Source organism: Vibrio sp. ArtGut-C1, assembly GCF_002105475.1.
Lineage (GTDB): Bacteria > Pseudomonadota > Gammaproteobacteria > Enterobacterales > Vibrionaceae > Vibrio > Vibrio diabolicus.
In genome coordinates this window covers 170,994-228,664 of sequence record NZ_NCTH01000003.1, presented here as the reverse complement: position 1 = coordinate 228,664, position 57,671 = coordinate 170,994, and the positions used below count along the sequence as shown (strand labels likewise).

The 57,671-nt window shown below is 45.2% G+C and carries 55 protein-coding genes and 1 tRNA gene (2 of these 56 cut by a window edge); 25 read left to right on the top strand and 31 right to left on the bottom strand.

Going from position 1 to position 57,671, the window contains the following annotated elements; all coding sequences use genetic code 11:
* Positions 1-526: the 5' portion of a 16S rRNA (cytidine(1402)-2'-O)-methyltransferase gene (rsmI, locus tag B7360_RS04330; protein ID WP_005396454.1), read on the bottom strand. It extends 338 nt beyond the left edge of the window; 526 of the gene's 864 nt are visible here — the first part of the coding sequence; it begins with the start codon at positions 524-526; its stop codon lies off the left edge, out of view.
* 68 nt (positions 527-594) lie between these two features.
* On the opposite strand from rsmI, the gene B7360_RS04325 reads away from it, so the two are divergent.
* Genes B7360_RS04325 through B7360_RS04310 form a run of 4 tightly spaced genes read left to right on the top strand, consistent with a single transcriptional unit; the run spans position 595 to position 4,045 of the window.
* A complete protein-coding gene (locus tag B7360_RS04325) occupies positions 595-2,406 on the top strand; it encodes a penicillin-binding protein activator (protein WP_048626628.1) in 1,812 nt (603 codons plus the stop codon).
* Positions 2,393-2,761 carry a YraN family protein gene (locus tag B7360_RS04320; RefSeq protein ID WP_012842156.1) on the top strand — a complete coding sequence of 123 codons (369 nt, stop codon included), beginning with the start codon at positions 2,393-2,395 and terminating at the stop codon, positions 2,759-2,761. The genes B7360_RS04325 and B7360_RS04320 overlap by 14 nt, the downstream gene beginning before the upstream one ends.
* Positions 2,762-2,764: 3 nt before the next feature.
* Positions 2,765-3,355: a phosphoheptose isomerase gene (locus tag B7360_RS04315; protein ID WP_005372901.1), complete on the top strand. Its 591-nt coding sequence runs from the start codon at positions 2,765-2,767 to the stop codon at positions 3,353-3,355.
* A 21-nt stretch (positions 3,356-3,376) separates the two neighbouring features.
* Positions 3,377-4,045, top strand: a complete 669-nt coding sequence (locus B7360_RS04310; protein ID WP_085342797.1) for a BON domain-containing protein — start codon at positions 3,377-3,379, stop codon at positions 4,043-4,045.
* A gap of 71 nt (positions 4,046-4,116) precedes the next feature.
* Here the strand turns inward: B7360_RS04310 and sspB are convergent, their stop codons facing one another.
* From sspB to zapE, 8 genes are all read right to left on the bottom strand, one after another.
* Positions 4,117-4,602, bottom strand: a complete 486-nt coding sequence (gene sspB, locus B7360_RS04305) for a ClpXP protease specificity-enhancing factor (RefSeq protein ID WP_031780550.1) — start codon at positions 4,600-4,602, stop codon at positions 4,117-4,119.
* 17 nt (positions 4,603-4,619) lie between these two features.
* Positions 4,620-5,255, bottom strand: coding sequence for a stringent starvation protein SspA (gene sspA, locus B7360_RS04300; RefSeq protein ID WP_005372897.1), 636 nt, complete (start codon positions 5,253-5,255; stop codon positions 4,620-4,622).
* 96 nt (positions 5,256-5,351) lie between these two features.
* Positions 5,352-6,089 carry a cytochrome c1 gene (locus tag B7360_RS04295; protein WP_005396460.1) on the bottom strand — a complete coding sequence of 246 codons (738 nt, stop codon included), beginning with the start codon at positions 6,087-6,089 and terminating at the stop codon, positions 5,352-5,354.
* Positions 6,086-7,351, bottom strand: coding sequence for a cytochrome bc complex cytochrome b subunit (locus tag B7360_RS04290; RefSeq protein WP_005372880.1), 1,266 nt, complete (start codon positions 7,349-7,351; stop codon positions 6,086-6,088). The genes B7360_RS04295 and B7360_RS04290 overlap by 4 nt, the downstream gene beginning before the upstream one ends.
* On the bottom strand, positions 7,351-7,941 hold the full coding sequence (petA, locus tag B7360_RS04285; RefSeq protein ID WP_005396462.1) for a ubiquinol-cytochrome c reductase iron-sulfur subunit: 591 nt from the start codon (positions 7,939-7,941) through the stop codon (positions 7,351-7,353). Before petA ends, B7360_RS04290 begins: the two co-directional genes overlap by 1 nt.
* 609 nt (positions 7,942-8,550) lie before the next feature.
* The gene (gene rpsI / locus B7360_RS04280; protein WP_005372876.1) at positions 8,551-8,943 is read right to left on the bottom strand and encodes a 30S ribosomal protein S9; all 393 of its coding nucleotides are present in this window, start codon (positions 8,941-8,943) and stop codon (positions 8,551-8,553) included.
* A 15-nt stretch (positions 8,944-8,958) separates the two neighbouring features.
* A complete protein-coding gene (gene rplM, locus B7360_RS04275) occupies positions 8,959-9,387 on the bottom strand; it encodes a 50S ribosomal protein L13 (protein WP_012842158.1) in 429 nt (142 codons plus the stop codon).
* Between the two features lie 250 nt (positions 9,388-9,637).
* Complete coding sequence (gene zapE, locus B7360_RS04265; RefSeq protein ID WP_085342796.1) at positions 9,638-10,741, bottom strand: cell division protein ZapE; 1,104 nt, start codon at positions 10,739-10,741, stop codon at positions 9,638-9,640.
* Between the two features lie 195 nt (positions 10,742-10,936).
* Between zapE and zapG the strand changes: the two genes are divergently transcribed.
* The 3 genes from zapG (at position 10,937) to degS (ending at position 14,206) form a co-directional block, all read left to right on the top strand.
* Positions 10,937-11,380 carry a Z-ring associated protein ZapG gene (gene zapG / locus B7360_RS04260; protein ID WP_005395919.1) on the top strand — a complete coding sequence of 148 codons (444 nt, stop codon included), beginning with the start codon at positions 10,937-10,939 and terminating at the stop codon, positions 11,378-11,380.
* 203 nt (positions 11,381-11,583) lie between these two features.
* Complete coding sequence (locus tag B7360_RS04255; protein WP_005395920.1) at positions 11,584-12,951, top strand: Do family serine endopeptidase; 1,368 nt, start codon at positions 11,584-11,586, stop codon at positions 12,949-12,951.
* Positions 12,952-13,141: 190 nt separating this feature from the next.
* Positions 13,142-14,206 (top strand): outer membrane-stress sensor serine endopeptidase DegS, encoded by a 1,065-nt coding sequence (degS, locus tag B7360_RS04250; protein ID WP_046873999.1) that lies wholly within the window; start codon positions 13,142-13,144, stop codon positions 14,204-14,206.
* A 37-nt stretch (positions 14,207-14,243) separates the two neighbouring features.
* Here the strand turns inward: degS and parC are convergent, their stop codons facing one another.
* The 6 genes from parC to nudF form a co-directional block, all read right to left on the bottom strand.
* Positions 14,244-16,529, bottom strand: a complete 2,286-nt coding sequence (gene parC / locus B7360_RS04245) for a DNA topoisomerase IV subunit A (RefSeq protein ID WP_085342795.1) — start codon at positions 16,527-16,529, stop codon at positions 14,244-14,246.
* Positions 16,530-16,532: 3 nt separating this feature from the next.
* Complete coding sequence (gene parE, locus B7360_RS04240; RefSeq protein ID WP_005395924.1) at positions 16,533-18,413, bottom strand: DNA topoisomerase IV subunit B; 1,881 nt, start codon at positions 18,411-18,413, stop codon at positions 16,533-16,535.
* A gap of 249 nt (positions 18,414-18,662) precedes the next feature.
* Positions 18,663-19,247: an esterase YqiA gene (gene yqiA, locus B7360_RS04235; protein ID WP_085342794.1), complete on the bottom strand. Its 585-nt coding sequence runs from the start codon at positions 19,245-19,247 to the stop codon at positions 18,663-18,665.
* Between the two features lie 47 nt (positions 19,248-19,294).
* Positions 19,295-20,101, bottom strand: coding sequence for a 3',5'-cyclic-AMP phosphodiesterase (cpdA, locus tag B7360_RS04230; protein WP_085342793.1), 807 nt, complete (start codon positions 20,099-20,101; stop codon positions 19,295-19,297).
* 61 nt (positions 20,102-20,162) lie between these two features.
* The gene (locus B7360_RS04225; RefSeq protein ID WP_005395930.1) at positions 20,163-20,606 is read right to left on the bottom strand and encodes a DUF1249 family protein; all 444 of its coding nucleotides are present in this window, start codon (positions 20,604-20,606) and stop codon (positions 20,163-20,165) included.
* Positions 20,606-21,256 carry an ADP-ribose diphosphatase gene (gene nudF, locus B7360_RS04220; RefSeq protein ID WP_074192032.1) on the bottom strand — a complete coding sequence of 217 codons (651 nt, stop codon included), beginning with the start codon at positions 21,254-21,256 and terminating at the stop codon, positions 20,606-20,608. The genes B7360_RS04225 and nudF overlap by 1 nt, the downstream gene beginning before the upstream one ends.
* Positions 21,257-21,485: 229 nt before the next feature.
* On the opposite strand from nudF, the gene tolC reads away from it, so the two are divergent.
* A complete protein-coding gene (gene tolC / locus B7360_RS04215) occupies positions 21,486-22,808 on the top strand; it encodes an outer membrane channel protein TolC (protein ID WP_085342792.1) in 1,323 nt (440 codons plus the stop codon).
* A gap of 178 nt (positions 22,809-22,986) precedes the next feature.
* Here the strand turns inward: tolC and hldE are convergent, their stop codons facing one another.
* From hldE to B7360_RS04200, 3 genes are all read right to left on the bottom strand, one after another.
* Positions 22,987-24,417, bottom strand: coding sequence for a bifunctional D-glycero-beta-D-manno-heptose-7-phosphate kinase/D-glycero-beta-D-manno-heptose 1-phosphate adenylyltransferase HldE (hldE, locus tag B7360_RS04210; RefSeq protein WP_012842166.1), 1,431 nt, complete (start codon positions 24,415-24,417; stop codon positions 22,987-22,989).
* 67 nt (positions 24,418-24,484) lie between these two features.
* The gene (gene glnE / locus B7360_RS04205) at positions 24,485-27,328 is read right to left on the bottom strand and encodes a bifunctional [glutamate--ammonia ligase]-adenylyl-L-tyrosine phosphorylase/[glutamate--ammonia-ligase] adenylyltransferase (protein ID WP_085342791.1); all 2,844 of its coding nucleotides are present in this window, start codon (positions 27,326-27,328) and stop codon (positions 24,485-24,487) included.
* A gap of 113 nt (positions 27,329-27,441) precedes the next feature.
* Positions 27,442-28,698: a methyl-accepting chemotaxis protein gene (locus B7360_RS04200; protein ID WP_005395942.1), complete on the bottom strand. Its 1,257-nt coding sequence runs from the start codon at positions 28,696-28,698 to the stop codon at positions 27,442-27,444.
* A gap of 105 nt (positions 28,699-28,803) precedes the next feature.
* On the opposite strand from B7360_RS04200, the gene B7360_RS04195 reads away from it, so the two are divergent.
* Complete coding sequence (locus B7360_RS04195) at positions 28,804-29,577, top strand: potassium channel family protein (protein WP_085342790.1); 774 nt, start codon at positions 28,804-28,806, stop codon at positions 29,575-29,577.
* Positions 29,578-29,617: 40 nt separating this feature from the next.
* On the opposite strand, the gene B7360_RS04190 is transcribed toward B7360_RS04195, so the two are convergent.
* Complete coding sequence (locus B7360_RS04190; RefSeq protein WP_005395946.1) at positions 29,618-31,150, bottom strand: inorganic triphosphatase; 1,533 nt, start codon at positions 31,148-31,150, stop codon at positions 29,618-29,620.
* A 212-nt stretch (positions 31,151-31,362) separates the two neighbouring features.
* Here B7360_RS04190 and B7360_RS04185 point away from each other — a divergent pair, with 212 nt between their 5' ends.
* The 3 genes from B7360_RS04185 to B7360_RS04175 all read left to right on the top strand — a co-directional run bounded on the left by B7360_RS04185 (position 31,363) and on the right by B7360_RS04175 (position 34,224).
* Positions 31,363-32,043: a TIGR00153 family protein gene (locus B7360_RS04185; protein ID WP_031780508.1), complete on the top strand. Its 681-nt coding sequence runs from the start codon at positions 31,363-31,365 to the stop codon at positions 32,041-32,043.
* A gap of 131 nt (positions 32,044-32,174) precedes the next feature.
* Positions 32,175-33,434 carry an inorganic phosphate transporter gene (locus tag B7360_RS04180; RefSeq protein WP_005395948.1) on the top strand — a complete coding sequence of 420 codons (1,260 nt, stop codon included), beginning with the start codon at positions 32,175-32,177 and terminating at the stop codon, positions 33,432-33,434.
* Positions 33,435-33,612: 178 nt separating this feature from the next.
* Positions 33,613-34,224, top strand: coding sequence for a TIGR04211 family SH3 domain-containing protein (locus B7360_RS04175; protein WP_031780509.1), 612 nt, complete (start codon positions 33,613-33,615; stop codon positions 34,222-34,224).
* On the opposite strand, the gene ggt is transcribed toward B7360_RS04175, so the two are convergent.
* The 3 genes from ggt to B7360_RS04160 form a co-directional block, all read right to left on the bottom strand.
* Entirely contained in the window at positions 34,204-35,967 is a 1,764-nt protein-coding gene (gene ggt, locus B7360_RS04170) for a gamma-glutamyltransferase (protein ID WP_371343599.1), read from the bottom strand. The genes B7360_RS04175 and ggt overlap by 21 nt on opposite strands.
* Positions 35,968-36,241: 274 nt before the next feature.
* Positions 36,242-36,925: a general secretion pathway protein GspB gene (locus tag B7360_RS04165; RefSeq protein WP_005395951.1), complete on the bottom strand. Its 684-nt coding sequence runs from the start codon at positions 36,923-36,925 to the stop codon at positions 36,242-36,244.
* Complete coding sequence (locus tag B7360_RS04160) at positions 36,925-38,541, bottom strand: ExeA family protein (RefSeq protein ID WP_005395952.1); 1,617 nt, start codon at positions 38,539-38,541, stop codon at positions 36,925-36,927. Before B7360_RS04160 ends, B7360_RS04165 begins: the two co-directional genes overlap by 1 nt.
* 138 nt (positions 38,542-38,679) lie before the next feature.
* Between B7360_RS04160 and B7360_RS04155 the strand changes: the two genes are divergently transcribed.
* Positions 38,680-39,900: a multifunctional CCA addition/repair protein gene (locus tag B7360_RS04155; protein ID WP_085342789.1), complete on the top strand. Its 1,221-nt coding sequence runs from the start codon at positions 38,680-38,682 to the stop codon at positions 39,898-39,900.
* 228 nt (positions 39,901-40,128) lie between these two features.
* On the opposite strand, the gene B7360_RS04150 is transcribed toward B7360_RS04155, so the two are convergent.
* The 3 genes from B7360_RS04150 to folB are packed head-to-tail and all read right to left on the bottom strand — an operon-like array spanning position 40,129 to position 41,786.
* Positions 40,129-40,932 (bottom strand): undecaprenyl-diphosphate phosphatase, encoded by an 804-nt coding sequence (locus B7360_RS04150; protein WP_006743204.1) that lies wholly within the window; start codon positions 40,930-40,932, stop codon positions 40,129-40,131.
* Between the two features lie 9 nt (positions 40,933-40,941).
* On the bottom strand, positions 40,942-41,430 hold the full coding sequence (gene folK / locus B7360_RS04145) for a 2-amino-4-hydroxy-6-hydroxymethyldihydropteridine diphosphokinase (protein WP_012841141.1): 489 nt from the start codon (positions 41,428-41,430) through the stop codon (positions 40,942-40,944).
* A complete protein-coding gene (gene folB / locus B7360_RS04140) occupies positions 41,427-41,786 on the bottom strand; it encodes a bifunctional dihydroneopterin aldolase/7,8-dihydroneopterin epimerase (RefSeq protein ID WP_005395977.1) in 360 nt (119 codons plus the stop codon). The genes folK and folB overlap by 4 nt, the downstream gene beginning before the upstream one ends.
* Positions 41,787-42,036: 250 nt before the next feature.
* Here folB and plsY point away from each other — a divergent pair, with 250 nt between their 5' ends.
* A complete protein-coding gene (gene plsY, locus B7360_RS04135; RefSeq protein ID WP_085342788.1) occupies positions 42,037-42,633 on the top strand; it encodes a glycerol-3-phosphate 1-O-acyltransferase PlsY in 597 nt (198 codons plus the stop codon).
* Positions 42,634-42,682: 49 nt separating this feature from the next.
* On the opposite strand, the gene B7360_RS04130 is transcribed toward plsY, so the two are convergent.
* Both B7360_RS04130 and tsaD read right to left on the bottom strand, forming a co-directional pair.
* The gene (locus B7360_RS04130) at positions 42,683-43,498 is read right to left on the bottom strand and encodes an alpha/beta fold hydrolase (RefSeq protein WP_047009057.1); all 816 of its coding nucleotides are present in this window, start codon (positions 43,496-43,498) and stop codon (positions 42,683-42,685) included.
* Between the two features lie 175 nt (positions 43,499-43,673).
* A complete protein-coding gene (tsaD, locus tag B7360_RS04125) occupies positions 43,674-44,690 on the bottom strand; it encodes a tRNA (adenosine(37)-N6)-threonylcarbamoyltransferase complex transferase subunit TsaD (RefSeq protein WP_046874179.1) in 1,017 nt (338 codons plus the stop codon).
* A 230-nt stretch (positions 44,691-44,920) separates the two neighbouring features.
* Here tsaD and rpsU point away from each other — a divergent pair, with 230 nt between their 5' ends.
* The 5 genes from rpsU (at position 44,921) to B7360_RS04100 (ending at position 49,881) form a co-directional block, all read left to right on the top strand.
* A complete protein-coding gene (gene rpsU / locus B7360_RS04120; protein WP_001145625.1) occupies positions 44,921-45,136 on the top strand; it encodes a 30S ribosomal protein S21 in 216 nt (71 codons plus the stop codon).
* Positions 45,137-45,163: 27 nt separating this feature from the next.
* Positions 45,164-45,607 carry a GatB/YqeY domain-containing protein gene (locus B7360_RS04115; RefSeq protein WP_005395984.1) on the top strand — a complete coding sequence of 148 codons (444 nt, stop codon included), beginning with the start codon at positions 45,164-45,166 and terminating at the stop codon, positions 45,605-45,607.
* 149 nt (positions 45,608-45,756) lie between these two features.
* Positions 45,757-47,523 (top strand): DNA primase, encoded by a 1,767-nt coding sequence (dnaG, locus tag B7360_RS04110; RefSeq protein WP_005379719.1) that lies wholly within the window; start codon positions 45,757-45,759, stop codon positions 47,521-47,523.
* A gap of 99 nt (positions 47,524-47,622) precedes the next feature.
* Positions 47,623-49,485, top strand: a complete 1,863-nt coding sequence (gene rpoD, locus B7360_RS04105) for an RNA polymerase sigma factor RpoD (RefSeq protein ID WP_005395986.1) — start codon at positions 47,623-47,625, stop codon at positions 49,483-49,485.
* A gap of 318 nt (positions 49,486-49,803) precedes the next feature.
* A tRNA-Ile gene (locus B7360_RS04100) sits at positions 49,804-49,881 on the top strand.
* Positions 49,882-50,026: 145 nt separating this feature from the next.
* On the opposite strand, the gene B7360_RS04095 is transcribed toward B7360_RS04100, so the two are convergent.
* The 4 genes from B7360_RS04095 to B7360_RS04080 all read right to left on the bottom strand — a co-directional run bounded on the left by B7360_RS04095 (position 50,027) and on the right by B7360_RS04080 (position 52,729).
* Entirely contained in the window at positions 50,027-50,407 is a 381-nt protein-coding gene (locus B7360_RS04095) for a transcriptional regulator (RefSeq protein WP_085342787.1), read from the bottom strand.
* 203 nt (positions 50,408-50,610) lie between these two features.
* Positions 50,611-50,820 carry a hypothetical protein gene (locus B7360_RS04090; protein ID WP_085342786.1) on the bottom strand — a complete coding sequence of 70 codons (210 nt, stop codon included), beginning with the start codon at positions 50,818-50,820 and terminating at the stop codon, positions 50,611-50,613.
* A 60-nt stretch (positions 50,821-50,880) separates the two neighbouring features.
* Entirely contained in the window at positions 50,881-52,188 is a 1,308-nt protein-coding gene (locus tag B7360_RS04085; RefSeq protein ID WP_173669996.1) for a HipA domain-containing protein, read from the bottom strand.
* Between the two features lies 1 nt (position 52,189).
* Positions 52,190-52,729, bottom strand: coding sequence for a hypothetical protein (locus tag B7360_RS04080; RefSeq protein WP_085342784.1), 540 nt, complete (start codon positions 52,727-52,729; stop codon positions 52,190-52,192).
* Positions 52,730-52,834: 105 nt separating this feature from the next.
* Here B7360_RS04080 and B7360_RS04075 point away from each other — a divergent pair, with 105 nt between their 5' ends.
* From B7360_RS04075 to B7360_RS04050, 6 genes are all read left to right on the top strand, one after another.
* Entirely contained in the window at positions 52,835-53,044 is a 210-nt protein-coding gene (locus tag B7360_RS04075; protein ID WP_046222365.1) for a helix-turn-helix domain-containing protein, read from the top strand.
* Positions 53,045-53,228: 184 nt separating this feature from the next.
* Positions 53,229-53,561 carry a YnfA family protein gene (locus B7360_RS04070; RefSeq protein ID WP_085342783.1) on the top strand — a complete coding sequence of 111 codons (333 nt, stop codon included), beginning with the start codon at positions 53,229-53,231 and terminating at the stop codon, positions 53,559-53,561.
* A 228-nt stretch (positions 53,562-53,789) separates the two neighbouring features.
* Positions 53,790-54,128: a metalloregulator ArsR/SmtB family transcription factor gene (locus B7360_RS04065; protein ID WP_085342782.1), complete on the top strand. Its 339-nt coding sequence runs from the start codon at positions 53,790-53,792 to the stop codon at positions 54,126-54,128.
* 45 nt (positions 54,129-54,173) lie between these two features.
* Entirely contained in the window at positions 54,174-55,238 is a 1,065-nt protein-coding gene (gene arsB / locus B7360_RS04060) for an ACR3 family arsenite efflux transporter (protein ID WP_085342781.1), read from the top strand.
* Positions 55,231-55,797: a sigma-70 family RNA polymerase sigma factor gene (locus tag B7360_RS04055; protein WP_085342780.1), complete on the top strand. Its 567-nt coding sequence runs from the start codon at positions 55,231-55,233 to the stop codon at positions 55,795-55,797. Before arsB ends, B7360_RS04055 begins: the two co-directional genes overlap by 8 nt.
* A gap of 80 nt (positions 55,798-55,877) precedes the next feature.
* Positions 55,878-57,671: the 5' portion of a methyl-accepting chemotaxis protein gene (locus tag B7360_RS04050; protein ID WP_164673211.1), read on the top strand. It continues 144 nt past the right edge of the window; the window shows 1,794 of its 1,938 coding nt (coding positions 1-1,794); the start codon lies at positions 55,878-55,880; its stop codon lies beyond the right edge, outside the window.

Genomic DNA, 57,671 nt, shown 5'->3' with positions numbered 1-57,671 from the left:
AAATACGGTGCGGTGACTCGTAAAAAATACACGTACGCTCTACCGAAGCAATCTCTAGGAATTTATCCTTACGGCCTTTGCTTTTCGGTGGTAAAAAGCCTTCGAAGCTAAAGCGATCGGATGGCAAGCCTGATGCACTTAACGCCGTAATGACCGCGCAAGCACCAGGAAGCGGCACAACTCTAACGCCCGCTTGACGACATTTTGTCACCAAATGGTATCCTGGGTCGCTGATAAGTGGCGTACCAGCGTCAGAAACTAACGCGATAGACTGACCGGAAAGCAGCTTTTCTACCAAAACCTGTGCTTTTTGCTGTTCATTGTGATCATGCAGAGCAAAAGTTTTGGTTTGAATATTGAAGTGAGACAGTAATTTACCCGTATGTCGAGTATCCTCAGCAGCAATGATGTCCACCGTCGACAGAATTTCGATAGCACGTTGGGTGATATCCGCTAAATTTCCGATTGGAGTCGGTACGATATAGAGAGTTGGCCCCTCATTCGGCAACTTATTTTTATCTGTCATTTGTTTACCATCACTTCAACGATTAATATAGAGACAATTTTGTACAAAATTATAGAGAACTCACGGCAATGATTAACCATAAGAGACTCAGTGTACCACGCATACTTACTCCTGTTGCACTAGCAATTACGCTCGCCGCCTGTTCTTCAGGTCCAAGACAGCCTGATGGCGTTGATGTAACACTTGAGCCTACTCAGTCTGTTCAGAACTATATGATCCAAGCTGATAGCACGGAAGGCAGTTTACAAAATGACTGGTTGATCATGGCAACCAAAGCCGCTATTCAAGCGAACCAGTTTGATCAAGCAGAACTGTTGATCAAACGTCTGGCTCGACAACAGTTGACCGAAGTTCAGCAAGCGGAGTGGCAACTGGCGCGTGCGACCATACAGCAAAAGCAAGGTAATTACTCGCAGTTGCTGCAATTGTTAAACTTTAAACCTTGGTGGAAATTGCCAAACGAGCAATGGAAAGACTATTACTTGATGCGTGCCGACGCTTATCAAGGCCTCAACCAAGCGTTTGAAGCAAACCGCCAGCTGGTTGCATTTGGTCAATACGCCTCGTCAGCAGAGCAGAGGGAAATCTCTAGCCGTATTTGGATGAACTTTGGCAGCTACTCAGAATATGAACTCACCTCATTAGAAACAGAGCCGAATGAGGATGTTCTAGACGGCTGGCTTCAGCTGGCTGTTTATGCAAAAACGCTATCGGGCAACCTGTCCCAACTTAAAAATACGCTAGAGCGCTGGTTAAGCGAAAACCCTTCGCACCCTGCTGCTATCTATACACCAGAAGAGATTCAAAACATTCTCTCTCTTGATATCGTGAAGCCAAACAATACTGCTTTATTGCTGCCGCTGACGGGTAAGTTCTCGCCACAAGCGCAATTAATTCGTGATGGTTTTGTGTTTGCGATGATGAATGATCGTAATCGAGATCCTAGTGCAACACTTACGGTGATTGACACCAATGCGTATAACGCTGACCAAATTAAACAACGCTTGATCAATGAAAACATCGATTTTGTTGTTGGCCCTCTAGAAAAAGAGAACGTGGAGTTGTTGCACACAACCATGGATGGCTCAGCAAATGGCCCTACCATTCCAGCCCTTGCGCTAAATATCCCCGAGGATGTGCAACCAGATAGCAATATTTGCTACTTGGCATTATCACCGGAACAAGAAGCCGCACAAGCTGCAAAACACTTGTTCAGCGAAGGCTACAACTTCCCTCTTATTCTTGCACCAAAAGGCAGCTTTGGAGAGCGTGTAACTGAGGCTTTCAACAAAGAATGGCGAAAGTACAGCTCTAACAAAGTCGCAGCAAGTTACTTTGGTGACAAGCGCCAACTTCAAAAAGACATCAATGAAGTATTTGGCCTGCAAGAGAGCAAGCAGCGTATCGCCCAAATGCAATCATTAATGCGAATTAAGCTTGAAACACAGCCACGTAGCCGTCGTGATGTTGATGCGGTTTATATCGTAGCTAGAAGCACTGAGCTGACTTTGATCAAGCCGTTTATCGAAGTAGCGATTAACCCTGATGCGAAAGCACCACAAATCTTCTCTAGTTCGCGTAGCAACAGTGGCGGCGCGACATACGAAGATCTAACAGGCATCATCTACAGCGACATTCCATTGCTGATTGACCCAGATCCTAGCGTGACCGCTGAAATGAACGAGCTTTGGTCAGAGCAATCTAACATGGAAAAACGTTTGAAAGCACTCGGTATGGATGCATATAAATTGATCGGTGAACTTCCACAAATGAAGGTCGTTCCTGGTTACTCAGTCGGTGGCCAAACCGGTATTTTAAGTATCGACAACAACTGTGTTGTACAGCGTGAATTGAGCTGGGCTGAGCGTGGGGCTCTTTAGTAAGCGCCAAATCGGAAATCAATATGAAGCTCTGGCGAAGCACTATTTGCAACGCCAGGGCTTGCGCTTTATTGAACAAAATTTCCTGACCAAGGTCGGTGAGATTGATTTAATCTTCCAACAAGGTGAAACTATTGTGTTTGTTGAAGTCAAATATCGTAAGAACGATCACTTTGGCTCAGCAGCAGAAATGGTAACGCACGCAAAAATGCGCAAGCTAATCAAAACTGCACAAGTTTGGCTTAGCCAACAAAAGCGCTTAAAACACAATATCGATTATCGGTTTGATGTCATCGCTATTCATGACAATGGGCGAGATATCAACTGGATAGAAAACGCAATCTCTGAAGGATAAGCGATGCTAGACAGCATTAAAGACAGCTTTACAGAAAGTATTCAAATTCAAATCGCAGCAGCAGAGGCGCTGCCCGATGCCATTACTCACGCGGCCCAAGCGATGGTCTCAAGCTTGCTCAATGGCAACAAAATTTTATGTTGTGGTAATGGCGGCAGTGCTTCAAACGCTCAACAATTTGTTTCTTGTCTTTTAAACCGTTTTGAAACTGAGCGCCCTAGCCTGCCTGCAATGGCCTTAACAGCCGATAATACAACCCTGACCGCTGTCGCAAACGACTACCACTACCAGGAAATTTTCTCAAAACAGGTACGAGCGTTTGGCCAGCCAGGCGACATTCTGCTTGCCATGTCGACTAGCGGTAACAGCAAAAATATTATCAAAGCGATGGAAGCGGCCGTAACTCGAGACATGACGATTATCGCGCTAACAGGCAAAGATGGCGGTGAGATGGCAGGACTGCTTGGTGAGAACGACGTCGAAATTCGCATTCCATCACACCGCACTGCACGTATTCACGAAGTACATATGGTGACACTCCATTGTCTTTGTGACCTTATTGACCAGGTGCTTTTCCCTGCTCATGAAGAGTAACCAAGACTGAGGGTCAGAATTATGATACGTAGCCTCGTTATCTTATTAACAGCATTGAGTTTAAGTGGTTGCGCTGGCTTGTTTATCGCTGGCGCTGCAACCACAGCAAATATTGTCACGGACACACGCAGTACAAAACAAATTTGGCAGGACAACAACATCGAATTCGAAGTTGCGGCGATCGGTAATAAGGCGCCGTTTAAAGGTGAGGTTCGTGTGGTTGCCAGCTCCTATAACGGTACGGTTGTTCTTATGGGTCAGGCTCCAACGCAAGACCTTATCCATGCTTTAGAGCGAAGAGCTCGAGAAGTTAGTGGTGTGAAAGTCATACACAATCAAATCAAACAAAAAGAGCCACTCACTGTCACTCAAATTAGCAACGACAGTTGGATCACAACCAAAGTAAAATCAGCCTTGCTGACCGACTCTGAACTCAATGGCGTTAAGGTTAAAGTGATCACCGAAGACGGCGACGTTTTTCTGTTTGGTTATATCACACCAGAGCAAGGCGAGCGAGCGACAGAAATCGCGCGTAATATCTCAGGCGTAAAACAAGTCATTAAAGGGTTCCAATATGGCGAAATGGAACCTGTTGAAGTGGACTTACCGAGTGACGGTGTACAAACAATAGAAAGTGAGACAAACGCGGAAAATGAAGCCAACGTCGAAGCATTTACGATCAGTGAGTAATTGCGAAACATCACTTGAAAACACGTCAAGACACTAAAAAGAAAAAAAAGCAGCGTTACGCTGCTTTTTTATTATTTAATCACTCTTAAGCTTGGTTTGCCTTTTGGTCGAGGAGCATCGTCCTCTTCTGCATCCGAATCAGAGGCTAACTCAGAAGGCTCATCGCTAACCGTTGTAAACGATGGGGATGATTCTTCCTCGGTCATCGCTTCTTCTTCGATGTGAGTGTACGCTTCTTCTGGTTCAAACATAGTACCAGCACCATTCTCACGCGCATAAATAGCTTGGACAGCATACACCGGCACAATTACTGAGTGCGGACGGCCGCTAAAGCGAGCATGGAAGGTAATCGCATCATTACCTAACTCAAGATTACCCACCGCACGTGGTGCAATATTCAAAATAATTTGACCATCTTGAATAAACTCAACCGGTACACGTACGCCCGGCATCGTTGCATCCACCACCAAGTGAGGAGTCAAGTCATTGTCTACTAGCCAATCGTAAAATGCACGAAGCATATACGGACGGCGAGCAGTCATTTTTGCAATATCCATAACGTGTTTAAAATCGCTTAGCGAACTAGGCGCATTTCACGTTCAGCTTCAGTTAGGGAAGCAAGGAACGAATCACGTTCAAATACGCGGTTCATGTACACCTTGATTTCTTTTGAACCAGGGCCAACCAGATCGATACCAAGTTGAGGCAAACGCCACAATAATGGAGCTAGGTAACAGTCGATCAAGCTGAATTCTTCGCTCATGAAGTACTCATATTCAGCAAAAATTGGCGCTAATGTCAGAAGATCATTACGCAACTTTGTGCGTGCTTTTTCTGATTCTTCCGCATTACCTTTCATCACTTTTTCAGCGAGTGAATACCAGTTGCGTTCGATACGGTACATCATCAAGCGGCTGTTGCCACGAGCAACAGGGTAAACCGGCATTAGAGGTGGATGAGGGAAACGCTCATCCAAGTACTCCATGATGATTTTTGAATCGTAAAGAGCTAGCTCACGGTCAACAAGAGTTGGCACTGATTTATATGGGTTTAGCTCAACAAGCTCAGCAGGAAGGTTTGCTTCGTCAACAAGCTCAACTTCAACACTTACGCCTTTTTCAGCTAGTACAATGCGAACCTGATGGCTATACAAATCTGATGCACTTGAGAAAAGAGTCATCACAGAACGTTTATTGGCAGCTACAGCCATGGAGCCCTCCAGTACACTTACAAATAAAAACAATGGAGGCTAAGCCTCCATTGTACATCAATTAAAATTGGGAATTAGCAGGGTATTTTAGCACAATTAATGCACATCGCGCCAATACTCTTTCTTGAGCATCACGACAATGATGGTTAGAAGCACTAAGAAGCCCATTACCCACCAACCTAAAGCATGACGCTCAAGCTGCACTGGGTCACCTGAATAAACCAAGAAGTTCACTAGATCGCCAACCGCTTTGTCGTATTCGCCTTCGCTCAGCTCACCCGTACCGTCTGTTTCAGTACCAACAACAACTTGTACTTCTTCGCCATCTACGATTTTCGTATCGTAAATCGGCGTCGGGATACCTTGTAGCTCTTCGAGCACATGTGGCATACCAACACTCGGGAAGACAATGTTGTTCACGCCGAATGGACGAGATGGATCAACATAGAAAGAGCGTAAGTAAGTGTATAACCAATCAGCACCACGAACTCGTGCAACCAACGTAAGATCTGGTGGTGGAGCACCAAACCAATTTGCCGCTTGCTTCGGTGGCATTGCGTTGACCATTAGATCACCGATTTTCGCTTCAGGATTGAAAATCAGGTTTTCTTTCATTAAGTCTGTTGGAATTTCCAAGTCTGTTGCTACACGCTCATAACGCTGATACTGCGTTGAGTGACAAGCAAAACAGTAGTTCATGAACAACTTCGCACCGTTTTGTAGCGAAGCTTTATCCGTTAGGTCAACATTCGCTTTATCAAGCGGAACGTTAGCCCCCGCTGCCATCGCTAGTGATGGCAACATAGCAAATAGAATTACAATCCACTTCTTCATTTGAATGTCACCCTCTCTGGTAATGGTTTGGTTGCTTCATTTTTGCTGTAGAAGAACAGCAACACAAAGAACATGAAGTAACACAAGCTAAAGATCTGAGATAGTAGTGTGTACGTTGGTGTTGCAGGTAACGCACCTAAAATACCCAGAGCGATAAAGGCGATAGTGAACTGTACAATATTCAACAGATGAAGTTTGCTACGGTAACGGTATGAACGAACTTTACAACGATCCAACCAAGGTAGAACAAACAGCACTGCAATTGACGCACCCATTAGGATAACACCTAATAGTTTGTCTGGAACCGCACGTAAGATTGCGTAAAACGGCGTGAAGTACCATACAGGAGCAATGTGCTCTGGTGTCTTCAGTGGGTTGGCCGCTTCAAAGTTAGGCGGTTCAAGGAAGTATCCTCCCATTTCTGGGTTAAAGAACAGCACGTAACAGAAGAAGAACAAGAAACCAGCCACACCAACTAAGTCCTTAACCGTACCGTATGGGTGGAAAGGAATAGAGTCGATAATGTCGTATTTCTTCGTGTAGTAATCGTGGAACTTGAACTGTGTCTTGTAATCATCGCCCATTGAACCTTTTGGTAGCTTAGTTTCAATACCATCAGGGTTGTTTGAGCCGACTTCGTGCAGCGCCAATACGTGCAGAACCACAAGAAGAAGCAGAACGATAGGCAGTGCAATAACGTGTAGTGCGAAGAAACGGTTTAACGTTGCACCAGAGATGATGTAGTCACCACGGATCCAAAGCGTTAGGTCATCACCGATAACAGGAATCGCACCAAACAAAGAAATGATTACCTGCGCACCCCAGTATGACATCTGACCCCATGGCAGTAGGTAACCCATGAATGCTTCAGCCATTAGAACGAGGAAGATCAACATACCGAAGATCCACAGTAGTTCACGAGGTTTTTGGTATGAGCCGTAGATCAAGCCACGGAACATGTGCAAGTACACAACAACGAAAAAAGCAGATGCGCCAGTTGAGTGCATGTAACGTAGAAGCCAACCGTACTCTACATCACGCATGATGTACTCGATAGAAGCAAACGCACCGTCACCAGAAGGAACGTAGTTCATCGTTAGCCAAATACCCGTTAGGATTTGGTTAACCAGAACCAGCATCGCCAGAGAACCGAAAAGGTACCAAAAGTTGAAGTTCTTAGGCATTGGGTATTCAGACAAATGCTTTTTATAAGCATTCATTGCAGGAATACGCTTTTCAACCCAGTCTAACATTGCTTGCATTATGCATCCCCCTCATCAACACCCACAATGAGCTTGGTGTCGCTCAAATACATGTGCTTAGGAACGACAAGGTTCAATGGAGCAGGTACCCCTTGGAACACTCGACCAGCCATATCGAACTTAGAACCATGACAAGGACAGAAGAAGCCAGATCTTACGCCCTGGACCTGCTCTGAGAAAGAGTCTGGTAGATAGGTTGGTGAACAACCTAGGTGAGTACAGAAACCAACAGCGACAAAAAACTCTTCCTTAATCGAACGAAACTCATTCTGAGCGTACTCAGGCTGCTGTTCCATTTCAGATTGCGGATCACGAAGCTTATCGCCGATCGTTTTTAAGTTATCTAGAACGCTTTGAGTGCGGCGAACAATCCATACAGGTTTCCCCTGCCACTCGACACGAACCAGCTGACCTGGTTCAATTTTACTTATATCCACTTCCACCGGTGCACCTGCCGCTTTGGCTTTAGCACTCGGATTCCATGATTTGATAAAAGGCACGGCGACGGCGACAGCCCCTAACCCACCAACAACTGCCGTTGTAGCGGTTAGAAAACGCCTGCGACCGTTATTTAAAGGCGCGTTGCTCATCCAAACATTCTCCCATTTGCTCCCTTTGGATCGTTATTATTCCGCTTATAAGAGCATGGCTAACAAATAATGAATTTAGTTCTATTTATTGGAGGGAAATGATAAAGAAAACCCTACTTTTTGACAAGATAAAGCTACCTTTTTGTAACATTTGTGAGGTAAATCGCTCGCGTCGTCACAAAAGCGGCAGAATTATAAAAAATTGATGTGATTTGTAACAAGAAAGCACAACATGGAAGTTCTGCTGAAAGCTATTCAAACCTTTTATCTTGGTAGTTTTCAGTTAATTACACAGCAAAATATTTCTTAGTGCGCATTCAACTTACGTTGTTTGTATTTTCACTTTTGTAGCACGCCGCATACGCAAAAAAGACGAGTAGGCATTTTAAAACATGTTGCAGGGATATTAAGACGTAAAGGCACCCACAGCAGATAAATAAGCTTATAACGTATGGTAAGGAAGAAGCCTTACTCTGAACCTAGTTATAAGTGAATACAAATGGATATTGATAGGCTGGTATAAAAACAAAAAAGCCCGGCATAGAGCCGAGCTTTTGGTACACAGTTTCCAGAGTAACTCTGAAAAGCAGAATTTCCAATAAGAGGAAATTAACGCTTAGAGAACTGTGGACGACGACGTGCTTTACGTAGACCAACTTTCTTACGTTCAACGCAACGAGCGTCACGAGTAACGTAGCCAGCTGCGCGTAGAGCAGGACGTAGAGACTCATCGTATTCCATAAGCGCGCGAGTGATACCGTGACGGATAGCACCAGCTTGACCAGAAATACCGCCACCTTTAACTGTTACGTAAAGGTCTAGCTTTTCAGTTAGTTCAACAAGTTCTAGAGGTTGTTGTACAACCATGCGAGCTGTTGGACGACCGAAGTATTCGTCAAGGTTACGCTTGTTTACTACAATGTTGCCGCTGCCTGGTTTAATAAAAACACGTGCAGCTGAGCTTTTGCGACGGCCAGTGCCGTAGTATTGATTCTCTGCCATTTTCGAAATCCCCAATTAGATGTCTAGTACTTGTGGTTGTTGAGCAACATGGTTGTGCTCAGCGCCTGCGTAAACTTTAAGCTTACGGTACATAGCACGGCCTAGAGGACCACGTGGAAGCATGCCTTTAACTGCAAGCTCAAGAACCATCTCAGGTTTACGATCGATCAACTTTTCAAAAGTGATAGATTTTAGGCCACCTGGGAACTCAGAGTGACGGTAGTACACTTTGTTCTTAGCTTTGTTACCAGTTACAGCAACTTTCTCAGCGTTGATAACGATGATGTAGTCACCAGCGTCAACGTGAGGAGTGTATTCAGCTTTATGTTTGCCACGTAGGCGAGATGCAATTTCACTTGCTAGACGACCAAGAGTTTTACCTTCAGCGTCTACAACGTACCAGTCGCGTTTTACAGTTTCTGGTTTAGCAACGAAAGTTTTCATGCTAATAATAACCCGTTAATTAAAATTTAAACTTTAAGGAACACCGTTCTGGTGCTCCCACACTGTCTAAGAGCCCAGTCATCACCCCTTCGAGTCGTTGGTACTCTCGACCTTCAATTTCGAAATAACTTCGATAATCAGGTCTGCAGTAACGGTGGGTCGCAGGATTATAGAGAAGAGCGAAGAAAAAATCACCTTTTTTTGCGCCAAATCACTAATTTTTTCTTCACTTTTTAAGAACCCACTAGATTTAGGCCAAATGCTCACGCGCGAGGTACTCATGACTTTGCATCTCAGTGAGCCGAGACAAACAGCGCTTAAATTCAAACTCGAGCTGCCCCTCAGTATATAAGTCTTCCATTGGCACTTCAGCAGAAATAATCAACTTCACATTGCGCTCGTAAAACTCATCGACCAGTGCGATAAAACGCCTCGCAGCGTCATCTATTTTTCGGTTCATCTGTTGAACGTCCGCCAATAATACCGTGTGATAAATTCGGGACAGCTCAATGTAGTCATTTTGACTGCGAGCGGTTTGGCATAACTGAGCAAACGACGCATGCAGAACCCCATCACTCGCTTCAATTACCTCAAGCTGACGGTGATTAACTTCGATTTGATGAGCGACGATCTGACGTTCGCCCGTCAGCTGCTGATAATACTTGTTGAGATTAATGTTGGCCTGTTCATCAAGTGGATAATGGTATATTTCGGCCTGTTCAAGCGTTCTTAAGCGATAATCAACGCCACTATCAACATTCAACACGTCACAGCGTGCCAAAATCATATCAATTGCAGGCAAAAAGCGCGCTCTTTGTAAGCCATTACGATATAAGTTCTGCGGTTCGATGTTTGAAGTCGCGACTAGGATCACCTGCCGCTTGAACATCTCTTGGAGTAACGTTGCAAGGATCATCGCATCCGTAATGTCAGAGACAAAAAATTCATCAAAGCAAACCACATCCGCTTCTTCTTTGAATTTATCCGCTACTTTTGCTAGCGGATTTTCGACATCACCTAACAGCTTCAACTCATCATGTACTCGATACATGAAGCGGTGAAAGTGTACGCGCATTTTTCTTTGGGTTGGTAAAGCATCAAAAAACGCATCCATGAGGTACGTTTTACCGCGTCCGACTCCTCCCCAAAAGTAAAGACCTTTTGGGGGTTCAGGCATGTCGATTTTTTTCCCCATAAGCTTTTGCCATTTGGAAAGCTGGGGCACAGGAGCTGACTGAAATTCAACGATAGCATGGTAAAGCTTATCTAATGCAACGACCGCTTGATACTGAGCTTCATCACGCTGAAACCCGTGTTCTGCTATGTCTTTTTGATATTGTTGTAGTGGTGTCATCGTATTAAGTCGTATAGAGGTACTGGGAAAAGGGTTACCTCGGGGTCAACTTTGAGAATAGAGAGAAGTAGTTATCAGTCCCCGAAGACATACTGCTATTTTTCTTTATCGGCTGTTCAAGCCATAGTAACATGGACTAGCACCGCGTGTAACTAAGTAGTAAAAGACTTGTTAAAACAACTATAAGGAGCAGTTATGCCTTGGATTTATGCCATTGTGGGTTTGCTGGTCGGTACAATCGTAGGCGTAGTCATTAGTAGACTAACCACCCCTGAATACAAGAAACAAAAGTCTGTGCAGAAAGAACTTGAAGCGGCCAAGTTTGAACTAGAGCAACAACGTCAAGAGCTCGTCGATCATTTTGCACAAACCGCAGAAATGTTGGATACACTAGGTAAAGATTACACCAAGCTGTACCAACATATGGCTAAGACCTCTTCTGAGCTTTTGCCAAACTTGCCAGAGCAAGACAACCCGTTTGATAAGAAAACGGCAATGTCTTCTGAAGCTATTGCAGAAGATCAACCAGAGTTTAACGAACAGCCAAAAGACTACGCCAATGGCGCAACGGGTCTTTTAAAGGATCAAGAGAAAGAAATCATTAATGCTCCCGAAGCGGTAACCGCAAAAGCATCATAATCTTCTCTTACCTCTACCTACTAGGGCCGATACATTTGTATCGGCCCTTTTTTGAACTTTTTCTCATTACCTTTGCTCTAACTTGGATGTGAACTGCCTCCCCCTTTGATTATCCGAACTAGGCCCTATATTAGTTATTAACAAAGTGAACTAACCGTTCGGATATTTCTTTTTGGCAGACATGTTTCAAGAGGAGTTATTGGATGAAAAAACCACTGCTTGCGCTCACCGTTCTATCTCTGAGTTTGGGCTCTATTATTGCGCCAGTTCAAGCCACCGCCGCATTACCTTTAAATGTGGATGGCCAACAGTTACCTAGCTTGGCGCCCATGCTTGAGAAAGTAACCCCTGCTGTTGTGAGTATTGCTGTAGAAGGCAAACAAGTACAAACCAGCCGTATTCCCGAACAATTTCAATTCTTCTTTGGACCGGACTTTCCGATGGAGCAAAGGCGCGAGCGCCCGTTCAGAGGTTTAGGTTCTGGTGTCATTATTGATGCGAAAAAAGGGCATATCGTCACCAACTACCACGTAATCAAGGGCGCGGATGAGATTCGAGTTCGCCTCTATGATGGTCGCGAGTATGACGCTACGCTCGTTGGCGGCGATGAGATGGCCGATGTTGCGTTGCTTAAATTAGAAAAAGCGAAAAACTTAACGCAAATTAAAGTCGCAGATTCCGACAAACTTCGCGTAGGTGACTTTACGGTTGCGATTGGTAACCCATTCGGACTCGGTCAAACCGTGACGTCGGGCATCGTCTCAGCGTTAGGCCGTAGTGGCTTGAACGTTGAAAACTTCGAAAACTTCATCCAAACCGATGCCGCAATTAACAGCGGTAACTCTGGTGGTGCATTGGTCAACCTTAATGGTGAGCTGATCGGTATTAATACTGCGATTTTAGGCCCTAACGGCGGTAACGTGGGGATTGGCTTTGCGATTCCGTCCAACATGATGAAAAACCTCACCGAGCAAATTCTAGAGTTTGGTGAAGTCAAACGCGGCATGTTGGGTGTACAGGGCGGTGAAGTAACCTCTGAGCTGGCTGATGCATTGGGTTACGAGTCAAGTAAAGGGGCCTTTATTGGCCAAGTCGTACCAGACAGCGCAGCCGATAAAGCTGGATTGAAAGCCGGTGATGTAATTGTATCGGTAAACGGTAAAGCGATTAATACTTTCTCAGAGCTCCGCGCAAAAGTGGCAACGCTGGGCGCAGGAAAAGAAATCACGTTAGGTGTAGTTCGAGATGGTAAGAATAAAACCTTTGATGTAACGCTTGGCGAATCTACAAATATGAAAGCCAAAGCCGAAACATTACACGAAGGGCTCAAGGGTGCGGAATTAAGCAATACGACACCAAGTGATGCAATTCAAGGCGTTAAAGTATCGAGCGTTGCAGATAACTCTCCGGCCGCTCAATATCAATTACAACAAGGAGACATCATTATCGGTGTGAACCGCCAGCGCGTGAAAAACCTTGCTGAGCTTCGTGCAATCGTGGATAAACACAAAGGCGTATTGGCTCTGAATATTCAGCGTGGCGAACGTACTATTTATCTTGTTATTCGTTAGTCACTTTCAAAGTGATAGGAAATAAGGTTTTCGATGCATAGCACCGAGTAATAAGCCTCGAATACTTTTCCTTATCGCTCAATAGCTAATGAAAAGGGCAGCACGATTCCGTGCTGCCCTTTTGTTATTTTTCAATGTAATGCTATTCTTCATCTTCTATGCCATTTTGGCGCTCATGCATGGAGAGGATATGCTCAGCTTTTTATTACGTTCTGTCTTTTTAGGCTTGGCTACTGCCGCAGTGGTATTACTGGCGGTGCCATCTTTGCGCCACAACGTAATTCCTGCCGCGCTAGATCCGCAACCTGTTAATATCGCGTCCGTTGAGTTGACATTTAATCAGGCGGTGCGAAGAGCAGCACCTGCCGTAGTAAACATCTACAGCCGTAAATATGTTGAAAATGATCGCAGTAAACTCTCGACTCAAGGTCTGGGTTCAGGTGTTATTGTCAGTGAGAAAGGCTACATCATTACCAACTACCATGTGGTTGCTCAAGCAGACCAAATTGTTGTCGCATTACAAGACGGTAGAGCCGCGGCAGCTCAGCTAGTTGGCACGGATAAACGCACAGACATTGCCGTACTTCGTGTCGAAGGTTCGAATTTACCTGTTATTCCTCTTAACTCTAATTACAAACCACAAGTTGGTGATGTGGTCCTAGCCATCGGTAACCCATACAACCTTGGGCAAACCACAACGTTCGGTATTATTTCAGCAACAGGACGCTCATCTATTAGCGACGGTCGCCAAGCATTTATTCAAACCGATGCCGCCATCAATGAGGGGAACTCTGGTGGCGCCCTAGTGAATACTCAAGGTGAGCTCGTCGGCATCAATACCGCCTCTTTCCAGCAAGCGACCGATTTAGAAACTTACGGTATTTCCTTTGCGATCCCTGCGCCACTAGCCAGCAAGATCATGCAGAAAATCATCGCTGATGGTCGCGTGATTCGTGGCTATATTGGTATCGACGGCCAAGATATTAATGCGGTCACTGCTCGCCTACTTGGAAATGAACACATAGGTGGTATTGTCGTGCTTGGTATTGATCCAAATGGCCCAGCCAATGCGGCAGGCTTCCAAAAGCAGGACATCATTATCAGTATTGATGGCAATAAAGTGCAAGGGCGTCAGAGCGTTATGGATATCGTCACCGATTTACGTCCTGGCACCACCGTGGACGTCGGCATCATTCGCAAAGGAAAAGAGATGAGCTTGAAAGTCACGATTGCTGAAGACAAGCAAGAAGCATAAAAAATCCCAGCCATTGGCTGGGATTTTTATTTGTGCGTTACTCGCTATCGCTCGGTGTTTCCGTCGTATCGGAATCATCCAGCTCAACTTCAATGCGAGTGACTCGCTGCAAACCTCTTGGTAGTAACCCGCCTCGGCGACCACGTTCGCCACGGAAGTTATCAAGGTCAGACGGTTTAAGACCCAACTTTCGCTTACCCGCGTACAGCGTTAACGATGCACCTTTTGGTAAAGACATTAAGTGAGATAGTACTTCTTCTCGCTCTTTTGCTTTAGCAGCAGGAATGTTGATGATCTTATTCCCTTTACCTTTCGCTAGTTGTGGCAGGTCTTTGATTGGGAACAGCAGCATGCGACCTTGGTTAGTGATTGCTAAGATTTCATCAGAATCTAAATCTTCAATCGCTTTTGGCGTCATGACCTCAGAGTTAGCCGGTAAAGTGACCAGCGCTTTACCACTGCGGTTTTTAGACAGCAAGTCAGCGCCTTTACATACAAAGCCGTAACCTGCATCAGAGCCCACCAGCCACAGCTGATCTTCTTCACTCATGATCACTTGGCGAATACTGCTACCAGCCGTAATATTCAAACGACCGGTAATCGGCTCACCTTGACTACGAGCAGAAGGCAGCGAGTGCGATTCCAGAGAGTAACTTCGACCGTCACTACCTAGGAATACCGCAGGCTGATTACTCTTACCTCGCGCATGCGCTAAGTATTTATCACCCGACTTATAGTTCAAGCCTTCTGCATCCACGTCATGGCCTTTCGCGTGACGAATCCAACCTTTTTCAGAAAGCACAACCGTGATTGGTTCACTTGGAACAAGATCACGTTCAGTGAGCGCTTTTGCCTCTGCACGCTCAACCAATGGAGATCGACGGTCATCACCGTATTTCTCAGCATCCGCTTTGATTTCTTTTTTCAGTAGTGTGTTTAGACGGCGCTCAGAACCGAGTAGCTGTTCTAGCTTCTCGCGCTCTTTCTCTAGCTCGTCTTGCTCACCACGAATCTTCATCTCTTCTAGCTTGGCTAGATGACGAAGTTTGGTATCTAGAATCGCATCCGCTTGGATATCGGTAATACCGAAGCGTGCCATCAATACCGCTTTAGGATCATCTTCGGTACGGATGATCTCAATCACTTCATCTAGGTTTAGGTAAGCAACCAACAAACCTTCCAAAATGTGTAAGCGAGCCATGACTTTGTCTAGGCGGTGTTGTAGACGGCGACGTACGGTCGTGCGACGGAACTCAATCCACTCTGACAGAATTTGCACCAGACCTTTAACTTGAGGACGATTATCCAAACCAATCATGTTCAAGTTAACGCGGTAGCTGCGCTCAAGATCCGTTGATGCGAACAAGTGGTTCATCAACAAATCACAATCGATGCGGTTTGACTTAGGTACCACAACGATACGCGTTGGGTTCTCGTGATCCGACTCGTCACGAAGATCGTCAACCATTGGTAGCTTCTTCGCACGCATCTGGTTGGCGATTTGCTCAAGCAGTTTTGCACCCGATACTTGGTGTGGCAGAGAGGTGATAACGATATCAGAACCTTCTTTGTGCCACACCGCGCGCATCTTGATGCTGCCGCGACCGTTGCGGTAAATCTTCTCAATATCCGCTTGCGGCGAGATGATTTCTGCTTCTGTTGGGTAATCCGGACCTTTAACATACTGCATCACGTCCGGCAGTTCTGCTTTCGGGTTGTCGATCAAATGAATAGTCGCATCTGCGATTTCACGAACGTTATGCGGAGGGATATCTGTTGCCATACCAACCGCAATACCGGTTACACCGTTAAGCAGGATATGAGGCAGACGTGCTGGCAACATTTGTGGCTCTTTCATTGTGCCATCAAAGTTAGGTTGCCATTCAACCGTGCCCTGGCCCAGTTCGCCCAGCAACACTTCAGCAAACTTAGACAGTTTTGCTTCGGTATAACGCATTGCCGCGAATGATTTCGGGTCATCTGGCGCACCCCAGTTACCTTGACCATCCACTAATGGATAGCGGTAAGAGAATGGCTGAGCCATCAATACCATCGCTTCGTAACACGCTGAATCACCGTGCGGATGGTATTTACCTAGCACGTCACCAACGGTACGTGCAGATTTTTTGTATTTTGCTGATGCAGAGAGACCAAGCTCTGACATCGCATAAATGATGCGTCGTTGAACCGGCTTTAAGCCATCACCAATGTATGGCAAGGCGCGGTCCATGATTACGTACATCGAGTAGTTCAGATAAGCGTCTTCAGTGAACTTGCGCATTGGCAACTGTTCGACGCCATCGTAGGTAATTTCTGTAGACATCCGTTACACCTCTGCCAAGTCGCCGTTGTTTTGTAGCCAAGAACGACGGTCATCTGCACGCTTTTTGCCCAGCAGCATGTCCATCATTTCCATGGTCGCCGTAGAGTCGTCAATGGTTAACTGCACTAAGCGACGCGTGTTCGGATCCATGGTGGTTTCACGCAACTGAAGTGGGTTCATCTCACCCAGACCTTTGAATCGTTGCACGTTGATTTTGGCTTTCTTCTTCGACAAGCGCTCTAAAATGCCATCTTTTTCATCGTCATCGAGGGCGTAGAACACTTCTTTCCCGCAGTCGATTCGATACAGAGGCGGCATCGCCACATAGATATGACCCGCTTCAACCAGTGCACGGAAGTGACGAGTGAACAGTGCACAAAGCAGCGTTGCGATGTGAAGACCATCCGAATCCGCATCGGCAAGGATACAGATCTTACCGTAACGAAGACCATCAAGATTATCGCTGTCAGGATCAATCCCCAAAGCCACTGAAATATCGTGTACTTCTTGAGATGCTAATACTTGGTCAGCAGAGACTTCCCACGTGTTCAAGATCTTACCACGCAGTGGCATCACGGCTTGGAACTCACGGTCACGAGCCTGTTTTGCCGAGCCACCCGCAGAGTCACCCTCCACAAAGAAGATTTCAGTGCGACTTAAATCCTGTGCTGAACAGTCGGTCAACTTACCTGGCAGTGCCGGGCCGGACGCCACTTTCTTACGTACGACTTTTTTCGCTGCACGCATACGACGGTGCGCGTTAGCGATACAGACTTCTGCCAATTGCTCCGCTAGCTGAGGCTTTTCGTTCAACCAAAGACTGAACGCATCTTTGACTACGCCAGAGACAAATGCCGCGGTTTGACGAGAAGACAGACGTTCTTTGGTCTGGCCTGCAAATTGCGGATCTTGAATTTTAACCGACAACACGTAAGAACAGCGGTCGAAAACGTCATCACCCGTTAGCTTCACGCCACGAGGTAATAGATTACGGAACTCACAGAATTCGCGCATCGCTTCTAACAAGCCTTGGCGTAGACCATTAACGTGCGTACCACCTTGAGCGGTTGGGATCAGGTTAACGTAACTTTCGGTGATCATCTCACCACCTTCTGGCTGCCAAATTACCGCCCAGTTTGCCGCTTCGGTATCCGCCAAGAACTCACCAGTAAATGGTTCTTCAGGAATAACTGGGTAGCCTTTTACGCCTTCCGCAAGATAGTCTTTAAGACCATCTTCGTAGTACCACTTATAGTCTTTACCATTAACTTTGTCGGTTAATGTAATTTCTAAACCCGGACACAAAACCGCTTTTGCGCGCAGATTATTGACTAAGCGCGTAACAGAGAAGTTAGCCGAATCGAAGTATTTCGCATCAGGCCAGAAATGCACGCTGGTACCGCGATTGCGACGACCACATGTGCCGGTTACGGTCAGGTCAGAGACTTTATCACCGTGCTCAAATGCAATTTCATACACTTGGCCATCACGACGAACGGTTACTTCAACGCGTTTTGACAACGCGTTTACTACCGAAATACCTACCCCGTGCAAACCACCAGAGAATTGGTAGTTTTTGTTAGAGAACTTACCACCTGCGTGCAGCTTGCATAGGATTAACTCTACGCCCGACACTTTCTCTTCTGGGTGGATATCAACAGGCATGCCTCGACCATCATCGATCACTTCTAGTGATTGGTCGGCATGTAGGATGACTTGTACTTTTGAGGCATGTCCGGCTAGCGCTTCATCGACACTGTTATCGATAACTTCTTGGCCCAAATGGTTTGGGCGCGCTGTATCCGTATACATCCCTGGTCGGCGACGTACTGGCTCTAAGCCATTCAGTACTTCAATGGCACCAGCATTATATTGTTCAGTCATAATACGGAATTATTCTCAAAGTTTACTTGTTGCCTGAATATCACCAATGGGTGAACCCATACTCAGGAAACGAAAAAGCCACCCTGTTCACATCACTAAGTGCTTGTAAACATGATGCATAACAAAGTAGCCAGGGTCCTCGACCCTTAAGATCTTTTGGCAAAACATAGTCGGAAAGCATACCGCCCATGTCAAGAAACGGTTGGATATATCAATAAAAACTATGAGCCTTTTCCAATCGCTTTCGAATTACAGTTCTAGAAATTCGATAATCTGTGCAGGATAACGCTCAAAGCCTACAAAACTGTGATCACCGCCTTGTTCTACTGTTTGCTTAGCGTCTGCAAACTTATCTACCGCTTGTCGATAGTCTAAAACCTCATCTTCTGTCTGCTGTAATAACCAGAAAGAATGTGGCGACGCGATGCTTTGTACATCAAGAGCTTTTAACTCGTCAATATGACAAGCTTCAAGTGTATAGGTTTCGTGCGTATAAGGGTTAGTTTGCTCACCCAAATAATCTACTAACAACTCATAGGGCTTAACCGCGGGGTTGACCACAACCGCTTTAAAACCAAACTTGTCATTTAGCCACGCTGACATAAAGCCACCTAATGAGCTGCCCACCAGACCAATGTTATAATCGTCTTTATATTGCTCGATGATATCCAACAACATTTTCGCCGCTTGTTGAGGATAACAAGGTAACTGGGGAACAATCACTTTGATATCAGGACGATGCTGCTCGCAGTATGCTCTCATCACATTGGCTTTCATTGAGAGTGGAGAACTGTTAAAGCCATGGATATACAGAAGAAGTGAAGGTTTACTCATAGATATCTCGCACAAAAAAGCGAGCCCGAACATAGAGCTCGGGCGCGTTAGTATCCGTTAGAAGAGAAGTCTGGTTGGAACTGGCCATCAGGAAGTCGGCCCACTTGAGTCGTAATATCACCACAAGCGTGCAGCTGCAGTTCACGCCAACCAGGCGAAGTCGTATCGAGGGCAAAATCATCCGAGTTAGGCTTAAACTGAACACACGTCGAGGGTGTTGCCATCACTCGAATACCATTATGAAGCACATTCATGTCTTGATGAACATGTCCACATAGAATGCCTTTCACGTTATCAAAACGATCGACAACCTGCCAGAACGCTTCGGCATCTTTTAAGGTATGTTGATCAAGCCACGCGCTTCCCACCAATAATGGATGGTGATGCAGCAACACAAGTGTGTGCCTTTCGGGGTGTTCTGCTAACTTTTCTTCGAGTAACGCTAACTGCTGGTCACTCAAGCGTCCGTGGGGAACGCCAACAACTTGCGAGTCTAAAAGAACCAACTGCCAATGCGCGCCAAGCAATACATGCTCTGCCGCTTTGATTTGTTGCGAAGGTAATACACTGCCCATATTGGGCTTGTAGTCATGATTACCAGGCAGCCAAAAGCAGTCTTTCTCTAGCAGTTCAATGCCTTCGGCAAAGCGCTGGTAAGATTCTGCACTATGGTCTTGGGAAATATCCCCTGTCGCCAAGATGTAATCAAACGTCACGTTGCGGCGTAAAACATCAGCAACAACAGCGTTAAAGCTATCGGCCGTTTTTACGCTCAGCAAACTTCCCTCATCGGCAGCAAACAGATGAGTATCCGTAATTTGTAAAAGTTTGATGCTGTCACTAGATGATTGCAAAATGAAAACCTGATTCGTCCACTATATCGTTATTTGTTATTTTCCTTTAGTGACGTGACGATCAATTGAAGGCAAGTGGTGTTCTACTGATACCACTTCGTAAACAAAACGTCAGCCATTCACCGAGGAATGTGTTTAGTTGATGCTTTTCATCTTTCTGCATCAGTTGGTCGTTGGGATAATCATACTTAGCTTTTATGCGAGAGAACTCTCCGCTTGAGCATACTTCGGCTACTCTCGCATCGTGATAAAGCCTGACAGACATCGTCGGTAAAGGAAACACTGGCGTTTCATCACTCTGACATATCTCAACAACTGTGGTGTATTTTGTGATTTCATTCACGGTCAGTTGGTAAACCATGTTCGCCGCTTGATAGCAGCGTACATCCCCAACTTCGGCAGAAGCAGGCAATAAGGCGTTCAATTTAGCGTAGTTGGTCTCATAGGTTCTCATTAGACCCGCTAAATCAACATGATACCTCTGTTTTTCAGCCACTTGTGCCATTACTTACTCTCCACCATTTGGGGTTGCCCCCACTGTGACTTCAACTCTCGATGGTTTAATTGCAACCATTGCAACGCAATAATCGACGCACCATTTTCAAATTTTCCGTCTTTCACCCATTGATATGCTTGCTCACGACTCAAAACATGTACGCGAATATCTTCATTCTCATAGTCTAAACCATGAATGCCGTGCGCTTTAGATGCGTCCACTTCACCAACAAATACGTCCAACTTTTCCGAGCAACCGCCAGCAGAAGGATAATAAGAGGTGACTGGCGCAACACGCCCCACTTGTATCCCCGCCTCTTCGACAGCTTCTCGGCGAATGACGGCTTCAGCTGATTCATCACGGTCAATCATACCCGCGACAATCTCTAGCTGCCATGGGTGTTGATGCTCTAAGGCTCCTACTCGAATCTGTTCAATGATAACCACTTGATCCGTATTTGGATCATAAGGAAGCATCGCTGCAGCATGACCACGCTCGAACATTTCTCGTTCGACAACCTCGCTCCAACCTCCAGCAAATAGCTTATGCTGAAAGCGATATTTCACCATTTTGAAAAAGCCTTCAAATAAGGTTTCTTTCGAGATGACTTTTACATCTTGCGAAGTAAAATCCTTTTGTTGTTTGTCACACTGTTGCATTCGACACCTCTCTGAGTGAATCTTGTAGTTTACTCATTGTTATTCGCTTGCTCAAAGGACTTGGCTCAACTTTTTGTACAATAGTTACAAATTAATTTAAGTCTTTGGTGAAAATTTATTGCACGACTGGATAATTACGTGTAAAAAAGTGCAAACTTTAGAGTAAATATCGTGCAAATTGAGTTAAACTACTGAGAATTAACCAATCTATTGACCGCGGGAATAGAAAATGAAAAAATTGCTTCCACTATTTATCAGTGCAGCGCTAGGTAGCATGAGTACGTCTGCGTTCGCAGACTCTTTGGCTGAAATCTACGACTTAGCAAAACAAAATGATCCACAATTGCTCAGTGTAGCAGCACAACGTGACCAAGCTTTCGAAGCAATCACCTCAAGCCGTAGTGCTCTATTACCACAAATTAACCTAACAGCAGGTTACAACTTAACTCGTGGCGATACTGAATACGACTCACTCGATGATGTATCAAACGATGCCAACGCTCTAACCGCTGGTGTTAGCTTTTCACAAGCACTTTACAACCGCGCATCTTGGATCTCGCTAGATACCGCTGAGAAAAGTGCTCGCCAAGCAGACGCAACTTACGCTGCGACTCAACAAGCACTAATTCTTCGTGTTTCACAAGCGTATTTTGAAGTTCTACGCGCACAAGACAACCTTGTTTTCGTCCGTGCAGAAAAAGCCGCAGTGGGTCGTCAACTAGAGCAAACAAAACAGCGTTTTGAAGTAGGTTTATCTGCGATCACTGACGTACACGACGCGCAAGCTCAGTACGACCAAGTACTGGCGGATGAAGTGTTAGCAGAAAACGCACTGACTAACAGCTACGAGTCATTACGTGAAATCACCGGTCAAGAGCACAAAGATCTCAACATCTTGGACACTCGCCGCTTCACTGCTAGTCCATCGACCGTGCCTGCTGAGTCGCTAATTGACGAAGCAAAAACCAAAAACCTGACCTTGCTATCTTCACGTATTCTTCAAGATATCGCACGTGACAATATTTCACTAGCAAGTTCTGGTCATCTACCAACGCTGTCTCTAGACGGTGGTTACAACTACGGTGATACGTCTCATAGCTCTCGTGACAACACCACAGACAACTTCAATATCGGTGTGAACCTTGCGGTGCCGCTATACACGGGTGGTAACGTCACCTCTCAAACCAAACAGGCTGAATACGCGTACGTGGCAGCAAGTGAAGATCTTGAAGCACAATACCGCAGCGTAGTAAAAGATGTTCGCGCACAAAACAACAACATTAACGCCTCTATCGGCGCACTACGTGCTTATGAGCAAGCCGTTATTTCTGCGCGCTCTGCACTAGAAGCAACAGAAGCAGGTTTTGATGTGGGTACTCGTACTATCGTTGACGTGCTAGACGCAACTCGTCGTCTATACGATGCGAATAAAAACCTATCGAACGCTCGTTACGACTACATCTTAAGTGTTCTTCAGCTACGCCAAGCCGTTGGTACGCTAAGCGAACAAGACATCTTAGACGTTGATGCAGGTTTGAAAGCAGCAAAATAACTGCTGACTGAATGCTTCAGTTCTCAATAAATAAAAACGCCAGTTGATTTATCAGCTGGCGTTTTTTATTGCTTGCCATTAAGAGACGAAAAGTGTCTCAGAACATCAAGTATCAAAAAGGCCGCACTTGGCGACCTTTTACAAACAAATAGCGTTTCAATGCCAACAAATCGTAGGCTTAGCCCTTACCGCCTTTGATTGCATTGATGATTTCACTGGTTGAGCACCCATCCTCAAAGTTCAATACACGAACTTCGCCACCTGCAGCAATGACTTCTTTACCACCAGCAATCTCTTCTGGTTTGTAGTCACCACCTTTTACTAGCAAGCTTGGCAGAACTTCCGAGATCAAACGTTGCGGCGTATCTTCACTAAATGGTACTACCCAATCCACAGCGCCCAAACCTGCCAATACCGCCATACGGCGATCGGTTGGGTTCACAGGACGACCAGGCCCTTTAAGACGCTTCACTGATTCATCGGTATTCACCGCAACAATCAGGCGATCACCAAGTTCTGCAGCGTGATTGAGGTAAGAAACATGCCCAGCGTGGAGAATATCAAAGCAGCCGTTTGTCATAACGACTTTCTCGCCACGTGCACGTGCTTTTTTCACTGCTTCAATCAGCGCTTTTTCTGAAATCACACCGTAATCCGTGTCTTGGCTGCCATGTACCGCTTCTGCCAGTTCAATTTCAGACAAGGTCGAGGTACCAAGCTTACCAACAACAACGCCTGCCGCCGCATTCGCTAGTGCACACGCTTCTTCGAAGGATTTACCCGCCGCCACTGAAGCTGCAAGTACAGAAATCACCGTATCACCAGCACCAGTCACGTCGTACACTTCTTTCGCTTGAGTCGGAAGGTGGAATGGCTCTTGACCACGGCGGATCAACGTCATGCCGTTTTCACTACGCGTAACCAGTAGCGCTTCAAAATCAAACTCTTCAACAAGCTGAAGTGCTTTTTCAACCAGCTCTTGGTCTGATTTCACTTTACCTACAACGTCTTCGAACTCTTTCATGTTTGGTGTTAAGAGTGTTGCTCCGCGGTAGCGTTCAAAATCCGCACCTTTAGGGTCAATGAAAACTGGAATGTTTGCTGCGCGCGCTTTTTGGATGTATGCCTGAACATGCTCTAACGAGCCTTTTGCGTAGTCAGACATAATCACGGCTTTAACGTTTGGCAGAGCGGCATCCATACGCGATAGCACAGGTGCAGAATCCGTGTTTTCAAACTTATCTTCGAAGTCGAGACGAATAAGCTGTTGTCCACGGCTCATTACGCGAAGCTTCGTAATCGTTGGGTAATCCGGCAGTGCAACGAAATCGCATTTCACATTGAGTGAGCTCAGCGTCTCCGTCAGCACTTTTGCAGGCTCATCTTCCCCTGTTAGACCAACAATGTGAGCATGGCCACCTAGTGATGCGATGTTCATCGCAACGTTCGCAGCACCACCAGGACGCTCTTCATTGTTTTCTACTTTTACAACAGGAACCGGCGCTTCAGGAGAAATACGTCCGGTTGGGCCATACCAGTAACGATCTAGCATGACATCACCGATGATGAGCACACCAGCGCTGTTGTAATCAGGTAGAATTGGTTTCATTATTGGTCTCCAAAAATTAAATCGAAGTGAGTTTATCACAGCCCTTATCGAGGCTAAATATATGGTCTTAACTGAACCACTGATTCCAAGCCTGTTTTACCCACTCCCTTTCGGCAACAAACTTATCTTCCACCACATCAGCATCTAAATTGAGTAGATTTCGTCGGTGTATTTCGTTTCGCATTGTCGTGTAGGCACGTATCAACTGCATTGCCTGGTCTTCGTCCATGACATTTTGTGCAATGAGTGTTTCAAAGATGCGCACATTATCACACCAACGCGTTAATTTCGGCTTATCGTGACTATAGTTGAGCACTAGGTACTGAGCGAGAAATTCGATATCGGTAATCCCACCCACATCTTGCTTGAGCATAAAGCGTCCTGGCTTTTTCCCCCCAAGATGACCGCGCATTTTCTCTCTCATTTCGACAACGGCTTTTTTCAGTTCCGCCCGATCGCGCGCTTTGCACAACACATCATGTCGCGTATTGTGAAATGCAATGGCAAGGGGTTCATCGCCATAAATCAAGCGCGCGCGCACAAGTGCTTGATGCTCCCATGTCCAGGCTTCTTGATGCTGATAATCGTCAAACGCATCGGTTGGACTAACCAACAAACCTGACGCGCCAGATGGGCGCAAGCGGGTATCGACTTCGTACAAAATGCCGGAAGCGGTGCGAGTCGAGAAAATATGGATGATGCGCTGCGCTAGGCGAAGGTAGAACTGACGGCCGTCGATTTCCTTTTTGCCATCTGTATAGACATTGACTGGGCAGTCATGCATGAAGACGATATCCAAGTCGGAGTTATAGCCGAGTTCCCAGCCACCGACTTTGCCATAGCCAATGACGGCAAAACCCTTGCCTTCACGATCTTTCACGTGCATTGGCTCGCCGTATTTTTCGGACACTTGCAACCAAGCCTGACTGACCACCGCATCAACGATAGCTTCCGCCAAATAGGTTAAGTGATCACTCACTTTCATCACCGGCAATGCACCAGCAATATCCGCCGCCGCAATACGTAAAATGCAGATTTGCTTAAACTGACGCAACGCTTCCATTTGCTGCTCCATATCATCTTCTGGAATACGGGCCAGATAATCACGCAGCTCTGTACGGTAACTGTCTAATGGGATTGGATTGTACAACTGTGCAGGATCGATCAACTCATCGAGTAAGATCGGATACCGAGATAGCTGCTCTGAAATCATTGGGCTTGCGGTACACAAACGCACGAGCTGTACTAGAGCCGCTGGGTGCTCATCCAATAACTCCAGATAAGTCGTACGAGTGCAGATATTGTGCAGTAAATGCAGCACTCGCGGTAAACCAAACTGTGCATCAGGGTGGGCAAACACCGCATCAAATACCTTCGGCATCAAACGGTTTAACACTTCGCGTCCACGCGGTCCTAACGTTTTTTTAGCCAGATCGGTTTTAAAGTTGATGATGGTTTTCGCGCATGAAGCAAAGTCTTCAACCTGAATATCCTGCTGCAAGATATGTTCAAGCACATCTTGTTTGTTCGCCATATCCCATAACTCATGAAAATGACGAGCAACCGTAGTACCCTCGTCTTCTTCATCATCACCAATTAACGACTCAAATACTTGATGGACATTCGCCATGTGCTGCTGAGTTTGCTCAATCAGTTGGTCCCAAGAGGTCATTTGCATCGCGGTAGCGAGCTTTAAGCGTTCGGTTTCGCAATCAGGCAGCGTCTGGGTTTGCTTGTCCGCCATCGCTTGCAACAAGTTTTCTAATTGACGCAAATACTTGTATGCGACTTCTAGACTGCTGACTTCTTGCGAAGTGAGTAACGCCAGCTCTTCAATGCCTTGAAGCGTTTCCAACAACCCTCGATTACGAAGAGAAGGCTCGCGCCCCCCTCGAATTAATTGAAAAACTTGGGCGATAAATTCAATTTCTCGGATGCCACCTGCGCCTAACTTAATGTTGTTGTTCAAACCTCGGCGGCGAACCTCACTACTGATCATCGATTTCATCCGACGCAAAGACTGAATCGCACTGAAATCAATATAGCGACGAAAAACAAAAGGACGCAGCATTTGGCGTAGCTCTTGGTATTGCGGGTACATTTCGCACCCCATCACTCGAGCTTTGATCATCGCGTAACGCTCCCAGTCACGTCCCTGTTCTTGATAATAATCTTCAAGCGCAGCATAGCTCATGACTAATGGACCACTCTCACCAAACGGACGCAGTCGCATGTCGACACGGTAACAAAAACCATCGAAGGTTTGTTGATCGAGCGCTTTGATGATGCGTTGACCAAGACGAGTAAAGAACTGGGCATTGGCAATACTGCGGCGCGCGCCTTGTGTCTCACCGTTTTCTGGATACGTGAAAATCAGATCGATATCGGAAGAAAAGTTTAACTCGCCGCCACCCAGTTTCCCCATGCCGATAATCAACATCGGCTGAACTTCACCTTCCTCACTCGTCGGCGTTCCCCACTCCTGACAACACGCTTGATATTGCCATTGATAGGTTTCAAAAATCATCGCTTCAGCCAACTCGGATAAGTGGCTTAAAGACGTTTCTAGCGACCATGTATGCGTGAAATCCTTCCACGCAATGTACACCATTTCTCGGTTGCGAAACTGACGCAACACGCGATGACCAGACATCTCATCCGGGCATTGTCCCAACAGTGCAGCAAGACGTGAGCGGTAAGATTCCTGACGACTTGATTGCGCTAACATGCTTGGCAACTCACGGGCTAAAACTTCATCGCGATGAATGGCCTCGGTAATAAACTGGCTTAAGCCCGCCACATAGCGAAATTGCTGCGCAATCTCATCTGGCCAAAGGGGAAAATAACCTGCCTCTTGAGCATTTTGTACGGCAGATTCAGCGATAGAAATCAGTGGCGAAGGCAGCTGCATTTTTCTTCCTTGTTTGAAAAGCACGGTAACTCATTCTTTATACCAGACTTAAAGCAAATAAAAACGCCCACAAAAGGTTTGTGGGCGTTTTATCAAAAGTTCTGGATAGAATATTAAACTTGGAAAGATTTGATCTTCTTGTCTAACTCGCCAGCATTATTTTGCATCATTTCAGAAGTTTCTAGCAGCTCTGTCACAACCACAACCGAGGCTTCCACCAGCTCACGTACATTGGTGAGGTTTTGACTCATCTCTTCTGCAACACTACTTTGCTGACCAGACGCCGTCGCGATCTGGAAGTTCATGTCATTAATTTGCGTCACTTGCCCAACAATACCATCGAGCTCAGATCCAGCATTAGAAACCAGCTCGTTTCCATCGGCCGCTTCCACTACGCTTTTCTCCATGAGTTCTACAGCAGATTCTGCACTGGTTTGCAGCTGAGCAATCATCTCTTGAATTTCTACCGTCGCTTGTTGTGTACGCTGTGCAAGGTTACGAACTTCATCTGCAACCACCGCAAAACCACGACCCGCCTCGCCAGCTCGCGCAGCTTCAATAGCCGCATTCAGTGCAAGCAGGTTAGTTTGTTCAGAGATACCTTGAATCGTACCCACAACACTACCAATGGATTCAACACGTTCTTCGACCTGGTTAACCGCCTGCGCCGATGAAGCGATGTCCGACGAGAGTTCACTCATTTTCGCCATCGTACTTTGCAAGAACTGTTGACCAGAAATCGCTTGTGCGGAAGCTTGCTCTGTAAGAGAAGACGCCGTCTGGGCATGTTCTGCGACGGTTTGCACCGTCGACGACATTTCACTCATCGCCGTCGCAAGTTGATCAATTTCGTTAAACTCTTCTTGCGCCGACTCTTTCGTTTCCGACATGCTCAGCGTCATCACTTCCGTGAGTGTGGATAACTCATCAGAAGCATTAATTTGCATTTGAATCACATCGTGCAATTGGCGACGTGTCTTTTCTAATTCACGTGCCACGTCTCCGTATTCATCTTTACAATCCATACCAAATGGCACGGAGAGGTTCTTGCTCGCCATCAGTTTGATCGCGTCGCTCAGATACTGTGTTTGACGCAGCATCACTCTAGCCGCCGCTAATAAGAGTACGACAAAAACCACAATCAATAAGGCGGTTTGCCAAGCAACTTGCGTTAAGTATGCTTCGTAATGCTGTTGGGCAACTTGCGCGTTTTGTGTCGCCGCTAAAAGTGAATCGTAAAAGGTGTTCGCGTCCCACAGTTGTTTTGCCACTATCAGGACAGTACTGAAGACCATCAACATGACCATTTTAGGAACCAGTCGAATGTCGGATATGACCCTTTCCCATGGCTTAAATGCCAGCTTTTCCATTGTCAGTTCTCCACCGAGTCTTATATAGTCTTTATCTATAATCTTTATATTACTTATAGTTATGTTCGCGTTTAGCGTGGTTACGCGATTTATTTCGAGCTTCGTATGAAAAACAATGATATCAAAGACAGCACACGACCGATGGGCCTGTTGTCACTAATATTGTCTTTTATGGCACTATTTGTGATCTCTGGCTTGTTGTTTTTCCCGATCGATCACGAAACCCGTCAAGTTCTTATCGGTCTGGATTTCATAATCTGTAGTATTTTTCTATTACAGCTCACCATTGATTTGATCCGGTCCACAGATCGGTGGTTATTTCTTAAACGTCATTGGATAGATTTCGTGGCGAGCATCCCATTAATAGAGCCACTGCGCTTTGCTCGTATCTTTCATATTCTTCGAGTGGTATTAGTACTGCGCTCGTCGAAGTTCATTTTGCATCAGCTCAAAGAGAACCGCCGCGAAACCACGGTCGCCTCAATATTACTGTTGATGGTGATCCTCATTACGCTCGGTTCTAGTGCAATGCTGTTTATTGAAGCGAAAAACCCAGAAGCGAATATTCGCACTGGCGCCGATGCTTTGTGGTGGGTATTCGTAACGATCTCAACCGTTGGTTACGGCGATCATTATCCGGTGACCTCAATAGGAAAGTTTTTAGCCGTCATCATCATTGTTTGTGGTGTGGGGATCTTTGGTATGATTTCGGGTCTTATCACCTCTATCCTTACTGCCCCGACAAAACAACAGACGCACAGCTTAATCAATAAAGAACGTATGCTCGAGCAGCTCCTAAGCCAACAAACGCAAATACTAGAACGACTCGACTTCATAGAAAACGAGCTGCAACAAAGCAAAACAAAGACAAAAAAATAGGACCATACGGTCCTATTTTTTGCCCTTATCACCAGAACGATCATTCACGCCAATAAGGCTGCACTTCCACACTGATCGCTCGGGTTTGATCCATTGCATGCAAAATTGAACGCTCTTGACGGTGCAACCAGCGTTCTAACTGCTCTTTTTCTGCGTCTTCCAACATATCAACCAACGGAAGTAAGTGGTTCAGCATTAGCAGATCATCAATACCATGCACCAGATCCGCCCATGGCAAACGGAAGCTGTTACGCTCATCCGAGTTATATAGACTCGCGAAACCAATACCGGTATAGAGATTACGCAGCAAGCGATAGCGCTGATCAACGTACTCTTGCGCCGTCAGGTCGCGCTCTGCTGGGAAAGCTTCCATTAGTTCTGCCCAAGTGCGATCGAGCTGAGTGACTGAAAACGGCATGATATTACTTGCCATTTTTTCGCGCGCTTTTTCATCAAGAAACGGCTGCCAGCCACGCGCTAAGATCCAGCGACTAAGATCCAGCAATAACCCGGTGTAACGCGCGGAATTGAGCAACCCTAGCACTTCTTCACGGCTTGGCAGCTCTTGTAACTGCTGAGTCAACTCAGATACTAAGAACTTACGCGCATCCAACTTACGCAGCACATTGCCTTTGTCATCTAAGAGCTCTTCAAGGTGTGCATGCTCATCCAACCAACTCAGTTCTTCTTCCAACCATTTAAGCTCTTGGCGCAGAATCGCACTCGCGCGACGAGGGACAACACCACCAAAAATGGTCAATGTTTGACGAATAAAACGAATGGCATTGCTGATTTCACGTAGCGCTTCCACATTGTCACGCTCAGCATAAATTTGCTCGTGATAATGCCAGTGAGATAGGGCGTGTTCTAAAGAGTTGATCAAGCAGTATTCAACGGTATCCGTCGGGCTACTGTCCACAAGCGCCAACGATTTTACTTCATCACCTGCATAGCCACTTGCAAGTCGATAGCCTTTCGCCGCTTTACTCAAGTTACCCAAACGCATGCCACCTTGCTCGCAAAAGCTACGTGCTAGTGTAAATAGGGCATCGGTTTGGCCCGATTTAAGTTCCAGTTCAACTTCGCAAATCGGTTCTTGTTTCTCTTCCCCATCTTCACCTTTGGCGACGACCATACCTTGGTCAAACGCCACTTCTATTTGGCTACCGTCTGGCATGCCAATCAGCCACTGTTCACGTGTGAAGTTGGTCGAGAATAACGGCATAAGCTCAGATTGCAGCGTTGCTGCGTCTTTACCTGGCGGCCAAATGTCTACAGGATGAAGCGACAGATTAGGCTCGTCGCTAGTGTGCTCAGCATTGTATTCTGGTCTTTGATGTAAGCCTGCGACGACGCGTCCTGCTGTCTTTACGGTTTGGACGAATACATCATCAAAACGGCGAATTCTTAAACCAATGTCGTGCTTTCTCAGCCATTTATCGGCGGTATCAAAGTAGGTGTTACCCAAGTCACGACAACTATGCTGAAGTACTTTTGTCTCAGAAATTTTTTCTTTTAAAGTTTCTGAAAATTCAGGAGAAACAAAAAACTTCAGTTCTATTTCGGTTTCCATAGCTATACCTTTCAAAGCAGATAGAAACAGGATATTGCGTAATTTCTCGCACGGCAAGAGAGAAATATCGCCGGAATGATGATCTAAAACAGTTTTAATGAGCGATTTAATGCGTTACCATGCGCGCCTTTATAGCCATCGTTCAACATTTCGCCAAGCACTCAGAAATGGTGTATGTTTTTTTAAGGTTATAGTTATTAGGTTGAATGACCATGCCAGTAAATACAATTATGGGGTTATTTGCAAAGTCCCCAATTAAGCCTTTGCAACGCCACGTTGTGTGTGTCAACGAATGTTGTTCACACTTGGTGAAATTCTTTGAAGTATCTTCAAAGGGTGACTGGGAAAAAGCATCTGAAATCCGTGCACAAATTTCTCACCTAGAGAAAGAAGCGGACGTGCTGAAACGTGAAATCCGTCTAAAACTGCCTCGCGGTTTGTTCATGCCAGTAGACCGTACTGACATGCTTGAGCTTCTGACTCAGCAGGACAAACTTGCAAACCTGGCAAAAGACATTGCTGGCCGTGTATATGGTCGTCAACTTGTCATTCCTGAGGCTCTCCAACCAAACTTCCTCGCTTACGTTCAACGTTGTCTTGATGCGGCCGATCAGGCGCAAAAGGTAATCAATGAACTTGATGAATTGCTAGAAACCGGCTTCAAAGGTCGTGAAGTGACGCTCGTCGCTGAAATGATTCATCAATTAGATGTCATCGAAGATGATACCGATGCTATGCAGATTGAACTTCGTCAACAGTTGATGGCGATTGAGTCTGACATGAACCCTATCGATGTCATGTTCTTGTACAAGATTCTTGAATGGGTAGGTGGTATTGCCGACCAAGCGCAGCGCGTAGGTGCTCGTTTGGAAGTCATGCTATCTCGATCTTAAAACATAAAGTTAACGACATAACGAAGAGCATAATAAACACGTGTCATAGGGACGATGACTATTTTCATCGTCTTATGGTTTGGCGCGCGTAAAATTTTGTTCCGCTTGTTATAAAACAACTAGGTATTACGATGGATATCCTTGCGAACTACGGCACTGTCCTGATTATTGTTGCAGCGATTTTTGGTTTCATGATGGCGATTGGTATTGGCGCGAACGACGTTGCTAATGCGATGGGTACATCAGTAGGTTCAAAAGCGCTAACCGTAAAACAAGCTATCATCATTGCGATGATCTTCGAATTTGCAGGTGCTTACCTTGCAGGCGGTGAAGTAACCGACACTATCCGTAAAGGTGTAATCGAAACTTCTTTATTTGCTAGTCAACCTGACGTTCTTGTCTACGGTATGATGTCTGCTCTTTTGGCTGCGGGTACATGGTTACTTCTTGCCTCTTACATGGGCTGGCCAGTATCTACGACTCACTCAATCATCGGTGCAATCATTGGTTTTGCATGCGTATCAGTAGGTACTGAAGCGGTTGACTGGGGCAGCGTTCAAGGCATTGTTGGTAGCTGGATTATTACACCAGTGATTTCAGGTTTCTTTGCTTACGTTATCTTTGTCAGCGCACAACGTCTGATTTTTGATACTGAGAACCCGTTATTCAACGCCAAACGTTTTGTTCCTGTTTACATGTTCATCACAACAATGGTGATTGCACTTGTAACTATCAAAAAAGGTCTAAAACACGTTGGTCTTCACCTAACCAATGGCGAAGCTTGGATGTGGGCAGCAGCAGTTTCAGCACTCGTGATGGTTGGCGGCTACGTATACATCCAGAAAAAATTCGCTAATCGCGAAGAAGACCGCAGCTTTTCTGGCGTGGAAGGTATCTTCAGCGTTCTGATGGTTATCACCGCTTGTGCAATGGCATTTGCACACGGTTCAAACGACGTTGCAAACGCCATTGGTCCACTGTCTGCTGTAGTATCGACTGTTGAACATATGGGCGAAATCAGCACGAAAAGCACCATCGCTTGGTGGATTCTACCTCTTGGTGGTATTGGTATCGTGGTCGGTCTTGCGACACTGGGTCACAAAGTAATGGCAACCGTTGGTACAGGTATCACTGAGCTAACTCCTAGCCGTGGTTTTGCAGCTCAGCTAGCAACCGCTTGTACTGTTGTTCTAGCTTCTGGTACTGGTCTGCCAATCTCAACCACTCAAACATTGGTTGGTGCGGTTCTCGGTGTTGGCTTTGCTCGTGGTATCGCGGCACTAAACCTGGGCGTGGTTCGTAACATCGTGGCATCATGGATCGTTACACTACCAGCAGGTGCACTATTGGCCGTTGTATTCTTCTACGGACTTCAAGCGATGTTCGCTTAAGACACTCGTCAATAGAATGTAAGCGCTTTGTCATTATTGACTCAAACGCACAGAAAGGGAGGCTTTGCCTCCCTTCTTTGTTGCACCGAAGTTTGAAACTGCATACTATTCGTCTATTTCCGGCTCCAATCATTCGGTGCCAACGCTGTCTCCAAGAAAAATCGTTAAGGGATTTACTGTGAAAAAACTAATCATCACGGTTTTGTTTACTTTGCTAGCAGCGCCAGCGGCCCTAGCAGCAGACCGTTATATTTCTGATGACCTCTTCACTTTTATGCACTCAGGTCCAAATAACACCTACCGTATTATTGGTAGTGTTAATGCCGGTTCTAAAGTACAACTGATTAAAACCAACCGAGATACTGGCTATACGCAAGTTCGTGATGACCGCGGTCGTACTGGTTGGGTACAAAGCAAGTTTGTGACAAACCAAGAAAGCATGGCGATTCGCCTTCCTCGCATTGAGAAAGAGCTAGCAGAAGTGAAAGAGCAGCTTGCTAACGCTCGTAAAACATCTGATGCAGAGAAAGCCGGTCTTGTTACCTCTCTAGAAACGCGTAACCAACAAATTTCCGATCTTGAGAATAAATACTCTGAGATCAGCGATCAGCTTACTTCTGTTGAAACAGAAAACCGCGAGCTGCGCGCTAAACTGGATACACAAAAAGATGACATGCTGCTTAAGTACTTCACTTATGGCGGCGGTGTTGCAGGTTTAGGTTTGCTATTTGGTTTGATTCTTCCGCATGTCATGCCTCGTAGAAAACGTTCACCTGCGGGTTGGGCATAAGTCCTTCGCCCTTTTATCTATAAAAAAGAATGCAAAAGCCAGTCGATATTCGACTGGCTTTTTTGTTTGCTTAGTTTTACGGAAATCTGCACTACTCCCCCATTGAACTAGACGCTCGACGACGATCCGTTGCGCCATAAACTCCGGCACCAAGATTTCTGCGAAGGTTTTCTTTTCCACCAGCAAGCCTGTTGGGTCATACGGCTTAGTGCGATCTATCTTGGTGCCATACTGGATATTTGGTAGGTCAATGGCCTCTTGCGCTGATAACTTCCAATCCAGCACCCCAACCACGGTTTTGAGTACATACCCCGGGATTTGTGAACTACCTGGTGACCCAACCACCAAACGCAAATTATCATCACTGTCCATCACCATTAATGGCGTAATAGCCGAACGTGGACGCTTGCCCGCTTCAATTGAGTTTTGAGTAGGCTTACCGTTAAGCGTTGGTTGAGGTGAAAAGTTTGCCATTTGTGCATTCAAGATAACGCCATCAACCATGACACCAGATCCCATTCCCGTGCCAACGGTGCTGGTCATAGCAATCGCATTACCTTCCCTATCAACGATAGAAATGTGCCCTGTATCTTTGCTCTCGAAGCCTTGATATTGCGCATACTGAGTTTGCGTTATCTGTCCGGCTTTTGGATTCTCTTTCGAGGTGCCATTATCAGGGATTAAATCACGTCTCTGATCTAGATAGGCTTTAGACAACAACTGTTCAACTGGCGCTTCCACATAATCCGGATCTCCGGCATACGCAATACGATCGGCTTTTGCTAAGCGCATCGCCTCGGTCATTAAACGCCAAGGCTCTACATCCGTTTTCGCCATATGGGCAATGTCATAGGGTACAAGCAGTTCAAGACTCTGAGCGACCATCACACCGCCAGAAGCTGGGTAACCAAAAGAGACGATTTTATTCCCACGATAGTCGCTCTCGATGATGTCACGCAGCTTCACTTGGTAATGTTTAAAATCTTCTAAAGACAACTTCTCGTGTTGGTCGCCAATACGACTATTGACCGTCTCTACGATATGCTGACCAAGCTCACCACCATAAAGGTAACTATCGCCTTGTTGCGAGATCTTCCTCAGCGTCTCAGCCATTTTCGGGTTCTTCATTAACGTCCCTGTTGGCTTCACTTCATCATCTTGCCAATACAAGGCTTTAATTTCTGGGTCGCGAGCCAAACGCGTTTGCTCTCGCACGACGATATCATAGGTATAGCTATTCATCGCGTACCCATCACGCGCGAGCTTAATCGCAGGTTGAACCAACTCAGACCATGGTAATTTGCCGTATTGCTCATGAGTGGAATAAAGTAGACGCAAGGTGCCCGGCACTGCAACGGAGCGAGGCCCCAAAATTTCATCGCGGCTGAGTGCTTTCCCATTTTCAATAAACATCTCAGGGTGAGCGCTAGACGGCGCTTCATCTCGCCCATCAAGGGCTAAAAACTTCTGCTTGTCATGTTGATAAAACAGCGCGAAAGTACCGCCGCCAATTCCCGTCATATCTGGCTCAACTACAGACATCACCATCTGCATCGCGACCATGGCATCAATGGCGTTCCCGCCCTCTTTCAATATTGAATAACCAGTGCTGCTCACGTAAGGGTTGGTCGCGCTGACCATAAAATCTTGTCCGTTATTATCTGGTGTTATAGGGAAAGGGGTCGGCTTTGCTGCGTAACTTAACGACGCAACAACACTTAAAGAAAAAATCAGAATACGCATGTGTCTCTGTGTAGACTCCTGTTATTTCATGGGGTCTAACGTGGACCAAGTCGTGATGACGAAGTTCGTGAATATGGCGCTTTTTTACACAACGCTGACTGGAATCGCGCTATCAATAGTTGAACGATATTGGTGCTATTTAAACGACTTAGAAAAGCTATATTTTGCTTGTTTGAGTATCTAAAAATCATCACCAGAATAGATGCAAAAGGTGTTCTGAAAAATAAAAAAGCCAGCGATATGATTTCGCTGGCTTGATGTGTTGCTATAACAGTTACCCTTTCCACTCATACAACGCTGGTATACGAATTTGCTCACCTTGGAACTCGACAATCACCGCTTGCGGTTGTATTTCTCTTAATGTGACCTGCCCATCAACAACGTCTCCTTGATGATATTCAACATTGTTAATTTTCACCCAGCGGCGATTTTCATCACTGGCGTACATGTGAGTTTGCAAATTGAGCGCAGGTAAACGCCCTTGCCATTGGTGAGCGTTGCGCTCTAAATCGTTCACGCGCACCGTTTGTGGTGAAGGCGCATCATCTCGGGATAACGCATTTTCGACCTTTCGCGCCAAATCAGGAGATAATGAGGACAAGTCAAGATCATCCAGAGACAAACCTAGGTCCTCTTCAACTACTGAAGTGCCTTGAGTTGATACAGATGTTTCTATCTCGTCTTTGTTTGCTGTATTACTCACGTATTCATCAGATGTTGCAAACGTACCAAAATCACGAGACAGCTCTGCACTTGGCCACTCTCTTGGCAATTGCGCCAACTGAGTAGTTTCAGGATAGTCCAATGCTTTGAACGGTTGTTCCGCTTCCATCTTAGCCTTAGGGGCGGAAGTACTAGCTTCAGCATGAGGCGTAAGGAGATCTAAATACCAAGCAACTCCGATTGCAGCAACGGTGATCGGCAACAAGAACAAACCAATATGTTTCATGGCTGACATTATGCGTCCTCCTTCTCGATTCGTGCCAGTTGAGGCGCATCTGGCTGCACGTTTTGTTGAAGACGATCTAGCGTCCGCTTACCTGCAATGCCGTCGACCCCAATACCTTGCCAACGTTGGAATAACTCAACGCGCTCTTTCATCGCACCATCAAAAATAGACGTTTCAAGCAGTGGCTCACTTACCGCTTCTGCTAATAGTCGGTCTAATACTTCGATCGCAGGACCTTCCATGTCTAAACGTAATGTCTCTTTCAACGGCGCTTGCCACAGTTCAATGATATTGCCTTGCCACATCGGCTTTAGCCACGAAATAGGCAGACGCAGACGCTGCTTGCCATTGAGCACTTCGACTTTGTCATTGCCGACGGCGTACAAAATGACATACCCAACATCACCTTGATAATTCAACTCCAAAATTACAGGGCGATTTTGTTGCATCAGCAGCGGCCAGGTCGCCATTTTACGCTCACAACGCATGGTCGATTGGGGTTCTGATAAACAAAGATTGTCGCGAACCGATGCTTGATAACCCCACAAACGATACAAATCATTCACGGCGAGATTCGACTGTTTTTGTGCTAACAATAAGTCACGCTGATCATCTGTCAATTGTTGGTTGACGACTATTGGCGTTGGCTCCTCTCTTGGTGCGGTCACTTGCGCCAACACTGACGTTGCTTGAGCTGGCATATAATTCACGACCGCCCACCCCGTACCTAATGCCGCAATAAGACCCACCGTGACAGAGCCCCAAGCCGGCCAGCGGAAAGTACGGCGCTCTTTTTTATCTTGCTGATAAATATCTGCCTGAAACTGCATCACCTCTTCACAGGCCTGCTGAACGGTTTGCTTATCCACCACCACATTACCTTGGTGATAACTGATGTTGAGAGATTTATCACAGATAAGATTAATCAAGCGCGGGATGCCGTGACTGTATTTGGCAATGAGTTTACAAGAAGCACGATTAAACAGTTGTTGGTCACCACCTGCCGTATGTAATCGAAACGCGATGTAATCTTCTGTCTCTTTTTCATCCAACGGCAACAAGTGATAACGCCCAGTAATCCGCTGAGCGAGCTGGCGTAGTTGCGTTGTTTGTAATAACCGCTGTAATTCAGGCTGTCCGACCAACAACACTTTGAGCAGTTTTCTGGTATCGGTTTCCAAGTTGGTCAACAAACGTAACTGCTCTAAAACGTCGGCAGCAAGGTGTTGAGCCTCATCAATGACCAGCAATGTCTGCCAGCCTGAGCGATAATTACGCAGCAAGTATTTGTGAATCACTTGGTTTAGCTGTTTGAGGTTTGCATCTGGCGGGTAAGTAATTTTGAATTCATCGCAAATAGCTTCGAGCAAGTCTCGACTCGAAAACGTGGGATTTAGGATCAGACCCGCTTTGGTGTTATCACCTAAATTCGCCAGCATCGCTTTTGCGACGGTCGTTTTGCCTGTACCCACTTCGCCAGTAAGCATAGCAAAACCACCGCCATCGCCTAGCCCGGCTTGGAGATGTGTGATTGCCTCTTTATGACGTTGGCTTAAATACAAATAACGCGAGTTTGGAACAATCGAAAATGGTTGTTCTACAAACCCAAAAAAGTCCTTATACATTAGGCTCTCCAGCTAAAAAACCACCAGGGAATAGTCAGATATAATATAAACATAGCTGCATCTACTCTCGGGAGTAAAGAAAAGTACCATTGCTTGCTACAATGTCCAACGGCATATCAATAAATTAAGAGGTAATTCGTGCAAGTTTATTTAGTAGGTGGCGCAGTTCGAGATAAATTGCTCGGAATTGATAGTTATGACAACGACTGGGTGGTCGTAGGTGCGACTCCCGAGATGATGCTGTCCCAAGGGTACACCGCCGTTGGTAAAGACTTTCCTGTATTTTTGCACCCAAAAAGTAAAGAAGAACATGCACTTGCGCGAACAGAAAGAAAGTCAGGGTCTGGTTATACTGGCTTTGAGTGTTTCTTTGATCAAAACGTAACCTTAGAAGAAGATTTAATTCGTCGTGATTTAACCATTAATGCAATGGCAATGGATGATGCAGGTAAGCTCCATGATCCTTACGGCGGCCAGCAAGATCTCAATAATAAACTACTACGCCATGTCTCAGACGCCTTTGTCGAAGATCCTCTACGCGTTTTACGTGTCGCTCGCTTTGCTGCCAAGCTGGCTGATCTAGACTTTACGGTTGCCGACGAAACCATGCAGTTAATGCGCCACATGGCAGAATCTGGAGAGCTGAGCACACTGACTCCCGAGCGTGTTTGGCAAGAATGGCATAAATCCCTCTCCACCCCTCGCCCTGATATTTTCTTATCGGTTCTAAGAGATTGTGGTGCATTGACCGTTGTTCTACCTGAAATTGATGCACTATTTGGCGTACCTCAACCAGAAAAATGGCATCCAGAAATCGATACGGGCATCCACACTTTGATGGTGGCAGAGCAAGCCGCAAGATTGAGTGACTCACTCCCCGTCAGATTTGCCGCCCAAGTGCATGATTTGGGCAAAGGGGTGACACCAGAGAGCGAATGGCCAAGCCACAAAATGCATTGTCATACAGGATTAAAACTGATCAAAAAGCTGTGCGAGCGTGTCCGGGTGCCGAATGAGTTTCGTGATTTAGCCTTGATGGTGTGCGAACAGCACTCCAATATCCATCGCGCAGCCGAGTTAAAGCCGCAAACCATCATAAAAATACTCAACAAATTCGATGTGTGGCGCAAAGCTGAGCGCTTAGAAGATATTTTAATATGCTGTCAGGCTGACCATGCAGGTCGAAAAGGGTTAGAAGAGAAGCCTTATCCTCAAGCTGAGATTTTTACCCGCGCTTATCAAGCCGCAGCCGCCGTAGATGTTCAGAGCATCATTAAGGATGGATTTAAAGGCCCGGCAATACGTGATGAACAAGAAAAGAGACGGATTGAAGCGGTAAGAGTCGCTTTGAATAAGTGATCTGAGCTCAGATTAATTAACCGAATTGTATTCATGCCAGGTCATTCCAGCGGGCCTTAGCGAGACTAGGAATCTAATATCAGCACGCAGGGAAGTTTTAGAAGTGACCAACGCCACAAGAAACTCGGAGAGAAGATTCTGAATCTCGCTCCTTCGTCGCTGTTCAGAATGACGTTGTGGTTTAGGTATGCAGCTTGCGGTTAAGCAAGCTGCCAATCCGTCGCGTTATCAGGCGCTAAGCAAGAACGCAAACAAGCCGAAACCTAGAATCAGACGGTAAATCACAAACGGTGTCATGCCCATGCGTGAAATCATCTTTAAGAAGAAGTGGATACAGATGTACGCACTGATAAACGATGTGATGATACCAGTCAGCAAGAAACCAATATGGACAGGTTCACCACTGGTCACTAGCTTCATGCCCAAGTAGCTACCAGCCAATGTAATGATGGGGATCGACATTAAAAATGAAAAGCGCGCAGCCGCTTCTCGAGTAAAGCCAAGGTAAAGTGCAGCCGTAATGGTCGCCCCTGAACGCGACGTTCCAGGAATCATCGCTAAGGCTTGAGCAATACCGATAAACACGGCTTTCTTCCAACCCGTTTGGTATTCATCCGCAACCAACTTAGCGTTTTTGTCTACCCACCAAAGCAACAAACCAAATACGATCGTTGTGGTCGCGATGACATAAGCGCTACGTAGATACACTTCAATGATGTCTTTCATCAACAAGCCAAACACACAAGCTGGAATCGTGGCGATCACGATCATCCAAGCAAGTTTTGCTTCTTTACTCCGATCTCCTTTAAAGATCGAAGCAAATAATGCCTGGAACAGAGTGATCACTTCATGGCGAAAATAGATCACTACCGCCATTAATGTACCGACGTGAACAGCAACATCAAAAGCTAGACCTTGGTCTTCCCATCCCAAAATGGCGGAGGGCAGGATCAAATGGGCAGAGCTCGAAATAGGCAAAAACTCTGTCAGACCCTGAATCAGAGCCAGAATAAAGGCTTCAAAATAACTCATGTAAACAACTCAAATTAAAAATGAAAAAGAAACAGGTTTGAGTGAATCGACTGGCTGCATTGCATGCCAAATATCTGCGACTGTGCGTCCATCGCCTGGGATCACTAATTGAGGTTCGAGATCATACAGAGGCTTTGTGACAAAAGGATATTTGTAGATATCACTGCGAGGTAGCTCAGGTTTTTTCTTGGAGACACATTCACCGAACAACACTATATCGAGATCCAGTGTTCGATCCTGATACTTTTGCGCATTTTCTTCGCGTCCCCACTTAAATTCAATCTCACGCAGCTGATGACTCAACTCTTCTAATGACAACTCGGTACGCATTGCAACGACAAAGTTGTAGAAGTTCTGGCTGCTAAAGCCAATAGGTTCACATTCATATACCGGCGATACGAGGAGACTTTCTCCAAGCTGTAGAAGCTCCTGATACGCAGCGAGCGCATGTTGCTCTCTTTCTACATTCGTACCAACACCGATATAGGTGGTGATCATGCTTGACCTCGCTCAATCACGACACCAACAGCGCGAGCTTGTGGCACGGCACCAGGTTTTGCTAAACGGATTTTCACCCAAGGCACAGAGAAACGCTGCATGATAAGCTCTGCCACTTCTTCGGCTACACGTTCAACCAACAGAAAACGACCATTTTCAATATGGCTCAGTACCGCCTCACTCACTTGCGAGTAATCCAACGCATCTTGCACATCATCGCTTTTACCCGCAGGCTTGTTGTCGTGCGCCATTTCGATATCCAGAACCAACTTTTGTTTAATTTGTTGTTCCCAGTCGTACACGCCAATCGTGGTGATTACTTCTAATTGTTCAATAAAAACTTTATCCAGAGCCATCTTATGTCCTTCTATTACAGAGGTCGGATACCCGTGAGGGGTAATTTGATCGTAGTATTCTATACCTAAGTAACATTTACTTGGGTCATCACAATGTTACTTAGGTATAAACTGCGAAAGCATCTTTATATACAAGAAATCACATAATGCAAGCTCTATCACAGTGAGGATTTCTGCATTATGTGAATTCGAGGTATGATAGCAACTACGCGGGAACCGAGCATTAAATTCCAATCCATCAAGGACTTCTATGGACGCACTGGCACTGATAATGACAATGGCCGCCTATTTACTGGGTTCGGTTTCCAGTGCGGTTTTGATCTGTCGACTCTTAAAACTGCCAGATCCACGCAGTGTAGGCTCCAACAACCCTGGAGCAACGAACGTATTGCGTATTGGCGGACGAGGAGCCGCTGTTTCAGTCTTGTTGTGCGATATGCTCAAAGGCACCATCCCCGTGTGGGGCGGATACTTTCTTGGTATCGACCCTATCATTCTTGGCGTCATCGCCATTGCTGCCTGTCTTGGGCACATGTACCCCATCTTTTTCCACTTTAAAGGCGGAAAAGGTGTTGCAACCGCGCTTGGCGCTATCGCTCCGATTGGTTTGGACTTAACAGGATTAGTGATGTTAACTTGGCTGTCAGTAGCCGCGCTATTCCGCTATTCATCCTTAGCGGCTCTCGTCACGGTTTTGGTCACTCCGTTTTATACTTGGATGTTTAAACCGCAATACACGTTACCTGTTGCTATGCTGTGTTGCTTAATCGTATTTAAGCATCATCAAAATATTCGGCGGCTTTTGTCTGGCAACGAGCCAAAAATCGCCGAGAAGAAACTGACATAAAAAAACTCGGCTTAATGCCGAGTTTTTCGTTTAAAGAGGGATGCATTGGTTATGCATGAACTCGATTCAGGAAGTTCAACAACATTTGGTTGACGAACTCCGGCTGTTCTAAACAACTGATGTGTCCCGCTTGCGGAATTTCTACCAACTCACTGCCCGTGATACAGTCTTTCATTAAATACGATTCGAAAACCGGGCGAGGCTTATCTTCACAGCCCACCGCAATTAACGTCGGCAGAGCGAATTTTTCCGAATCTTCAATAACATCACGGCGACCAAACACCATGCGACCAATGCGAGCCACTTCAACCGCACGCTCACCACTCAGGCTTTCTAAACTGCGTTTGAATGCAGCGACCAACTCAGGATTCACCTGCTCAGCGTTATTAGCAAAAAACAATGGCACGACAGCTTCAATAATTGGCGCAGGCACCGCTTGGACTTGGCTAATGGTATCAAGCATTGCAAAGTACTTTTTATACGTAACTTCTGGCTCCCAACCAATGAAGGTATCCATCAATACCAGTGATTTCACACGTTGCGGCGCTTGAGCCGTTAGCTCCGCTCCCCACATGCCGCCAACAGATAAGCCCACCACCGAAAACTCTTCAATGTCCAAATGATCCATCAACGCCAACATATGTTGTGCATAATCAACTAATGACTGTGTCGATGTAGGGGCTGCTTCTGACTCACCATGTGCCCACAAATCTGGCACAATACAACGATATGACTGGCTTAAAACTTCAATTTGTGGCGCCCACATTTGGCTATCCCATAAATAACTGTGACCAAACAGTAATACTGGACCATCACCTTTATCAAGGTAAGCAAGTTGCTGACCTTCAATTTCAAACTTATTCATTGTTATATCCATTTCTTATTCTTCCGCATCATCCTATCACTGAAACGATACCGAACTGCTCGCATCAGTCAGAGTGTAAACGAAGCTTTTCATTGAATAGCTAAAAATAAAGGCCTCTGATGAGCAGAGACCTTTATCGTTGTGAATCTATTTCAAACCTACCGCATAAGTTTGATTAAGCGACTGGCGTCAGTTGGTCAATCGGCCAACGTGGGCGAGCCTCTACTGACATATCTGCCACTTCGCCATTCTTCAAACGCTGCATACCAGCGTAAGCGATCATCGCACCATTATCCGTACAGAACTCTGTTCGTGGGTAGTAAACCTCGCCGCCAACTTTCTTCGCTAGCTTCTCTAACTCTGCACGTAAACGACGGTTAGCACTCACACCACCAGCAATAACAATACGCTTCATGCCTGTTTGCTCAAGCGCGCGTTTACATTTAATCGCCAATGTTGCACACACGGCTTCTTCAAATGCCAGTGCGATGTCTGCGCGAGTTTGCTCGTCATCGCCATTCGCAGCAATCGTATTTGCTGTAAAGGTTTTCAGGCCAGAGAAACTCATATCCAAGCCAGGGCGATCTGTCATTGGGCGCGGGAACTTAAAGCGACCTGGCGTGCCTTTTTCTGCTAGTTTAGACAACAGTGGGCCACCTGGGTAATCCAACCCCATTAGCTTCGCTGTTTTATCAAACGCTTCGCCCGCCGCATCATCAATCGACTCACCCAAAATTTTGTACTCACCGATGCCTCTCACTTCGACCATCATCGAGTGACCACCCGACACCAACACTGCCACAAACGGGAATGGCGGTGGGTTATCTTCCAGCATTGGAGCCAACAGGTGACCTTCCATATGATGAACAGGTACCGCTGGCACTCCCCAAGCATAAGCAATACTGCGACCAATAGTAGCGCCCACTAATAGTGCACCGACGAGACCCGGCCCCGCGGTGTACGCGACACCATCAATGTCTTTCGAAGTTAAGTTCGCTTCTTTTAGTGCCTCTTTAATAAGAGGAATGGTTTTCTTTACATGGTCACGTGAAGCCAACTCAGGCACCACACCACCGTAATCTGCGTGCAGTTTTACTTGGCTGTAAAGCTTGTGTGACAGCAGACCTTTTTCATCGTCATAAATCGCGATGCCAGTCTCGTCACAAGAGGTTTCAATACCGATAATGCGCATGGTTTTCTCAGTATGCTTTCTGTATAGAGGAAATTTGGGCGTCATATTACCTCGCCTTGGTGCTGCAAACAAATTTTGTACAGACAATAATCGACAAAAGGCTTTACAAAGTAGTTGTGATCGGATTAAAATTCCGCACCATTTTTGATCAAGCTGGTAAGAGACCAAACAATTGTGATTTGGTCTGTTGAATACCAGCGTTAACGAATAACCCCTGAGGTGAAAGGCATATGCCAGTAGTTAAAGTACGTGAAAACGAACCGTTCGACGTTGCTCTACGTCGTTTCAAGCGCTCTTGCGAAAAAGCAGGTATCCTTTCTGAAGTGCGTCGTCGTGAGCACTACGAAAAACCAACTACAGTTCGCAAACGCGCTAAAGCAGCAGCTCAAAAGCGTCACGCTAAGAAGCTAGCTCGCGAAAACGCTCGTCGCGTTCGCCTGTACTAATAACTGAGCTCCAAAAGGAATTTAGTTATGGCTCTGATTGATCAACTCAAAGAAGAGCAAAAATTAGCGATGAAAGCCAAGGACAAATTGCGCCTTGGTACTATTCGTTTAGCCCTATCAGCAATCAAGCAACGTGAAGTTGACGAGCAGATCACTCTGAACGATGACGACATTCTTGCAGTATTGACCAAAATGGTTAAACAACGTCGCGACTCTGTAGCGCAGTATGAAGCAGCGGGTCGTCAAGATCTTGCTGATGCGGAACAAGCAGAAATTACCGTTCTTGAGGACTTTATGCCTCAACCACTGACAGACGAAGAAGTAGCGGCTCTTATCGAGAACGCGATTGCTGAATCTGGCGCAGCTGGCATGCAAGACATGGGCAAAGTAATGGGCGTTCTGAAACCGCAAATTCAAGGGCGCGCAGATATGGGTAAAGTAAGCGGTTTAGTTCGCGCTAAACTGGCTTAAGATACCCCACCCAATTGCAGCAAGCCGTGCTATCCTTTGGAACGCACGGCTTGTTTGTATCTGGATGAATGGAATGAAATAAGTGAGCAACACGCTTATTCTTTTAAAGCATTCACTCCACTCATCATCTTCTTTTTTTGTTAGGTTTTATGGCTGGACACATTCCTCGCAGTTTTATCGATGACCTTCTAGCTCGACTTGATATTGTCGATATCATCGACGCACGTGTGAAACTTAAGAAAAAAGGCAAAAACTACGGCGCATGCTGCCCGTTCCACAACGAAAAGACGCCGTCATTCAGCGTCAGTCAAGAAAAACAGTTCTACCATTGTTTTGGTTGTGGTGCGCACGGAAATGCCATCGACTTTTTGATGGAATTCGACCGGCTAGAATTCGTCGAAGCCATTGAAGAACTCGCTTCATACTTGGGCTTAGATGTTCCTCGCGAACAACGTAGCGGCGGTAATGGTTCGTTCCAGTCAGGCCCACAAGCAAGCAGCAGTGAAAAACGTAATCTATACGACTTAATGGGCAGCATTGCTCAATTTTATCGTAACCAACTCAAGCAGCCAGCAAGTAAAGTGGCGATTGAGTATCTAAAAGATCGCGGCCTGTCTGGTGAAATCGTCCAGAAATTTGGCATCGGCTATGTGGCTGATGAATGGGATTTAGTTCGTAAGAACTTTGGCCAGAATAAAGAAAACCAAGACATGCTCGTCACGGGCGGCATGTTGATTGAAAACGATAAAGGCAACCGCTACGACCGATTCCGTGGTCGAGTGATGTTTCCTATTCGAGACAGACGCGGCCGAGTGATAGGCTTTGGTGGTCGAGTATTAGGTGATGGGACACCGAAATATCTCAACTCACCCGAAACCCCGATATTTCATAAAGGTAAAGAGTTGTATGGCCTTTATGAAGTACTACAAGCGTACCGTGAGCCACCACAAATTTTAGTGGTTGAAGGCTATATGGATGTTGTCGCGCTTGCTCAATATGGCGTAGATTATTCCGTTGCCTCATTGGGTACCTCTACAACGGGCGATCACTTGCAAGTGTTATTCAGGCAAACAAGCACCGTCGTATGTTGTTACGACGGTGACCGCGCAGGCCGTGAAGCAGCGTGGCGTGCCATGGAAAATGCATTGCCTTACCTAACTGATGGTCGCCAGTTAAAATTCATGTTTTTGCCGGATGGAGAAGATCCCGACTCTTATATCCGACAAAACGGAAAACAAGCATTTGAACAACAAGTGTCTAATGCGATGCCTTTGTCTGAATTCATGTTCAGCTCATTGACTCAGCAAGTCGATATGAGCACGAAAGAAGGCATGGCAAAACTCAGTACCCTTGCTGTTCCTCTCATCGACAAAGTCCCTGGCGGCACTTTAAGACTATACTTGAGAGAACTGCTTGGCCGCCGTTTGGGTTTGGTTGATGAACGCCAACTACAGCAGCTAATTTCAAAACAAGGTAAAGAGGATAAAAGGCCTCAACCTCATAAAGAAATCAAGCGAACGCCGATGCGAGAAGTGATCGCGTTACTGATTCAAAACCCACAATACGTAAGTATGGTGCCAGATCTAACTAGCGTTAGAGATTTACCCATTCCTGGTCTAAGTTTATTTGTTGATGTACTTGATAAATGCCAAGCGCATCCCCATATCAACACAGGCCAATTATTAGAGCATTGGCGAAACAGCCAAAATGAGACCCTTCTGTCTCGTCTCGCGAGTTGGGACATTCCACTCGATGAGGACAACCAAGAAGAAATATTTTTAGACTCACTGGATAAAATTATTGCCCAGTGCGTAGAAAAACAAATTGAAAACCTGCAGGCCAAAGCAAGAAGTGTCGGTTTATCAGCCGAAGAGAAAAGGGAGCTGCTAGCACTTATGCTAGATTTAAAAGCGTAACCCTGTTTAATTAGTCAGCAACGATTTAATTTGTTATAGTAAGTGGTTTGCATTTCGCATACTGATTCCTTCACCAGATTACGAAGTTGGATACCGTCTATGGATCACAATCCGCAGTCACAGCTAAAGTCACTTGTTATTAAAGGCAAGGAACAAGGCTATCTGACCTACGCCGAAGTAAATGACCACCTACCTGCTGAAATCGTAGATTCAGAACAGGTAGAAGACATCATTCAGATGATCAACGACATGGGCATTAAGGTAGTAGAAACTGCTCCTGATGCTGATGATTTAGCACTGAACGATGACACAAATATTACCGATGAAGATGCAGCCGAAGCTGCAGCCGCTGCACTGTCTAGCGTAGAGAGTGAGATTGGTCGTACCACAGACCCAGTACGTATGTACATGCGTGAAATGGGTACTGTCGAACTTCTAACTCGCGAAGGCGAAATCGACATCGCAAAACGTATTGAAGAAGGTATTAACCAAGTTCAATCGTCTGTTGCTGAATACCCAGGTACGATTCCGTACATTCTTGAGCAATTTGACAAAGTTCAAGCTGAAGAGCTACGTCTTACTGACCTTATTTCAGGTTTTGTAGACCCAGATGCTGACGACACCGCGGCACCAACGGCAACACACATCGGTTCTGAACTGACTGAATCTCAGTTAGAAGAAGAAGACGATGAAGACGTTGATGACGACGAAGATAGCGATGACGATTCAGATGATTCTGAAGAAGATGTAGGTATCGATCCAGAATTAGCGCTAGAGAAATTCAACCAACTACGCAGCACCTATCAAAATCTTCAATTAGCAATCAACGAGTACGGCTATAACAGCCCGAAAGCAACCGTTGCTAATGAAATGATGCTAGACGTATTCCGCGAGTTTCGTCTAACGCCTAAACAGTTTGATCACCTAGTGAATGAACTGCGTACGGCTATGGATCGCGTTCGTACTCAAGAACGCCTGATCATGAAGTCTGTGGTTGAATACGGCAAAATGCCGAAGAAATCATTCATCGCGCTGTTCACTGGTAATGAATCAAGTGAAGCTTGGTTGGATGAAGTTCTTGCTTCAGACAAGCCATACGCTGAAAAGATCAAACGTAACGAAGAAGAAATCCGTCGTTCAATCGCTAAGCTAAAAATGATTGAAGAAGAGACTTCTCTAAACGTACAAAACATTAAAGACATCAGCCGTCGTATGTCTATCGGTGAAGCAAAAGCTCGCCGTGCGAAGAAAGAGATGGTTGAAGCGAACTTGCGTCTTGTAATTTCTATCGCGAAGAAATACACCAACCGTGGCCTACAGTTCTTGGATCTTATCCAGGAAGGTAACATCGGTCTGATGAAAGCGGTAGATAAGTTCGAATACCGTCGTGGTTACAAGTTCTCGACTTACGCAACGTGGTGGATCCGTCAGGCAATCACTCGTTCAATCGCGGACCAAGCACGTACGATTCGTATCCCGGTACACATGATCGAAACGATCAACAAGCTCAACCGTATCTCTCGTCAAATGCTGCAAGAGATGGGTCGTGAGCCACTACCGGAAGAACTGGCTGAGCGCATGCAGATGCCAGAAGACAAGATTCGCAAAGTTCTGAAAATCGCTAAAGAGCCTATCTCAATGGAGACACCAATCGGTGACGACGAAGATTCGCATCTAGGTGATTTTATCGAAGATACAACGCTAGAACTGCCGCTAGATTCTGCAACTGCAACTAGCCTTAAAGTGGCGACAAAAGACGTGCTTGCAGGTCTAACGCCACGTGAAGCGAAAGTACTTCGTATGCGCTTTGGTATTGACATGAACACTGACCATACTCTAGAAGAAGTTGGTAAGCAGTTCGACGTTACTCGTGAGCGTATCCGTCAGATCGAAGCAAAAGCACTACGTAAACTTCGTCACCCAAGCCGCTCAGAGACTCTGCGCAGCTTCCTAGACGAATAAACGCAGCGCATATAAGCTTTAGAAATCAAAAAAAGGTGACTTTAGGTCACCTTTTTTATTATCTACTGTGCTAAGTGGATAAAAACTAAGCGCAATTGCCCCAGTTGGTATCTAGACACCTTGCAACGCTTCCCCTATAATCGTTGTCCTATTAAGGCCCCTTAGCTCAGTGGTTAGAGCAGGTGTAAACCCCCATTGGTTTACAACATTTAACTAAAGCCTCTGACTACAATATGTTTGCTTGTTGTTAATTCACAACTTTTTGTTTTTCATTGACAACAAATGGTTTGCCATGCAGAATCGGCCATACAGAATTTCGTGCCCATAGCTCAGTTTGGTTAGAGCATCCGACTCATAATCGGCAGGTCCTCGGTTCAAGCCCGAGTGGGCGCACCATCATAAGAAAGCCGCATCACATGATGCGGCTTTCTTGTATTTAATTTTTGAGTAATCAGGGTACGAGCAGTAGAGCTAATAGGTAGCCAACTCACTTATTTCCCTGATTTGAGTAATTTACCCACTCATGACTAAACTACTCAAATTAGATACTCTCAGGGGATTCAAAGAGTAGAGAGCTGCCCATAACGATCTCGAACGTCGTAAACAACGCTATTGGTCGAGATTCCATTCCCCTCACATCCAGATAAGCAAAGCCCTTAGATGATAGAGCTTCGAAAGCATCAGTAACATCATTGATACCGCGCCCACTGATTTCAGCAAGTTCATCAAGACTGTTTGGCTTTTCGTGAGCAATCAAATTCAACAGCTCAACATTTTCGTTAGACAACAGTTGTGAAAGCGCAGCTAGTGACTCAAACAAAAAAAGAGGATAAGACTCTTCAGGTGTTACTTTCCTTTCTGCAATGCGAGTCATGCGCTTACGAGCAAGCTCTTCCGATAGAATGCCGATTTTTGCCTTCATCCCTGCCATCCTCACTACTAATATTCGCCTCTAAATCGGCTGAATATTCACCGACAATATCGCCTAATTATTCTTTCATTTCTTGAGAAGAAACGCTCAATTAATCAGGATGTTGCTCTATGCCTTTATCGAGTAAGTCTAGAAAGCGATCGATGTCCTGGTTCCCACAAGGCGGCTTTGTCAGCTCGCTAATTTTATCGTCCTCATTGTTCACTGCTAACTACTCCCGATTTTATTGCCGCAATCACGTTCAATAAATCTTTCGTGATAGCAGGGCATTTGTCGTTCATAAGAACCGTTACTTCATCACCAAACTTCATCGTTACGATACCGTTCTTATCAACACTTAACAGAGCAAAAGACTGCCTCAAATCAAGAGTCGTGTTACTTTCATTAGCAATAGCGTCAGTCATATATCCCTCATTACTAGCGAGTAAGTTTACAAAAATGGTAGTAATTGTTACCCAAGACGTTTACTTGATTGATCTGTTTAACTTCTCGACGTTTTCAGTGGCATTTTGAAATATAGCGTTCTTTACAAATGCGAACTCTTCCTCTGGAAATCGTTTGTCTATCGAGCTGAGTACATCACTGAATTGAGCGAGAAGGTCTGAGACGATCTCATGACATTCAGCATTACTAATACCGAACTGATTAGCGGTTTGCTCTATGTGTCGTAAGCAAATTTTGTTGAGATGGTATTTATATCCCTTGGATGCTTTTAGACCCATCGACAATTTTAGCTTTCTCTTATTTAACCCTTTAGGACCTACAGCAGGATATGCAGACAGCAAATCGTAGAATGGTGTGAGTTGATGGAATCCATTGGGATCAACATGTACCGAAAAGTTTTTTAGATGACCATCAGTTGCACCCAAAAGGTACTGTAAAATCATAAATTTAAAAAAATCGCGGGTATTTTCATGGCTTTTTGTAGAAGCGTTTAGAAAATCAGCAATCTTAGAAGTGCCCAGTTGGTTCTCCGATTGGTACTTTTTATTTTCAGGAACGCCGAAAAACTGGCAAAAATCTTCTTGATGCCTACGAGACGCGACACTGCTACTAAAACATCTATCGAACCGCTCTACAGCTAGGGCTTTAGCTCCTGACGCGGTAGTAATTATCTCCACATTAGGAACATTAAAACCAAGCTTCTTGGCAATTTGAATACAAATGAATTCATTCTCAACACTGCTTCTCATATCTAGCACTGAGTTATTTTGAGCAATTGCCCCCATCGGATACTTGATAATGTGGCTACTGATTGATTTTCCTTGCGGAACATACCACTTGTCTTTCAACTTCATTAGCGTTGTTTTGGGTTGTGTCCCTGAAATACACGGACGGTAGTCACCAAAAAAAGGAAGAAATGACTTCCGCTGAGTAACGAGTTCATCTAATTGACTTGCAGATAGTTCTCGATATTCCCATCCTACAACTGGAGGCTCCTTGCAGTCAGTGAACGAAATGCTTCCTGTACAGTCGTGTCCGATTTTAGAGAGTAAAGTGAGCGCATCGATAGATTGCACACCTACTGAGCGAGCGAGTTCTAATCGCTCACCCGTTAAGTCAGGAAGGAGGTTATTTATAAAATTCAATACATTAAATGATGAAACCTCACCTTTCATTAGCGGTAAGCGTAACGAGAGCGGAAAGGATGAATGATACGCTAACCACTCTTCAGAATAAGAAAATGATAGGTGGCATTTCGACTGTTGGGCAAATTGCCCTACGAACATCTTGTTGTTTGTAGCATATGCGTAAAGTATAGGCTTGTACAAATTAACTCCTATTCTCTACTGGGAGTGCAATGTCTTTGTACAAGTTAATCGCATTTTCTACTGCCAGCATTTCAGCTTGGATGTCTAATCTACGATTGTCATGCTCGGATATGAATTGCTCTAAACATGGGCGAAGTTCTGAGTGTTGAGTACATAACAAATTGAAATACTTCCAGGTTCTTTTGTTGAGACAGTAAGACACTGATAAACGAGACAATTTATCCTGTAGCTTCATCAAAAGACTTTCTTCCTTGAGAACAAGATAACTAGAGTTCTCATTGTAATTGCCATAATCAACGACATCCCAATCGATGTGATTGAACATAAACCCCTTGGAGAACTTTTCATCTCCATGTTTATCGAAGCCACATGAAAGAACGGCACCGATGAGCGACATCTCCTTCAATTTTTTTTCAACATATTCATCTGATAAACACTCCTTTTCATCAGTGTCCAATGGCACAGACTTAAGGTCGTTAGCTGAGAAATGTTCAGTGTGATAAATAGTGAGAAATAACTCTTTTCTAATTTTTATCTTCATTTGCACAAAAAGTAACCATCAAAACTCATTTTGAGGATTATAGTCCGTGGCTAACTATGCCGCAACATGCGATTGTTCAACAAATTAATTTCGCAAATAAAAAACATGAACAAGATGCTTGCGATAGCCGTTGGTAAACGCATTCTAAAAGTAAGAAAGTCGAAAAAACTCTCTCAGGATAGGCTCGCGATTCTCGCTAAAATAGATAGGAGTTATATCGGGCGTATTGAGCGTGGTGAAGTCAATATTACACTTGAAATATTGTACAAGCTCTCTGAGACCTTAGGTTGTGATCCGAAGGAACTTTTGCCGTGACTACGATGAGCTTGAATTTTTGGAATTCAATCAGTTAACCAAAAATCATGATGCAAACTAATTAGCTTCATGCCCCCTTTTTCCCCGTTCCTTTTTGAACAAAAATTAATCATTTTAATATAAATCTCGTTACCCAATTATCGATTGATGGAACCAAACTTAAGGAAGGATTTGTTAAGAAAACATGAACGAAATTAAAGTCTTATTTCTCTTTATTCTCACCGCTTTAGCTGAAATTGTCGGCTGCTATCTACCCTACTTATGGCTACGCGAAGGCAAGCCTGTTTGGTTACTTTTACCTGCTGCTCTGAGCTTAGCGTTTTTTGCTTGGTTGCTTTCTCTTCACCCAGCAGCGGCTGGTAGGGTTTATGCTGCTTATGGTGGGGTTTACATTTTTGTAGCAATACTATGGCTGTGGATTGTTGATGGTATTCGACCAACTTTATGGGACATAGTCGGTGTAACGGTAGCGTTGTTCGGCATGGCTATCATCATGTTCGCACCTAGACACACCTAATAACGCTTATTTCTCTAACTATTGAGACATTTCAAGATGAAGGGCGTGAGTAGGCACTCACCTAGGCCTATCCCCATTTCAGCCTCAATATTAAGAAAACCATTTGCTATCGACTTGCTTTTCCAAATCTAACTTATCTCTCAAAAGCACTGTTTAATTGAAAAATTGACATATATGGAAAATAAGATATATGATATTTCATATGTTTTATGTCGTTGAATAGTTCCTATGTTTGATCCAATCCTTCTTTACAAAGCACTTTCTGAAGAAACTCGGCTTAAGTCTCTGCTTTTAATGCAGAAACAAGGAGAGTTGTGTGTCTGTGATCTCATGGAAGCACTGAATCTCAGTCAACCCAAAGTATCTCGGCATCTTGCCGAATTGCGAAAGCACGAGCTTGTTCTGGATGAGCGACGTGGGAAGTGGGTTTACTACCGAATCAACCCCGCACTAGCTCCTTGGGTCAAGCAAGTGCTGGAGATCACCCTCAAGCATAATTTGACATTTATCGAGTCAGAGTTGCAGTTCATCAAAGGCAAATCATGTTCGAATGGTGTGAACGCATAATGCCCTATTCCGTTGGTTTATCAATTTTAAATGAAAGAGGTTTGTATGAGTAATGTCTCAAGCTGTGCCGAAACCAGCGCATCTGAAAAAATGAGTTTTCTTGATCGATACTTAACCGTATGGATTTTTCTTGCAATGGCAGTCGGAGTCGGGGTTGGCGTGTTATTTCCTCAAGTCGCTCAGTGGAACGAAAGCCTATCTGTTGGTTCAACCAATATCCCACTTGCCATTGGCTTAATCTTAATGATGTACCCGCCATTGGCGAAAGTGAACTATAGCCTTTTAGGTGAGGTGACTCGTGATAAACGCGCGATAACACTTTCTTTGGTGATGAATTGGCTCGTGGGACCGATTTTGATGTTCACATTAGCCATCATTTTCTTACGCGATCAACCTGGCTATATGGTGGGACTTATTCTGATCGGCCTTGCTCGATGCATCGCTATGGTGTTGGTTTGGAATGATATCAGCGGCGGAAACAAAGAGTACGGAGCAACCTTAGTCGCCTTAAATAGCGCGTTTCAGATTGTCACGTACAGTTTTATGGCATGGCTGTTTATTACTGTGTTACCCCCTTACTTTGGTCTTGAAAGTTTCGTTGTTGACATCACTATCTGGGATATTGCACAAAGCGTCTTAATTTACTTAGGCATCCCTTTCTTAGCGGGTTTCCTAAGCCGTAAGCTATTGGTCTCGGCAAAAGGTGAACAGTGGTATAACGAAGTCTTCATCCCTCGTATTTCGCCAATCACCCTGATTGCGCTTTTGGCAACCATCGTTTTGATGTTTAGCCTGAAAGGTGAAATGATCATTGAGTTACCGATGGATGTGCTCCGTATTGCAGTACCACTGGTTATCTATTTTATGGTGATGTTTTTTGCGAGCTTCTACATTGGTAAACGTATGGGGATCCCTTACGACCAAAATGCTTCTATCGCCTTTACTTCATCAGGTAACAACTTCGAACTGGCTATCGCCGTATCAATCGCTGTATTTGGATTAAACTCTGACCAAGCGTTTGCTGGTGTAATTGGACCTTTGGTAGAAGTGCCTGTCTTAATCGCTTTGGTTAACGTCGCCTTGAGAATGAAGCGTAAATATTATGCCTAAGAGCCGTATTTCGAAACAAACTTCAGCAGTGCCATGTCTCATTGAGACATGGCATCTTTCCGAGTCCGAGCTTTACTACTGGCTGCTTAAGCAAACAGGTGATCCTGAGCTGAGCTTTGATTTACTACAAGATACCTTCTTGAAGGCGTTACAGCAGAAGCAAGCGTTTTGCGATATTCAAAACCAAAGAGCATGGCTATATCGGGTCGCGCGGAATATGCTTATTGATAAGCAACGTAAGGCGAACCAAGAACAAGTTCAGGAGCTGAGTGATAATGCGTCGATATGGGAAGAGCATGAACTTCCCGCTGTCGATAGCCTTGCGCAATGCCTACCTAAAGCTCTATTAAAACTGACTGACTCTGAAAGCGAAATTATCAAACAGTGTGATCTACAAGGTCTTACTCAACAGCAGTTTGCCGAGCAAAATGGACTCACTTTAGTGGCAACCAAATCACGCATTCAACGTGCTCGACAAAAACTCAGAAATGTTTTGCAAGTACAATGCCATATACGTTTCGACGAACAGCAGCGAGTTTGTTGCTTCTTTCAAGACTAATTATCTAATTCAAGTTGTCATAAAACCCTAATAAAACAACATTAATATATGTGCATTTTCATATGTTAGGGATTTTTTGTATGAAGCGAATGATTTTCGCGATTGTCGTCTCTTGTCTGATGGGCTTAGTGGCTCTGGTTTGGCTAACACTATCTAACACCAGCAAGTTTTCAACCCATTTAGAACAGCAGTATCAAGATACGATAGATTTCTATCAACAAACCTCTGCTTCTGGTGCATCACTTAGAAATTTCAGCCTACTCGTCTACCAATTGGCCGCAGCAGAAAATAGCGTTGACCAAGAGCATATTCAGAACTTAATCGATAAAGAGTGGTTAACGATCCAATCAGGCATGAATACTTTATCTGCACAGAAATACGCTGATATACATAGTACGATTTTCATTGGTGAGGAGTCATCAAAGTCAGAAGATCTGCAAGTAAAAGATCTGTTAGCTGAAATACAAACATCGTTAGATGGCGCACATAAAATCTACCAATTAATGCAAGAAGTCGTTTCGCGCAAATTGCCATTGCTCCAAGAGCTAGATTATCAATCGAATCAGCTCACTCAGCTTGCCTATACTGCTACCCAAAATGCGTCTATGAGTAACGATATTACAGCCACGATGGTCAGTGCAATCGCCATCATGCTGTCTACGGATTCCAATTACCAACTGAAAAAAGCATACAAAAATGCGCTAAAAAGTTTTGATACTTTAAATGAGACCAAGCCAGGCGTATTCGATGCTATTAAAGCAGAAGAGCCTCTAGCAAAATTCTTCAATACGAAAAAAATGGTGCTAGAAACAAGCGTTGATCCTGCGGCATTTTCACTCAATTACCAACAGGCGATAGAGAAGTTCACTCAATTAGAGACTTTTATTGATAACTTATTGACCGCACAAAAAGCGTCTTTAGTACAAGATTTACGTCAACTAGACACATTTGTCTTGGTAGGTGCGGCCTGTATTTTATTAGTCGTTTCAGTATCAGGTTATACGTTTGGTCGAAAGATAACTCATCAGATAGACTATGTTGTCGAACGTATGACCGATATCGCTTCTGGAGACGGAGACTTGACCGTATCACTTCCAGTTAAAGGGGCAAAAGAGATTGCTCAGCTTTCCGCTTCATTTAATCTGATCATCGAAAAACTCCGCTTGAGTTTTTCCGAGCTGGCACAGCGTATCAACAGTACAGAGTCACTCAGTCAGCAAAGCGCACTCGCGAGCAAGCAAACTTGTGAGAAAATGAGTTTATTGCTGACTGAACTCGAAGAGTTCTATAGCAATATTAACCATATGCGCCAAGCCTCATCTAATGTTGCTCAGCAGTGTTTACTCGGACAAGAGCATACTGAAAACACGAGCCAATCCGTTATAAGAGGACAACGCTCATCGGAGTCTGCTGTGAGTGAGTTAACTGAACTCTCACGCTCTTTCATTTTGCTAACAGAACTAACGCATAAATTTGTGTCAGACAGTCAGAAAATAGGCAGTATACTCGATGTTATCGAAGAAGTATCAGAGCAGACTAACCTGTTGTCACTCAATGCCGCGATAGAAGCTGCCAGAGCAGGCGAACAAGGTAGAGGATTCGCCGTCGTGGCGAATGAAGTCCGCACCTTAGCCGCCCGAACAAAGACCGCGACCATTGAAATTGAAAGTGTGATTAAGTCAATTGCGTCAGCCGCAAACGATATAACCTCAGCAATCAATGCTGCAAAAAATAATGCGGATGCATGCACAAATAGCGTTCAGGAATCATCTGCTCAATTAGACAGTATTACTCATGTGATTAGTCGTATGGTTGAAATGAATCAACACATTTCAATCGCCACGTCTCAACAAGAACAGTCAGCAAACGTAATG

Excerpts from the sequence above, each read along its gene's own strand:
- dnaG (WP_005379719.1), top strand. The coding sequence starts at position 45,757 with ATGGCTGGACACATTCCTCGCAGTTTTATCGATGACCTTCTAGCTCGA.
- rplM (WP_012842158.1), bottom strand. The coding sequence starts at position 9,387 with ATGAAAACTTTCGTTGCTAAACCAGAAACTGTAAAACGCGACTGGTAC.
- B7360_RS04055 (WP_085342780.1), top strand. The coding sequence starts at position 55,231 with ATGCCTAAGAGCCGTATTTCGAAACAAACTTCAGCAGTGCCATGTCTC.
- B7360_RS04075 (WP_046222365.1), top strand. The coding sequence starts at position 52,835 with ATGAACAAGATGCTTGCGATAGCCGTTGGTAAACGCATTCTAAAAGTA.
- B7360_RS04160 (WP_005395952.1), bottom strand. The coding sequence starts at position 38,541 with ATGTATAAGGACTTTTTTGGGTTTGTAGAACAACCATTTTCGATTGTT.
- B7360_RS04315 (WP_005372901.1), top strand. The coding sequence starts at position 2,765 with ATGCTAGACAGCATTAAAGACAGCTTTACAGAAAGTATTCAAATTCAA.
- B7360_RS04065 (WP_085342782.1), top strand. The coding sequence starts at position 53,790 with ATGTTTGATCCAATCCTTCTTTACAAAGCACTTTCTGAAGAAACTCGG.
- sspB (WP_031780550.1), bottom strand. The coding sequence starts at position 4,602 with ATGGATATTGCAAAAATGACTGCTCGCCGTCCGTATATGCTTCGTGCA.
- B7360_RS04290 (WP_005372880.1), bottom strand. The coding sequence starts at position 7,351 with ATGCAAGCAATGTTAGACTGGGTTGAAAAGCGTATTCCTGCAATGAAT.
- B7360_RS04255 (WP_005395920.1), top strand. The coding sequence starts at position 11,584 with ATGAAAAAACCACTGCTTGCGCTCACCGTTCTATCTCTGAGTTTGGGC.
- B7360_RS04185 (WP_031780508.1), top strand. The coding sequence starts at position 31,363 with ATGCCAGTAAATACAATTATGGGGTTATTTGCAAAGTCCCCAATTAAG.
- B7360_RS04095 (WP_085342787.1), bottom strand. The coding sequence starts at position 50,407 with ATGAAGGCAAAAATCGGCATTCTATCGGAAGAGCTTGCTCGTAAGCGC.
- plsY (WP_085342788.1), top strand. The coding sequence starts at position 42,037 with ATGGACGCACTGGCACTGATAATGACAATGGCCGCCTATTTACTGGGT.
- B7360_RS04165 (WP_005395951.1), bottom strand. The coding sequence starts at position 36,925 with ATGTCAGCCATGAAACATATTGGTTTGTTCTTGTTGCCGATCACCGTT.
- rpoD (WP_005395986.1), top strand. The coding sequence starts at position 47,623 with ATGGATCACAATCCGCAGTCACAGCTAAAGTCACTTGTTATTAAAGGC.
- parE (WP_005395924.1), bottom strand. The coding sequence starts at position 18,413 with ATGACTGAACAATATAATGCTGGTGCCATTGAAGTACTGAATGGCTTA.
- B7360_RS04195 (WP_085342790.1), top strand. The coding sequence starts at position 28,804 with ATGAAAAACAATGATATCAAAGACAGCACACGACCGATGGGCCTGTTG.
- B7360_RS04150 (WP_006743204.1), bottom strand. The coding sequence starts at position 40,932 with ATGAGTTATTTTGAAGCCTTTATTCTGGCTCTGATTCAGGGTCTGACA.
- B7360_RS04225 (WP_005395930.1), bottom strand. The coding sequence starts at position 20,606 with ATGGCACAAGTGGCTGAAAAACAGAGGTATCATGTTGATTTAGCGGGT.
- sspA (WP_005372897.1), bottom strand. The coding sequence starts at position 5,255 with ATGGCTGTAGCTGCCAATAAACGTTCTGTGATGACTCTTTTCTCAAGT.
- degS (WP_046873999.1), top strand. The coding sequence starts at position 13,142 with ATGCTCAGCTTTTTATTACGTTCTGTCTTTTTAGGCTTGGCTACTGCC.
- yqiA (WP_085342794.1), bottom strand. The coding sequence starts at position 19,247 with ATGAGTAAACCTTCACTTCTTCTGTATATCCATGGCTTTAACAGTTCT.
- parC (WP_085342795.1), bottom strand. The coding sequence starts at position 16,529 with ATGTCTACAGAAATTACCTACGATGGCGTCGAACAGTTGCCAATGCGC.
- folK (WP_012841141.1), bottom strand. The coding sequence starts at position 41,430 with ATGATCACCACCTATATCGGTGTTGGTACGAATGTAGAAAGAGAGCAA.
- ggt (WP_371343599.1), bottom strand. The coding sequence starts at position 35,967 with ATGCGTATTCTGATTTTTTCTTTAAGTGTTGTTGCGTCGTTAAGTTAC.
- B7360_RS04325 (WP_048626628.1), top strand. The coding sequence starts at position 595 with ATGATTAACCATAAGAGACTCAGTGTACCACGCATACTTACTCCTGTT.
- petA (WP_005396462.1), bottom strand. The coding sequence starts at position 7,941 with ATGAGCAACGCGCCTTTAAATAACGGTCGCAGGCGTTTTCTAACCGCT.
- B7360_RS04200 (WP_005395942.1), bottom strand. The coding sequence starts at position 28,698 with ATGGAAAAGCTGGCATTTAAGCCATGGGAAAGGGTCATATCCGACATT.
- B7360_RS04115 (WP_005395984.1), top strand. The coding sequence starts at position 45,164 with ATGGCTCTGATTGATCAACTCAAAGAAGAGCAAAAATTAGCGATGAAA.
- B7360_RS04070 (WP_085342783.1), top strand. The coding sequence starts at position 53,229 with ATGAACGAAATTAAAGTCTTATTTCTCTTTATTCTCACCGCTTTAGCT.
- arsB (WP_085342781.1), top strand. The coding sequence starts at position 54,174 with ATGAGTAATGTCTCAAGCTGTGCCGAAACCAGCGCATCTGAAAAAATG.
- rpsU (WP_001145625.1), top strand. The coding sequence starts at position 44,921 with ATGCCAGTAGTTAAAGTACGTGAAAACGAACCGTTCGACGTTGCTCTA.
- B7360_RS04080 (WP_085342784.1), bottom strand. The coding sequence starts at position 52,729 with ATGAAGATAAAAATTAGAAAAGAGTTATTTCTCACTATTTATCACACT.
- B7360_RS04190 (WP_005395946.1), bottom strand. The coding sequence starts at position 31,150 with ATGGAAACCGAAATAGAACTGAAGTTTTTTGTTTCTCCTGAATTTTCA.
- tsaD (WP_046874179.1), bottom strand. The coding sequence starts at position 44,690 with ATGCGCATTATCGGTATTGAAACCTCTTGTGACGAGACTGGCATCGCG.
- rpsI (WP_005372876.1), bottom strand. The coding sequence starts at position 8,943 with ATGGCAGAGAATCAATACTACGGCACTGGCCGTCGCAAAAGCTCAGCT.
- B7360_RS04130 (WP_047009057.1), bottom strand. The coding sequence starts at position 43,498 with ATGAATAAGTTTGAAATTGAAGGTCAGCAACTTGCTTACCTTGATAAA.
- B7360_RS04090 (WP_085342786.1), bottom strand. The coding sequence starts at position 50,820 with ATGACTGACGCTATTGCTAATGAAAGTAACACGACTCTTGATTTGAGG.
- hldE (WP_012842166.1), bottom strand. The coding sequence starts at position 24,417 with ATGAAACCAATTCTACCTGATTACAACAGCGCTGGTGTGCTCATCATC.
- zapG (WP_005395919.1), top strand. The coding sequence starts at position 10,937 with ATGCCTTGGATTTATGCCATTGTGGGTTTGCTGGTCGGTACAATCGTA.
- nudF (WP_074192032.1), bottom strand. The coding sequence starts at position 21,256 with ATGCAACAGTGTGACAAACAACAAAAGGATTTTACTTCGCAAGATGTA.
- folB (WP_005395977.1), bottom strand. The coding sequence starts at position 41,786 with ATGGCTCTGGATAAAGTTTTTATTGAACAATTAGAAGTAATCACCACG.
- B7360_RS04180 (WP_005395948.1), top strand. The coding sequence starts at position 32,175 with ATGGATATCCTTGCGAACTACGGCACTGTCCTGATTATTGTTGCAGCG.
- tolC (WP_085342792.1), top strand. The coding sequence starts at position 21,486 with ATGAAAAAATTGCTTCCACTATTTATCAGTGCAGCGCTAGGTAGCATG.
- glnE (WP_085342791.1), bottom strand. The coding sequence starts at position 27,328 with ATGCAGCTGCCTTCGCCACTGATTTCTATCGCTGAATCTGCCGTACAA.
- B7360_RS04310 (WP_085342797.1), top strand. The coding sequence starts at position 3,377 with ATGATACGTAGCCTCGTTATCTTATTAACAGCATTGAGTTTAAGTGGT.
- zapE (WP_085342796.1), bottom strand. The coding sequence starts at position 10,741 with ATGACACCACTACAACAATATCAAAAAGACATAGCAGAACACGGGTTT.
- B7360_RS04295 (WP_005396460.1), bottom strand. The coding sequence starts at position 6,089 with ATGAAGAAGTGGATTGTAATTCTATTTGCTATGTTGCCATCACTAGCG.